This is a genomic window from Brevibacillus sp. TJ4 (assembly GCF_044627595.2).
In the GTDB taxonomy this organism is placed as follows: domain Bacteria; phylum Bacillota; class Bacilli; order Brevibacillales; family Brevibacillaceae; genus Brevibacillus.
Map to the genome: position 1 here is coordinate 4,192,501 of NZ_CP185865.1, position 41,566 is coordinate 4,234,066.

Consider the following 41,566-nt stretch of genomic DNA (forward strand, 5'->3'; position numbering starts at 1 on the left):
CAATGGCAATCCGCATATACAACTGCATGTCCAACGCATTGTGATGCGTAATGAACGGACGTGCCGAAGCTCCTCCGGCGATCGCATGCAGCGTAGGGGTTTCCACTTCCAGATAACCGAGGTTGTCCAAATAGCGGCGCATCGAAGTCAAAATCCGGCTGCGGGTGATAAACGTCTGCCGCACCTCCGGATTTACGATCAAATCCACGTAACGCTTGCGGTAGCGCGTTTCAATATCTTTTAACCCGTGGTATTTCTCAGGCAGCGGTCGCAGCGATTTGGTCAAATAGGTGAGTTCCTTTGCTTTGACACTCAACTCGCCTGTCTTGGTCTTGAAGACGACGCCCGTAACCCCGACCAGGTCGCCGATGTCGCTTAACTCAAATACCTTGTGCGCGTCTTCGCCAACCGTGTCCTGGCGCACGTAAATCTGAATCTGGCCGGAGCGGTCCAGCAATTGGGCGAAGCTCGCCTTGCCCATCGAGCGTTTTGCCATCAAACGGCCAGCGATGGTGACGACATGCTCGCCCGCTTCCAGTTCCTCTTTGGACTTCTCACCGTACGCTTCGATGACTTCAGCAGCGTGGTGAGTCTGATTGAATTTTTTCCCGAATGGATCAAAACCCCATTCGCGCAGTTGGTTCATTTTGTCGCGACGCACTTGAAGCAGCTCGTGAAGCTCCTCTTGTTGGTCTTCTTGCTGCAGGTCTTGCTCGTTAGCCATTGCCTTTCACTCCTCATAATAAATCCCAGTTTTGCCAAGCACGCAGGTGGAATAAATAGTGACAGGGCGTACCTCTAACAAGGTACGCCATGTTTCAAACTTACAGGTTGATATCGAGAATTTCGTATTGAATGACGCCAGCCGGTACCTGCACATCGACGATTGCGCCTTTGGCCTTGCCCAACAGCGCTTGCCCTACCGGTGATTCGTTGGAAATCTTGTTGTTCATCGGGTCTGATTCAGCCGAACCGACAATCGTGTAATCGACGATCTCACCGAATTCCAAGTCTTTCACTTTTACGCGGGAACCTACGCTTACTACTCCGGTATCTACGTCGTCATTCGTAATGATGCGAGCATTGCGCAGCATTTTTTCCAACGTGAGAATACGTCCTTCGATAAATGCCTGCTCGTTTTTGGCTTCCTCGTACTCGGAGTTTTCACTGATATCGCCATAGCTGATCGCTTCTTTAATCCGGGCTGCTACTTCCTTGCGCTTAACCGTTTTCAAATCTTCCAGTTCTTGTTCCAGTTTTGCCAGGCCTTCTGGTGTGAGGATCACTTCTTTTTCAGACATGTTTCGATTCCCCCGTTTAAAAATAATTCCATTGTACTGGATAAAGTACAAAGGATTATATGTAGATGTTTTATGCATTATACAGCAGTGTGTAAACACGTATGAGTACTCAAAGGGAAAGCTGCCAGGGTGAACTGGCAGCTCGACTCCCAATATTACGGAGTATTATAGGATATGAAGGAACCCTTGTCAATGTTTGGTTCCTAGTAGCTGACTGCCTCTTCGCGCACAGTAGACGCTGGTTGTTCATCGTCATCCGCGCTGTTCTCAACCCATTCGACGTAGTCGTTCAGGATGCGGCGCAGTCCTTCTTCTGTTTCCACGGCATTGATCAGGTTTTTCGTATGTGTCGAGCCTTTGAGCCCTTTGAGGTACCAGGCAGCGTGCTTGCGCATTTCCAAAACGCCAACGCGCGGGCCTTTCAAGGCAATCAAACGCTCGGCGTGCAGCAGGCAAATGTCGATTTTTTCGCGGACGGACGGCTCCGGCGGCAACTCCCCGGTCGTCAAATATTGAATCGTGCGGTACAGCATCCACGGATTGCCCAGTGCCGCGCGACCGATCATCACGCCATCGCAGCCTGTCGTATCCAGCATCCGGCGTGCGTCCTCCGGCGTAGCCACGTCGCCATTGCCGATGACCGGGATGGAGAGCGTTTCTTTTACGCGCTTGATCCAGCTCCAGTCGGCCTGCCCTTTGTACATCTGGACACGCGTACGGCCATGGACCGCGACTGCTTTTCCGCCAGCGCGCTCGACTGCCTTGGCGTTATCGAGCACGTACAAATGGTCTTCGTCCCAGCCCAAACGCATTTTTACAGTGACCGGCTTCTCGACCGCATCCACCACTGCCGAAACAACCTCGTAAATTTTGTTCGGATCGAGCAGCAGACGGGCACCCGCATCACAGCTCGTAATTTTCGGAACGGGACAGCCCATGTTGATGTCGATAATGTCCGCGTTTGTGTGTTGGTCCACGTATTTCGCTGCCTCTACCAGTGTTTCCTTATCTCCGCCAAAAATCTGCAGGCTCAGCGGTTTTTCCCGTTCGTCGACAAACAGCATATCCATTGTTTTTTTGTTTCCGTGAACAATTCCTTTGTCACTCACCATTTCGGCACAGACCAGTCCCGTACCGAACTCCTTGGCAATCAAACGAAAAGCAGGGTTGCACACACCTGCCATCGGAGCGAGAACGACGTTGTTTTTCAATTCAATATTCCCGATCTTCATCTATATATGACCTCCTTTTTCTCCAAACGCACGCAATCTGGTGGACGGGCGGTTGAACAAAAGAGATAATTCGAACCTTGCATGCATTAATTATTTATATCACATAATTCCTCAAAATCAATTTGTAAAGTGCTGGCGATCCTGCGCAAAACAGGCTCCGTCGGCATCCGTGTGCCGCGCTCAAGCGAACCTACGAACGACAAGGATACACCCAATTTTTCTGCAAGTCCTTGCTGCGTATACCCCTTTAGCTTTCGGAAGGAACGGATTCGGTTTCCCAATCGATTGTTCCCCACTTTCGTACCCCCTTCTGATCCTGCGGTAAATCTGACAAATAATGAGAAATGGAGTGGTTGTATACGGGCAATGTTTCGCCGCTCCATACATCCTGGAGCGGAATGAGCACGAAGGCTCGTTTGGTCATCTCCGGGTGAGGGATGCGCAGATGCTCCTGCTCGATGCAACTGTCCCCGTACAGCAACAGATCGATGTCCAACGTGCGCGGTCCCCAGCGAACGGTGCGTACGCGCCCCAACTCCTGCTCGATCGAAAGTGCTGCCTGAAGCAGTTGCTCGGCAGACAGGCTGGTTTCTGCAGCAATCACCATGTTCAAAAACGCGTCCTGTTCCACGAAGCCTACCGGGTCCGTCTCATAGATGGCAGAGACGCGCTTGATGCATATGCCTGGCCGTGCATGCAGCTTGCGGATCGCCTGTTTCAACTGATCCGCCCGATCGCCCAGGTTGGACCCCAAGGCCAGATATGCTGTTACTGTCATCGCGCATAATCCTCTCTTTTGCGAACCATCTCGATGGCGACGGAATCGTAGTGTCCGTTAATCGGAGGATTCGGTTTGGTTACCTTTACCTTCACTTCGGCCAAAGGGAACTGGTGCAATAGCCGTTCCGCTATTCGCGCGGTCAATGCCTCGACGAGGTTAAACCGCTCCTTCTCCGCCAATTGTTGCACACAAGTAAAGATATCGGCATAGTTGACCGTATCGTTTAGGTCATCGCTCTCTCCAGCCCGCGACAGGTCGAGAGAGAGCTCCAGGTCCACGTAAAATCGCTGGCCCAGCTCGGCTTCAGCAGCGAAGACGCCGTGGTAGCCGTAAAACGACATGCCCTTGAAGTAAATTTTATCCAATCGGGACGCCTCCTCCAAGCATCGCATCCATCATCGCAGCAACGCGCTTCATTTCTTTGACATCATGCACCCGCACTATGTGGCATCCCTTGGCGATCCCGAGCGCAACCGTAGCTGCTGTCCCTTCCAACCGCTCCTCGACCGGCAAATCCAGCACCTTGCCGATCATCGATTTGCGCGAAGTCGCCAATAATACGGGGTAGCCCAGCCCGACGAGATCGTCCAGCCGCCGCATTGCCTCAAGGTTCTGCTCCAGTGATTTGGCAAAGCCGATACCCGGGTCGAGAATGATCTGATCGTGGTCGACACCCGCATCCAGTGCAATCTGCACCGACTCGCGCAAATCGCGGATAAAATCAGGGAAAAAGTGATTGTAGTTCGGCTCGACCCGATTGTGCATCAAAATGATCGGCACACGGTGGCGGGCCGCCACCGCTGCCATATGCGGATCGCGCTTGGCTCCCCAGACGTCATTGATGATATGGGCGCCCTCGCGGATGGCGCGATCAGCGACTTCAGCCTTGTATGTATCAATGGATATCGGCACGTCCAGATTAGCCGACAACGCCCGAATCACCGGCAGCACCCGGTCCATCTCCTCCGATGCTCCCACAGGCTCAAATCCCGGTCGAGTCGATTCGCCCCCGATGTCAATCAGGTCCGCCCCCGCCTCAACCATGGCGCGTGCATGGGCCACTGCCTGGTCGAGATCGACGAATTTTCCGCCGTCCGAAAACGAGTCCGGCGTCACGTTTAGAATCCCCATTACAAGTGTGCGCTGACCCAAAGGCAGGACACTTTTTCCAAATTCCAGCTCGCGACGCGCAGCCAGGCTCTCGCGACGCAAAAATAGCTCGCTGATCTCAGCGGCTAGTGTGGTCAAATCTGTCTGCTTCCCGTCCGTGCGCTGCAAAGCCTCCTCGAGCTGGTCGCGAGTGGCAAGCAGCAGCATCTCCGCAAGCCCTCCGCTCTCCGCAATGCTGGCCTCTCCGCCGCAAGCCTGTACATTCTGCTGCAGATGACGAGCATCTTCAGCAGCCAGATTCTCCACATGAAGCATATGGAGCTCTCTGGCCGAAATGGCTTTGGCCGGCAGCGACAGTTGTATACCTAGTTTGGCAAGCTCTTCTATCCGTCCCTGGCCCTGGATCAGAAATGGATTGTGTTTCATCTGCTCTACTCCCTTTTCTGTCTTGGCATGTTGATTAGTAGCATACCACAGTTCATCCACGCCTGCTACAGACTGTCGACAGGTACCGGCAGTTTGCTCGCCTGCTCGTCGTTTGCGGACGTGACGCCTCATCACGTCTGGCCGAAACAACACGAAAAGCCCGGACGCAAGCCGGGCGTACTGGACATCCCTTTCAAACGAGCGGCGATCGTATCCGGCATCGTCTCCCACTAGCCGATTTCGTATCAAAAGCCGTGATCCCGAATGGAAGACACGGCTTTATAGTCTAGTTCAAAGGTGTAGTTCCTCATACTTCTGTCGTGAGAGCTGTTTCCTTCATGCGCTTCCGATACAACAAACGGGACAGCCCGACAGAGATCTCATACAACAGCAGCAAGGGCACAATCACCAGTACGTCCGATAAAAAGTCAGGCGGGGTAATCGTAACAGAAACCACGCACAGGGTAAAATAAGCAGGCTTTCGCATCTTGGCCAGTCGATGCGGGTTGAGGATGCCCAGATGACTGAGAAACAGCACGATGACCGGCAGTTCAAACAACAGCCCGAACGGCAGGCAAATGTGCAGCATGAACGTAAAGTAGTCGTTTGCTGTAATGACGAGATCGAAGTTGCCATTGGACAAGCCAAGCACAAACTGGTAGGTCAACGGAAACAAGATCAGGTACGAGAAGCTGAGGCCCAGCACAAACAACACAAACAAGGCAGGGATGTACATCAAAGCGACTTTTCGCTCACGCTCCTGCAAAGCAGGAACGACGAACCGCCAGATTTGAAAAGCAGCTACCGGGATGGTGATGGCGATCGCACCGACGGCCGCCAGCTTGAGGTAGATCGACAAGATATCGCTTGGTCCCAAAATCGCCAGCTTTTCCGTCGCACGGTTGGACAAAAAGTAGTAAATGTGGTCAACGAACAAAAAACAGATGATTAAGCTGCCTACAAACGTCCCGAGAACGATGATGATGCGGCGGCGAAGATCGGTGAAATGTTCCAAAAAAGGCATCTCCTGACCCACTTCAAATCCCTCCTGATTCCTCGGTCCACTTTTTCCATGAAAACGGGGAAAGGTAGTGCGTATCGCGGTCGCACCACCTCTCCCTTGATCATACGTCTACTTCACTTGCTTTTCTGCTTCACCTGCTGCTGCCTTCGCAGTGCTGTCCTCGTCGTCCTTGGTCAGGTCTTTGGCTGCCGTTTTGAACTCGGTCAAGGTGCGGCCAAATGCGCGGCCGATCTCCGGCAGTTTACTGGGGCCAAAAATGACCAGGGCAATGATCAGGATGAGAATCAGCCCAGGAATCCCGATGCTCGATAGCATATGTGCCTACACTCCCTTTTCTTAGAAGCCCGTAACGGCGATCACACTTGGCAGAGCCACTGCATTTCCGCCTTTTGGCCAATGGCTGGTAGGCTGGTCGTATGACTTCAGATTTTCACCTGGATGTTGTACTGCCAGGAACAGTGTTTTTTCATCTGGTGTAAACCAAGGACCGGTCATTTCCGCACCTACAGGACCGGATGCGAATTGTACAGCATCCCCTTTGTGCTCACCGATCGTCGGGATGAAAAAGACGCCATTGTTTCCGAACGGTGTGTAGATTCCCGTGTTGGTCGAAGAGGAGGAAATGTCTGTTACGACCCAGAGGTTTCCTGCGCTGTCAAATGCCAGGTTGTCTGGTGCCGAGAATCCGCTTTGCGGGCCACCAGCTGCGAAGATTTCAAAGGTGAAGTCTTCTCCTGCATGGTTGTTGTCTTTTTCGAACAGACGCACGATTTGTCCGTAGAAGTTGCCGTGCTTGTCGTTGTTCGTCAGGGCGATAAATACGGAACCGTCGATCGGATGAACTTCCAGGTCCTCTGGGCGGTCCATCGGAGTTGCGCCTACAGCTTGAGCTGCTTCGCGGCAGTTGATCAGCACGTCTGCTTGCGAGCTGAACAGTGGCGAACCATCGCTCTTCGTCGCTTTTTGCAGTGCTTCGTTGGTAGCCAGATCCATCGCGATCCATTTGCCTTTACCGAAGTTGGCAACGTACAGTGTACCTTCTTCCAGCAGCTTGGAGTTGGCTTTGCCAGCAGCAGGATCGTATTTGCCTTTGGATACGTATTTGTACACGTATTGGTCTTTCGCGTCGTCTCCCATGTAGACGACCAATTGGCCGGACGAAGCCAGTACCATTGCCGTGTTTTCATGCGAGAAGCGGCCAAGTGCCGTATGCTTTTTCGGTGTGGATTGCGGATCAAACGGGTCAACCTCTACAACCCAGCCGTAATGTCTGGCGTCTGGCAGTTTGCAATCGCCCACTACGTCCATGTAGTTTTCTTCGCAGGAGAGGATGGTGTTCCACAGAGTCGCACCACCAGAGCAGTTAGCGAACGTACCTGTTACTTCCGATGCGATCGAAGCTGCAGGTCCTGTCAGTACGTGCTTGGTCAGTCCGCTTACACGTCTGCCGTAACGGGAGTCATTGACCAGCTTCCACGTGCCGTTTTCTTTTTTGATTTCGATGACGGAACCACCCAATGCGTACAAATATTTCTCGATTTGTTCCGGAGTGCGCTTGTTCTCGGATCCGGCATTGAGGCTGTCATATCCGTTCACATAGTATTCGAGTTCGCCCAGGTACTCGTGGTTTACCCACAGCAAACCGTGTTCATTGCTTCCGTTGATTGGCAGGAAACAGGTAAAGTCGTTGTTGAAACCGAATGTATCTCCTGCTTGGTTGATGACATCCCCAAAGGAAGCAATGACATCATACTTAAAGCCGTTTGGCAGGATGACATCATCTGCGGTAGAGGGCTGGATCGGCGTGAAGGTAGGATTGAAGGTAGTCGTTTTTCCTTCCAAACCAAACAGGTGGTCGGCTGTTTTGCCTGAAAGCGGTCCGGCTGCCAATGCAGGAATACCAGTAGCCAGCGATGCGAGTGCTGCTGTACCTGCACCCAGGTACGTTAGAAATTGACGACGATTTACTTCCATCAAGATCGCTCCTTTTTAAGTCTTTTCGGCCCTTCTTGTAGCCCATAGTACAAGGGTTTCATCAGCGTAGCGTTAACAAAGTATGAAGAACCTGTAAATTTACACAATGTTTACAATACTCTTAAACAAAAAAACCGCCTTTAGACAAGGCGGTTTTGGCTTTTTCGTATTCGGATGACGCGAATGGCTTACTTCGCGATTGCCACATCACGCACGTAGGTGGTGAGGAAGTTTTGCAGCAGTTTTTTTCCATGCTCCGTAATAAACGATTCGGGATGAAACTGCACCCCCTCAACCGCGTATTCGCGGTGGCGCACTGCCATAATCTCCCCTTCTGCTGTGCGTGCTGCTACCTCCAGGACGTCTGGCAGCGAGTGGTCCTCCACGATCAGCGAATGGTACCGCGCTGCCGTGAACGGGGAAGGAATATCCTGAAAAATAGTTTTGCCATCGTGATAGATTTCTGAGGTTTTGCCATGCATAAGACGCTCGGCGCGTACGACGTTTCCGCCAAACACCTGTCCGATGGACTGATGCCCCAGGCAGACGCCCAGTATCGGAATCTTTCCGGCAAAGTGGCGTATCGCCTCCATGCTGATTCCCGCTTCATTCGGCGTGCATGGGCCGGGTGAAATCATCAGGTAATCGGGTGCCAGCCTTTCGATTTCTGCAAGCGTGATCTTGTCATTGCGAAATACTTGCAGCTCCTCGCCCAGCTCACCGATGTACTGCACCAGGTTGAACGTAAAAGAGTCGTAATTGTCAATCATCAAAATCATTCTACACTCGTCTCCTCTCATCTCTTCTTGCTCTGCTCACTCTGCTCAGGTTGCTTCTCTCGATGCTTACTTTATCATACCACACAGGTCGGGTCGCTGTAACTGATCTGTTGCCAAAAGCATGCGAGGCACCCCAACGGCTTTCGCTGCACAAAAAAGACCGCCAGCGTACTGCTCAGCCGCTGGCGGTGCATTTCCGATCCGAATATTAGTCTTCAAACTGGTAAAGCGGAGTGGACAGGTAGCGTTCGCCGTTGCTCGGGATCACAGCGATCACTTTTTTGCCCTTGCCCAGCTTTTCTGCTACCTGCAGGGCAGCGTGAACAGCCGCACCGGAGGAAATACCGCCGAGAATGCCCTCCTGACGAGCAACACGACGCGCCGCGTCAAACGCTTCTTCGTTTTCTACGCGGATGACTTCGTCGTAAACCTGGGTATCCAGAATGTCCGGAACAAATCCGGCGCCGATCCCCTGGATTTTGTGAGGTCCTGGCTTGCCGCCGGAGAGAACGGGAGATGCAGCAGGCTCTACCGCGACAATTTTGACGTTTGGATAATGCTCGCGCAGCACCTGGCCGACACCGGTGATCGTACCGCCCGTACCGATCCCGGAGATAAACGCGTCGACACCGCCGATCTGCTTTGCTTGCTCCAAAATCTCGGCACCCGTCGTCGTCCGGTGAATCTCAGGGTTGGCCGGGTTCTTGAATTGCTGCGGCATGAAATACGAGCTGTTTTCTTTGACAAGCTCTTCCGCTTTGCGAATCGCTCCGCCCATACCTTCGCTGCCTGGCGTCAGTACGAGGTCGGCACCGTAGGCACGCAGCAGGTTGCGTCGCTCCAAGCTCATCGTCTCCGGCATAACCAAAATGGCTTTGTAGCCTTTGGCCGCTGCTACCATCGCCAAGCCGATACCGGTATTTCCGCTGGTCGGCTCGATGATCGTATCACCCGGTTTGAGCTTGCCCTCTGCCTCTGCAGCTTCAATCATCGCCAGTGCGATCCGGTCTTTTACGCTGCTGCCCGGATTGAAAAACTCCAGCTTCAGGTACACATCGGCACTTCCCTCACTGACAACACGATTCAGCTTCACCAAAGGAGTCGATCCGATCAAGTCTGTAATGGAATTGGCGACACTCATATGTCCTCCCCCTTTTTATTACCGAGTAAAATGCTAGGTTTTATTGGTCTAATTATATCAATGAATACGCGTTTGGTCAATGAGGCTTTTGCCCAGCGATCTCCACTCCGACAGCTTCACGCAGCCGTTCCAGCACTGCATCGAGGGACTCCACCTGTGCCAATGCGATTTGGCGGCGAAGCTCCTCTTTGACCTCATCAAACGTAAACTGCTTTTCTTCCCTGCGGTCATGGACGTGGAAAATCGTGTAGTTTTTCCCTACAGGCAGAGGCGGGCTTGTTTTCCCTTTGGCCAGCTTGACCAGCTCCTCGACCACCTCATCGGGCATATCGGACGTATGCGGAGTGATCCAGCCTAGGTCTCCACCGGTGGACGCCGTTACCTCATCGATGGACCGTTCCTTGGCGAGAGTCTGGAAGTTGGCCCCTTCTCTCAGCTCGGTTTGTACCTGTTCGGCTTCTTCGCGGGAGGCGACAACAATTTGCCAGAGCCTAAGCTGCAATGGCTGGAAATAACGCTCGGGATTGTCGTTGTACACTTGCTGTACCTGTTCATCGGATACCTCGATCTCCTGGGTAGCCAGCTCCCGCAGCAGATACTGGTACGTAAGCTCTTCCTTCAAAGCCTCCACGGTTGTACCCGCCTGGCGCAACAACGCCCGTGCAAACTCCTCGTCGGTCTCGGTGCCGTAGCTTTGCTTGATCTCGGCCAACTCTTTTTCCAGCACCTGCGGGTCCATGGAAATGCCTTGGCGCTTCGCCTCCTGGAAGACCACTTCCCGGTTGATCATGTCGTCTAGCACCTGCTGGCCAAATTTTTGCTTGATCATCGTTACCCATTCGGCATCGCTGATCGTTTTGTCCCCGACGATGGCAGCTGGCTTGAACTGGCCGGCATTCTGGTACCAGGACCAGCTCACGACCAACAGCAGAAGTATGAGCGCCCCGATGAATGTCCACATGCCTTTTCCGGTTGTCAATGCATCCTCCCCCTCGAAATAGCGCTTTACATCTCTTTCATCAAATCCTCCAGCGCCGATTTCTCATAGTGGTACCGTTCATTGCAAAAGTGGCAGTGCACCTCCGCTTCCCCTTGTTCCTCAAGCAGGCTTTGCATCTCTTCCCGCCCCAGGCTGATCAAGGCCCGGGTCACCTTCTGCTCCGAGCAGGTGCAATGGAACTGAATGTCCGTGCGGCTCAAATATTTGGGGTTATCGAGGACTTTGCCCACGATTTCTTCCGGACTCAGACCTTCGCCGATCATCCGGGAGACTTGTGGGAGCTTGCTCAGGCGCTCCTCGATTTTCTCCACGACCTCGTCCGGCGCACCGGGAAGGAGCTGCAAAATAAAGCCACCCGCCGCAAGTACGGAGCGATCTGCCGGATTGACCAGCACGCCTACGCCGACTGCTGATGGCGTCTGCTCCGAGGTGACGAAGTAGTAGGTGAAATCTTCGCCGATTTCCCCGGATACGATCGGGGAGCTGCCTTGGTATGGCTCTTTCAGCCCCAAGTCCTTGGTCACGTACAGAAACCCGTCTGTCCCGACAGCCCGGGTCACGTCCAGCTTGCCCTTGTCATTCAATTCAAAGTGAACGTGGGGGTTGGTCACATAGGCGACCCCTTCCCCGTGTGCATTGGCTTCAGCCACGATTTGCCCGATCGGTCCTCCCCCTTTTATTTTGACGGAGAGGCTTTCATTTCCTTTCAGCATCGCTCCCATCATCAAGGTAGCAGTCAGTGTCCGTCCGGCTGCGGCCGTAGCGGTGTTCCACATATCGTGGCGACGACGCATCTCCTCGACAATATCGGTCGTGCGAGCAGCAAAAGCGCGCACATGTCCATCAAATCCGGTTGCTCGTATCAAATAATCGCTCATGGGAATAAATCCTCCTTAGTTATGCGTTCATTCATTATCTGCTAGTTTTTGCATGAAACAGTGTACCACATCCTCGTTCCGATGAGAAAATCCCGGGTGCAGCACATCTGCCCGAAAAAAGAAAAAGCCTCCCGTCAGTCAGGGAGGCAGTGTTGTTTATAAGTAGTCTTTCAATACTTTTGCCGCTTTTTGGGTGCGCAGTCGGTCAATCGTCGTCGCCTCAATCTGGCGAATGCGCTCCCGGGTCAGACCAAACATCTTGCCTACTTCCTCCAGCGTGTACACCTGGTCGTCGTACAAGCCGTAGCGCATGGCGATGATTTCCTGGGCACGCGGGCTCAGCCGCTCCAACGCCGCCTGCATCTGGCTCCGCAGGTCTGCCTTTTCAATCCAATCATCCAGGGAGGATTCGTCATCCTCGACAATTTCCGCGTAGCTCAGCATTTCCTCGTCAAAGTCTGTACTCCGTGGAGAAGCATCCGGCTCCGCATCGATTGATTCCAGCTTCATCCGCAAGGCGTACTCGATCGCTTCGACCTTTTCCAACGGGATGTCCAAAAATCGGGAAATCTCCTGGCGGTCCGGCGTTCGTTTGAGCGTCTGCACCAATTGCAGTACCTGTTTTTGATACAACCGGATCTGTTCATGCATGTGGACAGGTATGCGAATCAAGGTTGCCTTGTCGTTGATCGCCCGGGTAATGGACTGGGAGATCCACCAGTGCGAGTAATGGTACAGGCGTACACCGCGATTGATGTCGAATTTATCGATGGCTGTAAACAGCCCGATCGTCCCTTCCTGAATCAGGTCGAGAAACGGCATGCCGCGCTTGAGATGGCGCAAAGCCGTATTGACCACGTAACGAAGATAGGCACGGACCAGTTTTTCACGGGCATCCAAATCTCCATGCTCCTGGTAGCGAATCAAACACGCTAACTCTTCTTCCTTGTCCAACATGGGTGTTGCAGCGACGCTTTCCAAAAACAGCAGGGATGACGTATCCGAGCGGAGCGAGCGGGGAACGACGATCCCCAACTGTTCCTCCACCTCTCGCCAACGCCTGGGAGTCGAATGGAAAGAAGACGTACTAACTATCATATGCAACCCTCATTTCTCTAAAAATGAGATACACGATGAAGGTGAGCCTGTGTTGATGCCGACATGTGGATATGATGCTGATACTATCCGTAATTCGACAAAGCCAGACGGGTTCCTGCTGATTTACAGAATATTAAAGTAACTGTAACGTGAATTTATCTGGCATTTTTCCCAATTTTATGGTGGTCGTGCTTTCTTGACAGACACCTGGCAGAATGGCGATTTTTGTCATTTTATGTCGGTACATACATCGCTATCCGCCAGGTATCCTCGCCAACGAACCGCCTATGCGTCCTGTCCATCCTCCCAGTAGTGGACGCGGCGAATACCCAATCCCGGCTCGTCCTGCATCGTCAGGACCCGACCTTCGTAGGTGGCACCGCCTTCGATGACATCGTGGAGCAGCATCAGCGGGCAGTCAAAATCGTAATATTGGATGTTTTTCTTGCTGGCGGCAAAATGCGCGGCGGCCGACACGGACAGTCGCGATTCGATCATGCTTCCGACCATGCAGGGGACACCGTACTGCTCTGCCAGTTGGTTGATCAACTGCGCTTTGTAAATTCCTCCCGCTTTCATCAGCTTGATATTGATCATGTCTGCTGCGCGATTTTGCAGGACAGCGAGAGCCTGTGCCGGCGAAAAGACGCTTTCGTCTGCCATGATCGGCGTGTCGACCGAATCAGTAACCCGCTTCAGCCCTTCCAGATCATGCGCCTTGACCGGTTGCTCCACCAGCTCGATATCCAGCCCCATATCTTCCATCTTACGGATCGAACGGATCGCTTCCTTCACATTCCACCCCTGGTTGGCATCGAGACGGATTTTAATATCGTAGCCGACCGTTTTGCGAATCTCCTGGATGCGTGCGACATCCTGCTCGATGTCGTCTTTGCCCACCTTGATTTTCAATACGTTGAAGCCATCCTTCACATACGCTGCGGCATCCTCGCCCATCTCCTGCGGCGAATTGACGCTGACAGTGTAATCGGTCTCCAGTTGTTTGCGGTATCCGCCCAAATACTGGTACAGCGGCATGTCTGCCCGTTTTGCCAACAGGTCGTACAAGGCGATGTCAACGGCTGCCTTGGCACTTGTGTTGCCGACCATCGACTGATGCAAAGTGTGGAATACTTGCTCATGGGCAAGCACGTTTTTGCCGATCAACTGCGGCCGGATCGTTTGCAGGATCGCTCCTTCGATGCTTGGCAGGCTGTCACCGGTAATGACGACCGTAGCCGATGCCTCCCCCCAGCCAACCATGCCGTTGTCGCAGGTGATTTTGACCAGGATGGAGTCGAGTGCTTCCACGGTTCGCAGCGCGGTTTTGAACGGCTTTTTCAACGGTACGGAAATTCGTTTTGTTTCAATGTTTTGAATAATCATGGTATGCCTCCATTTTCGGGGATTCGTTTGGCTTGCACGTGGTCGAAGAAAATGTATTATCTTGCCATATTAGGAAAAATTGATAAAAGGAGGGGTTTATGAGACAGGAAAGCATTTCTCCATTTCAGTTCTTTTCCCTGTTTATCAATAACTTTATTGTAATTTCACCCGCTCTTCTTGCCAATGCCGTTACTGAAACTGCCAAACATGATTTCTGGATTTCGCTTGCAGTCGGTTACATGCTCGGCTTTTTGATCCTCTGGGCGCTATACGAATTTTCTCTTCGCCAAACAAACCTGAATGCGGCCCCTGCTACTATTTTCGGTCATGTGGCACTTGTTTTTTACTTGCTTTATCTGTTCGTCATTTTGCTGGTCACGATACGACTGTTCGTGCTGCTCATCCATACGTATCATTTGCCCCGAACCCCGGAGGCGGTTGTGTCGCTTATCGTATTGGCCGTCGCCTGTTACGCTGCCTGGTACGGCTTGGGGAGCATCGCCCGCATCTCCATTCTCATCTTCATTACCACGTTCAGCGTCCTGTATTTCTTTCCGTTCCCCGTCCTAAAAGATATGTCTTTCGTCCATTTACAGCCTGTATTTGCCCAGCCCGTGGATATGATCGGATACGGCGCATTACAGGCGCTGGCCTCCTGTCTGGAAGTCTTCTTTCTGTATTCCCTGATCCCCATGGTTCGGTTTCGGCACAGCGGGAAGCGCTACCGCCTGCTCTTTTGGAGTGTGGGGCTGGCTTTGGCACAGAACCTTTTTTTCTTCTCCCTGATCTTTTTTACATTTGGACCGTTCCTGACAGAAAAAATGGTGTTCCCCAACATCGAACTATTCAAGTATTTTCGCCTTGGGGATTCCTTCGAGCGGGTGGAGGCGGTGATGATTATTCTGTGGGTCAATGCGATTACGCTGCGGATCGCAACACTGATCTGGCTGTGCAAGGAGGAGGTAGGACGGCTGTTTCACCTTCGCAGCAAAAATGTGCTGCTGATCCCGCTGTCGATCATCTTCACCTTTCTGCCCTTTCTCGTCATTCGCAACATCTCCGAACTTCTGACCATCTACCACCACGCTTGGATGTACATTGTCCCGGCTGGCATCGTGTTCTATCTGCTTTCGCGCACACACAAGGAGCTACCATCCCTGAAAAATGGGAGTGACGGGGCTGGGCAAGTGAAAACCGGACATGAACAGCACACCGGTTCCCCAAGCCAGGCCCATCCAGAACAGGAATACCCACCTTTCCCGCCGTGATCCTTTTTTGTGCAAAAAACGAATTTGCATGACCGACAGCAGAACAATGACGAGGGAAAAGGATACGATCTGCAGCCACACCCTACTTCGCCACCTCCTTTTCCGGCAAGATCAGCGGCGGGCCGATAATGCCGATCTCGTTGATCCGTGCCGTGACATTCCAGGTAACCTGCTGTTCCGGAAACAGCTTGGGCCAGTCCTTCTCGATCTGCTTCCAATACTCCGGGTATTTCCGGTAGACCATGGCACCCAGTCCGACACTGTCAGCCTTGAACTCCTTTTGCAGCTTGGTGAACAGGTTGCGGTATTCGTCTTCGATCTTTTTCTTCAGGGCCTGATCCAGCTTTCTGACGTACAGCGGGTTGCTTAAATCGAGATTGCTTGTATTTTCCCGCAAGTGACCCTCAGCAACCACATCGAAGGTAAACTTCAGCTTCCCGTCAACGAGCCGGACTTTCCCCTTCGTATCCAGCATGTCTAGTTGAACCGAGGCCTGTCCATCCATCTCCGGCAACTTCACCTTCAGCACGTCCAGAGGCGCTTCCCCCAGCAAACTGTTCAGCATCATCACTTCCCCCTGTTTCAAAAAACCGACGAGCTTGTAATCCCGGAAAATGGCCGTTGTGTCCATGATCAGACGGCCCCCAGGCTGGGGAGGAGTGGCAAAGGCTGCCACTGAGGGCTCGACACCCGGTGTCGTGGAGGCGATGAAAAAGTCCCGCAGAGTAGACGGCGTCCCTTTCTTTCGTCTCACTATTTCCAGAAGCGCATCGGATATAAACGTCTCCAGACCATATTTTTTGTCTACGAGCTTCGCAGCCTTCTGTCCTTGTGCTACGACGAGAATCGTCCGCAGTCTGTTGTTGGCATTTCTGCTGAATTCGTCGAGCAGATCGCGCACACCGCGTCGGGCCAGTCCTTCGCCGATGATGACAACCCTGCTGTGCGCAGAGGAAATATCCCTCGACAGTTGACGTTCCAGTTCAATGTACATTTCATCGAGATTTTCTCCGTATGCCATCACGGTCATCGACGGCGGGACGGGGGAACCTCCCCCCTGCGCTCCTTGCTGGAACGAGCTCATCAGGCGTGGGAGAGCCACCTGAATCAAAATCTGGTACTCCTCTGGCTTCCTGCCTTCATCGAGCGCAGTCAACACGACAAAGGCAACATCATTGACTTCTCGTCTATCCCAGCAACCCGACAAACTGAACAGCAGAAGACATAGACAAAGTGCCGTCGCCCACCGCTGTTTTTTCATGGCAGCATCCCCCCTTGTTCATTGGATGTAGCACTCGTCGAGCCCGAGCCGTCTCCGCCGTTCGATGAGACTGGCTGTTGGGCTGGCACGCGAATGGTATTCTCCTTGACCATTTGCTGCGGCCTTTTGTGCATGGTCCAAAATGGCGCACGGATCAACAAGTCCTTGAGGCCCGGCAAGGACAACGGAGCCAGTGGAGTCAGGTAGGGGACCCCAAACGAGCGGATTCCCGTCATGTAAATCGTCAAGGCAAACAGCCCCAGCAAAATGCCGAACAATCCCATCGAACCGGCCAAAACAATGAGCGGAAAACGCAGAATACGCAGTGCAAAACTCATGTTGAAGCGGGGAATGGTAAAGGAAGCGATCCCCGTAATGGAGACAACGATGACCATCGGTGCCGACACAATCCCCGCTTGCACGGCAGCCTGCCCAATCACCAGCGCTCCGACGATGCTCACTGCTTGGCCGACTGGACGCGGCAACCGGACCCCGGCCTCGCGCAACGCCTCAAACGTAATCTCCATCAAAAGCACCTCGACCAGAGCCGGAAACGGCGTCGCTTCCCTCGCTGCCGCAACGGAGAATAACAAATTCGTCGGCAGCATCTCGTGATGGAATGTCGTAATCGCCACGTACAGCGAAGGGAACAAGAGCGCCATAAAAATAAAGACGGCCCGGATCATGCGGATAAATGTGCTGAAGTAAAAGTTCGTATAGTAGTCCTCACTGGCCTGTAAGCCCGACCAAAATTGAAAGGGGGCGATCAAAGCCATTGGCGTGTTGTCGACCAGTACAGCCACTTTTCCCTCCAACAGCGACCCGACGACCATGTCAGGACGCTCGGAATACTGCATCGTCGGGAAAATACTGTACCGATGGTCGCGGATGATCTCTTCGATATAGTTGCTCTCCAGGATAGCATCAATCGAAATCGAATTCAGCCTTCGCTGCATCTCCTCCACGATGTGCGGCTGTGCGATTCCTTCCATGTGAAGAAGACAAACCTCCGTCTTGCTCAACGTGCCGATTTTCATGCCCGTCACCCGCAGTTTTTCGCTGCGCAGACGTTTTCGAATCAGTGCCAGATTGATTTCGAGCAGCTCCGTAAACCCTTCCCGCGGCCCGCGAATGACCGCTTCCGTCTGCGGTTCTGATACACTGCGGTGAGGAATTTGCACCACGTTGACAATCTCGATCTGGGTGTCCCCCTGTCTGGCGATGATCACCATGCCGGACAGCAGGGCATTGAGCACCTCGGAAAAGGAACTCTCATTCGCGACATCCACCGTATTGAAGCGGCCATCCCGCTTTGTGCCTCTTTTTTTCAGTGGAGCGATCACTTCTTCCTCCAATCGCTGCTGGTCGACAAAGCCGCTGAAGAAAAGGATCAGGTATCGGTCCAATCGGCTGGACACCAGATCGGGAGGGTTCCCCAAGGCAGTGTGTATGCTTTGCAAAAATTGTTGCAGATCACTTGTGTCGACCTTATTCGTTCTGCGATTCATGCTGCTTCGCTCCTTCACGGAACAGGTTTTTCTTGATCCAGGACAAGAGTAAGGCTATGAAAGGGAACACGATAAACAAAGGGACCCAGAGTAGCCACGGTACCCACTGCAACCCGGTAAACAAATGGTTGGCAATGTCTTTCGCCATGAATACGGCCAGGAGCAACACGAGAATTGTAGCGGGCATAATGACAGACCGGTGGCTTTGTATCTTGCATTGCTGAACGATCCCGGTACAGGCCGCATAGATGAAAACGTAAATTTTGAACGTACCGGTAATCAGCAAATTGGATACTACCAAAGGGTCCAAATTCTCAATAAAATCGCCGACACTAATAAACTGGAAGGTAGTCACGAGCGGGAAAAAAGCAGTGGAAAACAGCTCTGGGCCCAAGGTAGCCACGGTAATCAGGTCAAGTATGGCAAACAGCAGCCCCGATACAAGGCTGGCCCGTAGCAATCCCTTTCGATAAGCATCCGCCCGGACCATCCAGACCCAAAACATCGAAAAGGCCAGCGTTTCCCCGAATGGAACCGTCACCCCCAGCGGAAAGACCGTCTTGGCAATGCGTAGCCAATCAACGGCAACAGGCTGTAGTAACGAGAAGCGCATAACCCCGGAGGAAAATAAAAAAAGAAACTGAATTCCCAAAAACAAAAACAGGATGAGCATGTATATCTCAGCCAAACGGGCCATCCGTTCGATTCCGGCAAAGCAGCAATACGTAATGACGGACAGCAGCAGCAGCATCGTGATCTCAAGCGGCGTTCTTGGCAAAATGTAGGTGTGCAGCAATTCCCCGCAGTCGCGAAGCATGCGCCCGGCTCCGTACAGAAAGCCAAGAATGTACAGCATGGACAACGATTTGCCAAGGAAGGAACCAAATACATTCTCAAGCAAGGGAACCCAATTCAGGTCGGGATGGAATTCCGCCAGCTTGCTGTACATCCAAACCAGCAGGCAGCCGATCATCGCGCTGATTGCTGCGGCAATCCACGCATCCTGCTTGGCACCCGCTCCGAATCCGAAAACCAGGTTGCTGCCCATCTGAAAAAGGAAAACGAGGCTCCATAACTGTATCGTCGAGAGAACGGGCATTTCCTTGGTTCTCCTTTTTTACCAGGTAGTACTTGTAGTATTCCTATGTAACGCGGGAATATGTTTTTCGCAGAGAAGAAGGAAGCAGTTGCGAGTTTGTTCCCATCAAAAAACGATCCGGATTTTGGATAATCGCTTGGCAACACCGTTTTGTAACGATTCGCCAAAGGAACCCTGCTATGATGAGAGCAATAAACGGGGGGCAGAACGAAGGGGACGTTGGGCTGGCACTCCTTGGACGGAGCTGGGTGGTGAAAGATTGTTTGTAAACAACCTGAAACGCAGAAAAAAACCGTTTTTGATCGTGGAGCTGATTGTTCTAGGACTATTGGTGCCCTATTTATTTGTCGCCATTGCATATGAACTCATACTCTTGCCAATTTTATATTCCGGCATGTCGCTCGTCTTTTTCATCCGAGTTATCGAAAATTTCATGCGCAAAAGCAACCTGATCGTCCTGATCGCTTTTGTGATTTTGTCGGTTTTATCGTTCGTAAAACATTTCAATGAATAAGCCTTGCCAATATTACCAACATTTACAGATTGTATAGTTGCAGGCAAAAATGGAAAATAAGAGATGGGAAGTGTTTCCCATCCAAATTCTAGGCAAGTGTATCTGGGGAACTATTTGAGCGGGCAACCAATGATGCAGACGGGTTGTCTGTTTTTTTTACCCTGGATAGGGAGGAGGGACTATCGTTCTGATAGCCCCGGAAGAGATTTTTATAATGTCAAAAGAGCAGATCAAGCAAGGGATCAAATTCTTGACAGACCCTCAAATTCTCAAAGTAAGTGTTTCATTTTCAATGACTTGCCAAATCTTCGAGTTTATCTTCCTATTGTGGTACTCTTGATCGCTTTCGCCCTCGAGTTTTTCATTTCCAGTTTTTAGTTCATTGATTATGTTAAGCCTCACCAAAGATGAGACGTACTCATCCCTAAAAAATTTATGAAAAAACTCTTCCTCTGTCATACCAAGACCTTGGATAATACCGTCTTTTATCTCAATGCTTCACTTCCTCTACACTGACCACGGGAAACGAATGAGCGGGCAGGATCGGAAGAAACGGGCGCTCATCCACATAAGCGACGACGACGTGAGAGGGGCCGACCATTGTTTTTGGGGCAAGTTCCAGCTCTTCGCCCCGCTCCGTGATGACCCGGATGCGCAAGCGCCCGCCATCTGCACGGACGGCTCCCGGCACGGCCTGCTCCAGCACGAGTGTCCTCCCATCGTAGCGCACACGCATGTCTATGTCCTGCCGCCAGGAGCGAAAGTCGACATAGTATCGGACAAAAGGAAGCGGATCGGTGGTAACGCTGGTAACGGCAGGTACGAAATTATTGCGCTCGAGCCGGTATCCACCGTTTTCCAGCATCCGATCACCAAATCGGGTGAGCGCTTCCTCCTCGACCAGCTCGATCACCCCTTCGGTCTTCATCACCTGATCGACCGCGAAAGTGGCGTGATGGTTGGCCAATTCCAGCAGCATTTTCACTTCCGCCTTTTTTTGCATGGCCAAATCCGTATCCACGACGAAGATGCCGATGAGCAAAAAAAGCAGCAGTGACGATATGGAAATGACATTGATGCCCATGACTATCCCCCGCTCCGAACGCGATCACAGGTCGTAATCCATCATATTGATTGTCCCGTATCGCACGACTTCCATCGATTGACTCGGCATAGGAATCAATCGGGTAAAGCGCGGATAGGGAATTTCCAAGCGCAAGTAAAACTCGTCTTCATGGCTCCATAAAATCGGATCTGCCGAGCGCGTTCGCGCTACAGTGACGGCCAACTCTTGTCCCGACAGCGAAAATCGCTTTTCTGCCAGTTCTCTTTCAATGATGCTCCTCACTTCCTGCTGTACGACCGTATCATTTGCTCCCCCATGATTGCTGACATGTTTCGTGGCGACAGCGCTGATTTCCAGCAATTCGTTTTTCGCCTGCAGAACAGTATGTACCTGGAGGACGCCGAGCGGCACGACAAGCAGTACCATAACCGAAAGGATGACGGCGACGATTTGGCCCATCAGCTTGTACCGTAACGGGTCACATGAGCCAACAAATCACCGAAAAACTGCGTGCATGCTGCAAGCAAGTTATTTGGACCCGACATCAAAATATGTACCGTCAATGGCATCACGATGACCATGACTGCCAAGATCGAGATTATTTTGTTCATCTCTTACCACTCCGGATCAAAGTATTCCGATGGTCGGCTTCCCGCAAAGGTGAAAGCCACCTCTCCCTCGGCAAACCGATTCAACCATTGGGAAACGCGAGAAGGATACACGGTGAGCACGAGTGTCACTTCCTCCTGCCGTTCCTTGCGAGCGCGCTCGCTGGCACTTCGCGGGCTGCTTCCGGCGAACACGTCCTCGCCCATAAGCCAGCCAAGCTCCCCCATCTTTCGCAAGTAATACGCCGCCAGCTCATCATCCAAATAGCCAATGTCCTGCATGTCGTCCAGGATGTCCGTATAAAATGCTCGCGCCATGGCACGCTCCAAGGCGTATAGCTGATATGCGCCAATCGCCGAGCAGACAAACAGGAGCACCGCGATACATACGAGAAATACCTTTGCTTTCACCATCGCTTTTGCAAGCGACTGACGGTCAATGGAAGATGACCGTCGCCGCTCGATACACCCTCTCTTCTTGGGTCTTGTACAATTGCTCTTCAGGCTGCAAATGCCATACCGCAGCGCACAAACTGCCCGCTACAATCAGAATCACGAGAAATACGTGAAGGTGCAGCATCAGTTCGATGTGTAGGTCGTTCCGTTTTGCATGCGGAACTGGATGTTTTCATTTCGCGTGTCGTAGTTAAGCGATGATACGGAATTGCCGATGCTCTCTGCAGATTCGTTGGCAGCGGGACTCAGTTCGTTGCCGTAGGAACTGACCCCGATCCCCAGGACCATGACGCACGCCAGGAAGATAAAAAACATTTTCGACATAAAAACACTCTCCTTTTGAGTTTGTTTAGAATGGTTCAGGATTTTCGGGCTGTGCGAATATCAGGGAATGGCCTGATCGATCCAATCCACAGCCCGGTCACGCAAGCCTCCATCCCCGACAACCGAGCTGTTTACTTCCGACAAGCTGGAGACGATAATGCCAAGCGAAAATACGATGCACATTAGAATGGAGAACAGTTTAGTCACGCAGCCCCCTCCTTCAGGTCAGGTATTTGTCGAGTATTTCCGTCAAAAGCTTGTACCAGGGAAACATCGCGACCAACAACCCAATGTAAAACGCCGGATATACGATAATGCTGTAGCCAATGCCTAACGACTTGATCTTTTTGCGATGACGAAACATGCGACGATGATCGACAGCCCACTCCAGCCTTTGCATGGTCAGACTGAGTTGCGCTTCGCTAAGCTGCTCGACTGTGCGCATACCGGAGATGAGCAGGATGCCGTCATCCACACCCAGCTTTTGTTTGAATGTCTCCAATGCCTCGTCGGGATCTTTGTTCCAATCCGAGAGAGATGGAATGTACTCCTTGAGCTTTCTCGTCGGACGAGCTGCCTTGACCATTGCACTGTAAACGGGAACCTGATTTTCCAGCAAAGTGTTGTACCGGTTGATAAATCGGGCAATGTCCGTACTCAATACTTCTTCCCGATGCCCCGCGTACATCTTCAACATCAGGTATGGCAAAAGAAAGCTCCCTCCCGCCGCCAGGCACATGGACAAGACCGGAAACGACTGAACTCGCGCCAGCAAGACCCACACAATCGTGACCAAGCAAACCGCGCTGCCGCAAATAAGCTGCACGAATACCCATTCCGCCTTGCCCCAGCCAAACGGACGTCCTGCTCTGGCCAGCAGCTTCTCCCACTTCTCATCTCCTTCTTCCTGGACCGATTGTTCCCATTTGCGCCACCACACCGATGAGACAAACAGCTTCGGCTGGTACAGACGGCTGGAGACGTACTTGCCGATCGCAAAGACGGCAACAAACACAAACAAAGAACCCAGCCCCAGGCATACATACAAGGCTACAAGCGGCATTATCGATACCTCCTTCCCCAAATAAATGCCAGCAGGATGGAGAAGCACCAAACCGTCAGGGCGATCGCCAATATCGCTTGCCCATCCGGTGTGAAAAAGTACAGACGATAGGAATCCTTGAGCAAGCTCTGGTTATACGGGATCAGGCAAATGCAAAGGAAGATCACTACCAGCAAGCTAATCCAAATCGAGTAAATTTCGCTGTCGCGTTCCTCTTTTTCGTCCTGCTGCAAAAACATTTCGTTGGTCAGCCGATTCAGCGGTGATTGGATGTCTTCCGTCTCCCCTTCCAGCCCGCTGGCTATGTACATCGCAAAGTCATAGGCCCAGGGATGCTGCAACCGGTCAGCAAATCGCTCAATTGCTGCCACGGGATCTCCCCCGTCGGCCAGGCTGTTGTTGAGCAAAACCAACTCAGGCAGCAGTTCTTTGGGACATTCCTCCACCATCTCCCGAAATGTCAAAACGATATTTTTGCGGCTGTTGTAATAGCGGGCAAACAAATCGACAAACCGGCAAAACGAGTTGATTTTCTTGTTCAGCAGCACGGTATAGCGGGCGTAAAGCAGGAGTGTTGGCAGCATCAGCAGCAACAGGAACAAGGACATGGACACGATCACATTTCCAACGAGAATTCCGGCTGCAAAGCCCGATACGCCCCCCACCAGCGACATCAACAAATATCCTTCCGGCGCCCCCCCTGCGATTTGGCACCATCTGTCATATCCTTCGTACAATTTTCTTCGCGTCTCGTGGCGAAGAAATCGTTCTCTCCATACTGCCACCGTACGCGGATACAAGACGCGAGGGGCTGTCCATCTTTTATACAGGTGTATGCCAAGGAACAAAAATCCGCTGAACAAGCATAGAAACATCGGTACAAGAAGCATGTATGTCATATTTGCCTGCCTATGTCGGTGAGACGTAATTCCTGTAGAACGTGGAAGTCAGCCCTGCCTACATGACACATGTACTCCAACAGATAAGGGTCCAGCTTTTTTCCTGTCCACTCGTATTCTCCAGTTTGCGCGTTACGGATGACGAGAGGAATCGAGTCGACGCGCTGAAAAGTCTCATTCCACTCCGTGACGTGAATCGCATCGATGAAGCGATGGCCGCTGTTGCGATACGTAAGGGAATTGACGAAGTTGACTGCCCGGCTAATGCGTTCCTGGGTCAGTTCGATGCTCCGTCCCCCGTATTGATAGACCAGGTCCGTCAAATCCTGCAGGGCCTTGTTCGGGAAGCGCTCGTGCATGGCACCGATCGTAGCATCAGTACCCCGGACACCGGCATTGATAAAATGGTACGCCTCGATCGGTTCCCTGATCTCGCCAATCAATATTGTATTTGCAGTAGATCGATACATATCCTTGAAGCAGTGGGCCAGTTCGATCCCGATCTCCTCGACGTTTTGCAGCTCAATCACTTCTCCCGGCCATACGTCCCCAAACCGCATTTCGTGCTCACTCTCAAAAATCGTGATGTACTCCGTCTCGGGATTTTTCAGCTTCAGCATGCATAGCATCAGGGTCGTTTTCCCCGCGGCCATTGGACCGATCACAAGGACATTGCCTCGCCCGTGCACCTGCTGCTCAATCAACATTTGCACCTTCTCATCAAAGGTCGGCTGCTGCTGTGTGCGCAACTGATCGAGCGAAAAAGTCGGGGTGGTGAATCGTCTGAAGAGAATCGTCGGGACCCGGGAGTAGGGAAAGGTAAACATGGTCAGCCGGGCTTTCAGGGAGTCCAGGTATCCGCTCAGGCGCGGCTTCTTTTCATTGAAAGACAGGCCCGCTGTATTGGTCAGTTTTTGCTGCAGCGTCTCGACTTCTCTCCAGGACGGTGTGTAGGAAAGAAATTTTTTCACGCCCTGTTCGATATATGCTACGTTTCGATTGGCTGATATCCGTACCTCTTCTACCCAGGGAGAGAGATGCAGCACTGCGTCGAGAATCCCCCACCCGTATGTGGCGAACGCCAAACCCTCGTATGCGTTGACATGGGGCAGGATTTCTTCTGTCACGGGCCTTTTGATGACCTCTTCAAAGTAGTGCTGCAGACGCAAAATGATGTGATTGTGGCTGTCCCTGTCCCCCTGCTCCGCCAGCGTGAGGATTCGCTGCATCTCCAGTTTTTCGTCTTTGTTGCTGCCGAAGTGATTCAAATAATCGCGAGCTGCCTGTTTGATCTCCTCGACATTTTCCCAGCGCGGCTGCACGTGCTGTTCCATTGTGTTCATCCGCTCAACACCGTTCCTTTGGCGGAATATTCTGCCTTCGCAATTTTCTGCAGGCTGCTCAGATAAATCTTGGGAGGCAGCCACTCCTCGATCAGCACACTGCTGCTTTTTTGCGACTGCATCAGCCGCGTCTCGGATATGCGGGGGAGCACACCGTACAGGGAGATTTCCTCGCCAATCCGGTATGGCTGCCCTTTGTCCAAATGGCTGAGCAAAATCTCGCTTTCGACGCCTCGCTTGCGCTGTGCCCGGACCCACTCTCTGGCATTCTCGAGACTGAACGGGTCTGCCCGGGCAAACAGGATGTTGCGGTCCGCGACAGTCATTACCCTGTTTATGGTTTCTGGCTCCGAAAAGCAATATCCCCAATCCAGGTAAACGTAGTCAAATTGCTCCCGAAACACAGTCATCATCGTGGAAATTTCTGCGCTTTTCCACCTGACGGCAGCATCCGCATAATACAGGTTGGGCATGTGTTCGCTTTGCTTGCACACTCTCTTCCAGTTTCGATTCCGCGCCGTTTTTACATCTACAAAATCAGGACGAAACAACGCAAGCTGGTGTTTTCGCAATTTGAAAAAGCGGCTTAAATCCGGTTTGGTGTAATTCATGTCGAGTACGAGTATTGAGGCAACCGGTAACTGCCGTGCCAACAGCACGGGAAAGTTAATGCAAAACGTGGTCACCCCTGATCCCCCGTAGCTCATCAGTGAAAACACACAGCCATTGCCCGTCTGCGTCCCGAGAGGAGCAGAGCTGTTTTCTACCAGAAGAATTTGACTGACTTGATCGCGTATCTCTTCCTGGGACAACTTTGCCGAGAGCAAGTATACGCCCTCATACGACTTCTCTTGCAAAACTTTGCGAATCAGCCATTCATCCCGATAGAGAGGAATGATAATCACGCGGCTATCGGCTGGCAATGTGGCTTTGACGACAGGCAGCCACTCCCAGACAGGATCTGTGAACATCTCGGAAAACAAGATGGCCGTATCCGGATAATACAAGTTGGCGAAGCGATAAAATTCGTCTGTCGTTTCCGCTACCAAAGCCTCGGCAGATGCGGGCAAATACGTTTTTGCCAACGACTTCATGGGATAGCAAACCAAAATTTTCATGTTGGTGTCTCCTCCGAAACCATGATATGGCCTACCTGCACAGTTCCGTATCTCATCGCCTCTGTCAGCTTAACGTACTGCTCGTCTGTCAGATTAAACCCGATAAACGCCGGAAGAGCAGTAGGTTGCACCCGGTAGTCACGGTATCTTTTTTCCCCGTTTTGCAGCGGCTTTTCCCGTGAACCATTAAACACCGCATCCATCTGATCAGGGGACGGCAGCAAGTTGGGCTTTAGCGTGTAAATCTCGATACCATTGCTGTCCCGCACCGTAGCCAGTTGCCCTTCGAACAAAAAATCTGCTGTGTCGTTCGTTTGCAAAAAATGCTGTGGCGGGGGCAAGTCCTGCAATTCATAGATCGATTTGTACTTGACCCAGACCTTTACGTAGTCCCCTTTGCGCAGCTCTGTCAACGGCTGGATAAACGTCAAGGGAAACTCATACCTCGCCTCTCCTTTTTCCGGCAGCAACTGATTGTCGGTCAGCTTGTTCGCCAATACCTGCTCCCCTTCGTACATCGTTTGCGTGCTTCGTCTTCCCAGTACATCTTCCAGCCGGGTCAAAGACTGCGGGTGGATTTCGTCGACCGCTTCCTGAACGACGACTACATCCTCCCGAGTGATCGGCTCGTAAGGAGAAATCTCTTTCCCCTGCGCTACCTTTACTACGGGTGCAAACAGCTTTTTGGCCGCCAACGCTTCAATATATCGGGTCGCAGCGAAGAAAGAGGAACCCGCCAAAATGAATGAAATCAAACAAATCATCATCAACGTCTGCTTTTTCATAACATCCTTCCTTTATCGTGAATCAAACGCTGAAACGGCTCTGCTTCTTCCGGAAACAGCTCCAGCAGCAGTTTTGCCTTGATCTGGGCTTCTGCCAGTTTGTCAGCGTCGATATGCGGTATGACCGTATCGGTAGAGACATCTGTAATGCTGTCCTGCTTCCATAGCGAGATCGTTCCCTCCACCCTTTTCATCACTTGCGAACGGGCCAGGCGGTGGTTCCACTTGTTGGCGATCAGTCTTTTTTTGCTGTTGTGCTGAAACCACCAGCGCGGAGGAGTCTCGACCAGAAAAAAACGGGTGAGCCGGGCGAGATCAGCATCGAAAATTACCCATATCTCGTCTGCGAGTTCGAATACGCGCTCGGCACTTGCCTCTTTCCAACGGGAAGATACATCGATGATGACAAACGGACTCTCTTTGGTCGTTCGCAGCATCCAATCCGCTACGTCAAGTTGCGAATTGGGCTGATCGCTTAGGGGAGGAGCAATCTGGATGCGAAGGTGGCGATCTTGCAGAAGAAGCGAGGGAGTAGAGGAGGAGCTGCCCCGTTGGCTCACTCTGCGTTCATAATCGAGTGCAAAATAATAGTAGGAAGACGTAGTTGGCAGTTCACAAAGCGTGATTGGCATCCCCTTTTTTGCCCACGCGCATGCTGCGTTTGCTGCGACGAAGCTGGACCCGGCTTGCGAATACAGACTCGTAACGGCGATGCATCTGCGGCTGTATGGCAAATGCTGCTCGTCCAATTGGGTCGCCGAAAGTTTTTCTTTTAACTGATTCCATTGTCGTTCTTCCTCGTGACTCTGGATAAATTCCTTCTGCTCCAAATCGCGAAACCGGGAGACAAAACGACTCATTTGTTCAAACATGTCATCCTACCTGAAAGTCGTCAGATTTGCTTTTTCCCTCAATGTAATTTTTAAATTTCTCAACCATCTCGCGGATCGTTAGCGCCTTGCGGTGGTAGTAGTAGATTTTGCGCAGCCTTTCCCGCTCCTGGGTAGTCATTTCCGGCTTCCATTGGCTTGCCATATCTACGAGCAAGGCGAGCTCTACGTTGTTGGGCCTGCCTCTACGGGGCGGATTGGCAAACAGTTGCTGCTGCTTTTTGTCGAAGGCTTTCGGGTACTCTACCAGCCACATATCGACAAGCGTCTCGATGTCTTCCTGTGAACGAATCCCCAGTTTCAGCAGATAGCGAAAATACGCTGTTAACGACTGGTCGTTCATCTGCCCCTTTTGCCAGCGCGAGATAAAGCCGTCCGGCACCGTCAGCAATTTGGTCACATCGCGGATCAAAGCCGTGCGATCAGGTGAGTGGTACTCAACAATCGCTTCCTTCACCAGCGCAAAAAGGATGTCATGGTAATTGGCGTTACTCGAGTCGCTGCCATACTGAACCATGTACCATTCGTCTACAGCCTTGTCAAAATCGCGTCGGCAATTTGTCAATTTGAGCTCGTCCAGATGCTCGTAAAACTTTTCCAGGCTGTACTTGCGAATAACCTCCTCCTGATACCTGCCAAATACAAAAGTAATGAAGGATTCCTTGAAAACTGCCAACGAAACCAAACTTTTTGTCTCATCGTAGCAACGGTTGACCAATTCAACTGAATTTTTCGCCAACACGACAATCACCACCATTTTTTGACATTTTTGTATTTTAACAGAATTTTGCTATATCTCTAGGCCCTCGTCAAATCTTTTTTCATACCGCCGTACCGGTGATCAAGGGGAAAGGGCCGCCCCGCACGCACCCGTGCAAGGCGACTCCCTGAGGCTACTCTACGATGAAGTAGAGCTCCTCTCCCGTGGTGAGAAGAAGTGCAATTCTTCCCCCGCGCTCCATGACGGTCGGAGCATTCTCCATCACAACAGCCCCGTCATTGAGTACAACTCTGCTTCCAAATCGGTTAACCGTTTTGATCTGGAAGGCTTCTTTCGGTACCCTTTCCACTGAAAGATACCTGCCCGGCTTGTGCTTCTGGTAGCGGACACGCCTTCCCAGAAGCTGCTCTACACCTGTAGAGCAAACTTGGTGAGCCTCTACTGTTGCCATACGCAACGCCTCCTTTTCTCACCTGCAGAGTACGGCCGTTTCATGTGCTTATAAGCCTATGAAACTACCTCTACGGTAAAAAAAGACAGAGGGTGCCTGCAAATATTTTTGCTAATCTTGCCACAGGTCGGGCCGGTTCAGTTCGGGATACATGTCGGTAATCATGTCAAATGGGGAAAAGTACAGCGTATCGACAAGGATTTTCAGCTTGTACTTTTTCAATAGCGCATAGGCGCGCTCCGTCTTCCCGAAAATCTTGGGCAACTCGTAGATATCCTGAAGCTGCATCAGTTCATGGAACATGTATTGGAAGCAAATCTTCGCCCGCTCCTCCCCCTTGACACTCTGAAAGTACAAGGGAGGAAAGTGGCGACGAATGCCGGAGAGAACCTCTTTGTACACCCAGAGGGCTCGCTGCTCCTCTGTATAGCGAGGCAAATACGGATAGGCGTATTCGACAAAATAGTACACGTCATCCGGCTTGGCCTCGATCGGCGGCTCAATATATTCCCTGACGAGATGCAGCTTCAATTCTTTGACATCCTGTAAACTCAACTGCCGACGCGCTTCTTCCGGCGTCCATTTCTTCACGTTTTCAATTGCGTATCGAACGATCATTTGCACTTTTTGCTTGCGATACTGTACATCCTCGAATTCATACGGCGAAAAGCGCTTCTGCTCCCCGCTGAGAATGCGCCTGTACCGATCCACTACGCTGGATGACACTGCCCTCACTCCTATCCCCAGTTATGGAATATACAACCAAATTACCATAACAATTAGGACAAAAATAACAGAACGAGCATCACACTAGATTTCGGATTGGGACACCTTCTCGATTTTCAAGTCAAACAGGTCCCAAAAAAGGGGGATCTCCCTCTCCAAAGTCACGCGTACATGGTACACTCCCTGCCGGTATAGGCTGTCCCTCTCTCCCCTCTGGTGGACAATACTGGCACTGTCCCCTCGGTTGTCGAAGTGCGGGCGATTCATTTCCCACAGGATTGCCGCTTCTTCCCTCGCTCCGCGAATGATGGAAGCTCCGAAGCTCTCGGCCTCTTCCGTCGTGGCAAACAGCATTTTTTGCTCTTCTCCAAATGAGTCCACATACTCCCATTTGCCAGCCGCTCTCGCTCCTTTGGAAATGATGTCTGCCGTATGCTGCACTCTCATCTCCCAGAAATCCGCTTGCTCCTGCAGCAACAAAATCGACAGCAACGTACCGAGGCAAAAGAAAAAAAGGAGCGCTGTCACCATGGTCGCTCCCCTCTCGTCTGCCACACGCTTCCATATTGTCTTTGGCCCTTTCATTGTTTCTCCTCCGCATTTTCGATCATAACCACGTAGCGCTCCGTAATCGTATGCCGTTTGCCCGTAGTCAGGAGCGTAAACGATATACGCGCCTCGGCCTCGACGTGATTTCCCTTTCTCCAGCTTCCCTGTGGGTTGAGGGTGATCGCGCTGCCCGTCAGGCCAATACCTTGACGCAGCTCAGCCTGCCCCAACTGCTGTGCGTAATAGTCGGCAAGACCGTAATTCGGCTGTACTGCCGCCGAGCGACCTGCCTCATACGCAGCAGCGAGTGCCTTTTGCTTGTTGTACATGATGCTAAACTGGTCAAAAGAGAACATCATCAACAACCAGATTAGCGGAAAGATAAATATGAACTCAATGATCTGGCTGCCCCGCTCGTCCTTCCACATCTTGCTCAGCATCTGTCTGCACGTTTTTCTCACATCAAGCCTCCCGCAATCGGCCAGAATTGGTTGAGACAATAGGCGGCGAGCAGCCAAACGGCGTACGGAAGCGTCAAGGCCGACTGCTTCAAGCCAGGCAGCCAGAGTTGTCGGTGTGCTGTCCAGCCTGCTGCGATGACTCTCATATTGGTCCGCAAACGCCCCCATGTCCGCGGAGAAAACACGACACCGAGCAAGCAAAGCACGATCGAACAGACAAACAGCGGGTATACCTCCGCCCAACTGCTCCATGCCCCTACTGCCATCAACAGCTTTTGGTCGCCCATCCCCATCCCTTTTAACGCGACCGGTATCACGGTCAAAACAAAAGCACCGGCAATCCCGGTCAAGGCCAGCCAGCCCGCGCCCGTATACGTCTGCAGGCATACGCCTGCGAGTAAGGCGGGGATCGTCAACAGATTGGGGATCTTGCGGCTGCGCCAGTCAAACCACGCAGCCGCAAGCAAAACAACCAGTAACGCGACGCTGGTCACTTGCTCAGCTTGTCCGTCAGTTCTTGCAGTTTGGCGTCCTCCGCTTCTCCCAGGCTGACCAGGGCAGGGATTACGGCGAGCAGCACGACGCCGACAATAATCACCATTTCGACGATGGTGACGCCGTCCTCCTCATTCCAAAAACGCTTGACATACTGTGCAACCATTGACATTTTCCATCACTCCTTTACGGGATCTATCTTCACTCTGCCAAAAGACAGAGGCAGTCCGCAAAGAATTTTACAACCGTTCTGTCATGCTCATTAACATAGGACCGATTACCAAGAACAGCAAAGGCACTCCCATCAGCAAAATGACAAACGGCAGCAGCCGGATGTTGAGCCGGTTCATGTACGCCGCGGCCTCGTCCTCTTGCTGCTTCATCTGCTCCTCTACCTGGACCTCCAGCATAGTGGCGATACTGACCCCTTTGCTCATCGCCTCGTTGATCTCCATGGAAATTGCATGCAAGGAATCTACATCCCAGCGAAACGCAAGCTCCTCCAGCGCCTTGCGCCAGGTACCGTAGCGTTTTTCTTCGGTTTCCAAGCGCGCCAGCTCCCGGCCCAGTCTGGCGTCAAAGCGCCTGGCAGTCTGCTTCACCGCCGCTTGCAGGGGCATTCCAGCCTCCACGAGCGACTGGACGATACTGAAAAAAATCGGCACCTGACTGCGAATCTCCGCTTTTGCCCGACTGTCTGCCCACTCCAGCAACAAGGTCGGGCACAGGTACAATACCAGACTGAGCAGCAGCGGCCAGCTATTGGCCAGCCCAAGCCCTTGTCCGGTATAGACGAGCACGAGCATTCGCAACAGGAACGAAGCCACCAGCACCATGAGTATGCCACGCAGCAACGCCACTTCCGCTACGCTTACTTCCCAGCGCAGACGCAACAAAATTTGTTCCGTCTTCTTTCGATCAATTCCCGTCCAGTCGCAAAGCCGCTTCATCCACTCTTCTTGTCTCTCTATCCGGCTGATAAAGGGAAGGCGGCTTTTGCGCTGCTGAAAGGCATGTGCCAAAGATGCCTGCTGCTCGTGTTGAATCCGCCCGAACAGGGAATCTACACTTGCTCCCCTCCACTCCAAACAGGCTGGCAAGCCGTATAAAAACAGGGCCAGCCCCGCCATGACGCACAAGAGAAACATCTTGTCTACCCTCCCTTGTGCACGCTTTTTTGCGCCACAAACCGGATCGCTTCCCCGCCGACGAGAATACACAATAGGCTGGCAAGCAGCAGAAAGCGACCGCTTACCGTCTCCGTGAGCGGGTCAAAATGACTCGGATTGTTTACGTACAGAGCTGTAACAAAAACGAACGGCATTACACTCAGCAGGTTCACCTGGGCAATGATTTGCGCCATCGCCGCTTTATGCCTGCGCAGCGACTGTCTGCGCCTGAGGATCGCGAATGCCGCCAGATCGAGTGTCTTCGCCATGTCCCCGCCCATCTCTCGCTGTATCTGCACAATCGTAGCCAGGTATTTGGCATCCTGGGAGCCAGTCCGCGCATGAAAAGCCTGCATGACTTGCTCCAGTGGCACCTGTGCCCGCAACAGTTCGACGATTCTCCTGTACTCCGCTTTTACCAGATCGTCCATGTAGGGACTTGCCGCCACCTGCTCAAACGCGTGCAAATACGAAGGGGAGGTTCGAAGCGAATTCGCCATCAGGCGGATCGCTTTTACGTTTCCCTCTTCAAATCTGTCCCTGCGCCTTGCCCCAAAGACGCTTACCAGCCGCTCCGTAAACAAGATTCCGGCCAGTATTGTCGGCATCGCCAGCCACCACGATTGGAGCAATTGGCTGCTCATAAAAAAACAAACGAATCCAAGTGTCAAGGAGACAGCGAGGTAGCGTTGCGTGCTCCAACCGGAATGAGACTTGTCCAATCGCTCTGACAGCCGTTGCAAAAACCCTTTTCGATCGCGCTGAAGCAGCCCGACGATCTGGTGCGGGTCAGCCTTTTCCCGGTAAAACAGATGCAAAGGAGCCAGCAGCAACAACAGCCCGCTCCCGATTCCCATTGCGACAGCCACACTGACTTGCATCACCGTCCACCCCTTACACCTGGATTGGTTCCGTGAAGAACAGCTGATCGATTTCCTCGCGCGACACCCCTTTTTCAAGCAAACGCTTGATCAGGCGTTCCGGACGATAGCCTGTCCATTTAAACTGCCCGGTCACCCTGCCGTTGCGGATGCCGGTCTGTTCATAGACGTAGATGTCCTGCAAATAGACGCGATCCGGCTGGACCTGCCGAACATTGCAGGCTTTGCGAATCCAGTCCTCATGTGACTGTCCTGTGCCGACAACCTCGGTGATCGCCACTACTTTTCTGCTGCCGTCCTCTTCAAAGCGCTTTACCTGGACGATCAAATCAAGTGCCGATCCAATCATCAAATTGCGTTCCTCCGCGCTGTACGCTTCATCCGCTTTGCCGAACAAAATGGGCAGCGTAGAGTCTACCAGCGCTCGCGGCGAATTGGCGTGTGCCGTGCTCCAGCTCCCGGGATGGTCCGTGTTCATCGCCCAGAGCATATCCACGATTTCACCGCCACGTGTCTCGCCTACGATAATCACATCGGGACGCTTGCGCAGGGACAAACGCACACAATCCTTGATCGAAAACCCGCCTTTGCCTTCATAGTTGGCCGGCTTCGCCAGAAAACGCCGAACAAACGGGTGTTGCAGCTTCATCTCCAGCACGTCCTCAATCGTGATAATGCTCAGATAGGACGAGACATACTGGGAAATCAGATTCAGCATGTGCGTCTTCCCCGACCCGGTGCCGCCGCTGACAATCCCTGAAGCACGGGCCAAGCCGACTGTCCATTTCAAAAACTGCACCATTGGCTCGCACAGCGAACCGTAACGGAGATAATCCGCCTCTGTCAGCAAATCCCGATGCTTTCGAATGGTCAGCATGTGGCCGTCAGGAGAGATCGACTTGTGCGTCGCCGCCACCCTGGAGCCATCCGGCAGTTGCGTATGCAGCTCGGCCTTCGTCTCATTGAACTCCCTTCCCATCGTAGCCGCGATCTGTTCCAGCAGGCGCAGCATTTCGTCTTCATCGTGAAAAACGGGAATATCCGGCACCTCCAGCCGCCCGGTGCTCTTTCTTTCCACGACCAGGTAATTGTAGCGATGAAACAAAATTTCTGTGATGTCGGGATCGTCCAACAGCACGTCCAGCGGCCCCCAGCCCGTCAGAGAGTGAAGCAGCCGTTTTACCTCTGCTTCCATCTGCACGGAGGAGAGCGGTGCGTGAGCCTCCAGCAGCATTTTGATGTCAGTTGAAAGCTCATCGAGATAGGCGGGCAAATGCTTTTCCTCCCACAGGCGCGTTCCGTGCTTCTCCACAATCTGCATGCGGATAGCTGCTTCCGTTTCCGCGCTGATCCTTTCTCCGGTACCCTGCAGCGAGGTGGTCTGGATTTTTTCATGCAAGGTTTGCGGCATCCCCTCCGCTTCCCTGCCCGTTTTCAACAAGTCCTGCACATTCCGTCCGGGTGTTTGGATCGCCAGCAACTGTTTTCGGTCAAACACAATCTCCCCTCCTTAGCTCCAGAGCCAACGCAAAAGGGACGTTTTTTCCTTCTTGCCCTTGCCCTTTGCAAGCTGCCCGACTTGTTCTTCTTGTCCCACTGGGAGCAGTGCCTTGCCCAGCTCCTCGATCGCTTCTTTGGCTGCGGTCTTCCCTGGGTGAAGCATGACCGGCGTACCGGTATTAATCGATTTTTTTACTTCGGCGTCATCGGGAATCGGGAATATCTTTTTGCTGGGATGGAGCTGAAAGTAGGCACGTATTTCTTCCAGGGTAAACATTTCCTTGCGCTGCAACCGGTTCATGCATACCTGAATGCGTTCTTCCGGATACTCGGCCTCTCGCAAAAGCTTCAACAGCCGCTGAATATTTTCGATGGAATCCACCACAGGATTTCCGACCATGACGACCTGCTCGGCAAAAAACAGCGCTTGAATCGTCGCATCCGTCGTGTCGGGGGCAGTGTCGATCAAGATGACGTCGTAGCTGCTTTGCTTGAGTGCCTCCAAAATGAGGTACAGGTGGTAATTGCGAATTTCAAAACTATGCCGGATGTCGCGCGGCGAGGTAAGTACGTGCAAGCCGGATTCCACATGGGTGACGATGTATTTTTCGATGTCATGCGGTGAAAGACGGTACGAAGAAGCGTATGCCTGCCATTCGTCACTCGTTAATTCGAACGGATTTCGTCCCTGGCTTTGAACAAGGCGGTGCAACTGACTGTCGATGTCCTGAATCCAGGTGAACAGATTGGGGGTACGAGCCAGGTTGAGAGTCGTCGCAAACGTCCCCAGATCAAGATTGAAATCGACAGCAAGCACCCGAATGGGGCGGTCCATGCGTTTTTGGAGCGAAAAGTAAATGGCGAGCTCGCGGGAGATAAATGTTTTTCCTACGCCTCCCTTGGGCCCGTATACCGTAATCAAGCGTTTTGGAAACGGCTGTTTGAACATTCCGCCATCCATAAAAGCAGCTTCGTGCTGCAAAGGGGCAGTGGATACAGGCTGAGCATGCATCTGCTGGCCGTGTAGGGCTGATTGTGGCGGAGCGAATGTTTCCGGCTTGATGTGCCGGGCTTCCCCCGATACGGCTTGCGGCATCATCGCCAGTGCTTCCAATTGTTCAGGGACAATCGGCTTGACCAGCACCCAGATGCCGAGGTTGCGGAAAAAAGGCTCCCAGGCAAGGTCTGTCGGCGTGCATGCGGCGATAAACGAAAGATGGGGGTAAGCGAGTCGAAATCGCTGGCTGAGTACTCCTCTTTCAACGCCCGTAATCTCTCCGATTATAACCATGTCAGGAGCTGCGGACTGAAGCATCTGCCATGCCTGATCTTCTCTCGTGACATGCCCGCAAATTTCGACCAGCTTGCTGTCCTGCAATTGCTCCTGGACCCTTCTTGCGTATCCCGTATCTTCGTCGATAATGAGCAACCGCTTTTTCATTCACCTTCCTCCTTTACGGAACCCCATTTGGTTTTTGTTTTCATCAAATTTGTTGCAAATTGGGCGTCCCCAATTCCCGACTGCTGGCTGTCCTCACTGGCAGCCAGGCCCAAACGTATTTTTCCGTAATGCAGGGCATGCGTGAGCAGTACGGCTTCGTCACGGGTCAAAGATAGGGTCACGGCTACCAGTTTGGGGTAGTTTCCCGTCATTTCTCTTTGGATTCCGACAATCTGCATGTTTTGCAAAAGCAACCCTGTATGTGCCCCCGCATCATCCTCAAAAGAGGCGTACACGTGGACGCGCTCTCCTTGCGAAACGTAAGGGGAGACACCGGCAACATTATCTACTGGTATGGTCATGCCTGTCAGATTGGAATCCTGACCATGATCGGGATGGAGCCCTCCCGCTTTTTCCAGGTCTGCCTTTAACAGCGGACGCCCGCCTGTTGCCTGGCGGGTAAAAGACAAGCCGATATAATCGGCCGCATCCTCCCATAGAAGCAACCCGGGAATGGGATCAGATGGTCTTTGGAAGACGTTCCCCATCGTAAGGACGAGCGGCTCCACATCACTTACCTCCAGACGTTGACCACTCTCCTTTTCAACCCCCTCACGCAACTGGATGTAGGTCACCGTATGTGGTTTTACCATTTGATACGCCCCGATCGCCACGCACACCGCCAGCAGCAGCACAGCGAACAGGCGAATCGGATGTACAGACACAGACTTCATGCAAACCTCCCCTCTCATACGTTTCTTCTAACGTACAAGGATGGGAAGGGACAAAAAAAGAACCGTGCAATTTTTCATTGCACGGTTCTTCAACACGTTTCCGTTATTCCTTCAAAACTGGATCTGCATGTTTGCTGTGGATTGTGTGTGGATAAGTCCTCGACCGATTAGTATTCGTCAGCTCCACGCGTTGCCGCGCTTCCACACCGAACCTATCAACCTCATCGTCTTTGAGGGGTCTTACCAGCTTGCGCTGTGGGAAGTCTCATCTTGGAGGGGGCTTCACGCTTAGATGCTTTCAGCGCTTATCCCTTCCGCACATAGCTACCCAGCTGTGCCACTGGCGTGACAACTGGTGCACCAGCGGTGCGTCCATCCCGGTCCTCTCGTACTAAGGACAGCTCTCCTCAAACTTCCTGCGCCCGCGACAGATAGGGACCGAACTGTCTCACGACGTTCTGAACCCAGCTCGCGTACCGCTTTAATGGGCGAACAGCCCAACCCTTGGGACCTACTTCAGCCCCAGGATGCGATGAGCCGACATCGAGGTGCCAAACCTCCCCGTCGATGTGGACTCTTGGGGGAGATAAGCCTGTTATCCCCAGGGTAGCTTTTATCCGTTGAGCGATGGCCCTTCCATGCGGAACCACCGGATCACTAAGCCCGACTTTCGTCCCTGCTCGACTTGTAGGTCTCGCAGTCAAGCTCCCTTCTGCCTTTACACTCTACGAATGATTTCCGACCATTCTGAGGGAACCTTTGGGCGCCTCCGTTACCTTTTGGGAGGCGACCGCCCCAGTCAAACTGCCCACCTGGCATGGTCCTCTCGCCCGATAAGGGCGACGAGTTAGAAACTCCGTACATCAAGGGTGGTATCCCACCGACAGCTCCACAGAGGCTGGCGCCCCTGCTTCAAAGCTTCCCACCTATCCTGTACATGATGCACAAAGTTCCAATACCAGGCTACAGTAAAGCTCCATGGGGTCTTTCCGTCTTGTCGCGGGTAACCTGCATCTTCACAGGTATTATGATTTCACCGGGTCTCTTGCCGAGACAGCGCCCAAGTCGTTACGCCTTTCGTGCGGGTCGGAACTTACCCGACAAGGAATTTCGCTACCTTAGGACCGTTATAGTTACGGCCGCCGTTTACTGGGGCTTCGGTTCAAAGCTTCGCTTGCGCTAACCCATCCCCTTAACCTTCCAGCACCGGGCAGGCGTCAGCCCCTATACTTCGCCTTGCGGCTTCGCAGAGACCTGTGTTTTTGCTAAACAGTCGCTTGGGCCTTTTCACTGCGGCCCCCTCGGGCTCAGCCCGCCCGACACCAGCTTACGCTCGCGTCGGGCGGGGACCCTCACCCTACCGGGGCGCCCCTTCTCCCGAAGTTACGGGGCCATTTTGCCGAGTTCCTTAGCAAGAGTTATCCCGCGCACCTTAGGATTCTCTCCTCGCCTACCTGTGTCGGTTTGCGGTACGGGCACCTTGTTCCTCGCTAGACGCTTTTCTTGGCAGTGTGAAATCAGGGACTTCGGTACTTGAATTTCCCTCGCCATCACAGCTTGTGCTTGACAGTGTGCGGATTTGCCTACACACCACACTTGCTGCTTGGACGGCCATCCAGTAGGCCGCTCACCCTATCCTCCTGCGTCACGCCATTGCTCAAACGGTACAGAGGTGGTACAGGAATATCAACCTGTTGTCCATCGCCTACGCCTTTCGGCCTCAGCTTAGGTCCCGACTAACCCTGGGAGGACGAGCCTTCCCCAGGAAACCTTAGGCTTTCGGTGGACAAGATTCTCACTTGTCTTTTCGCTACTTACACCGGCATTCTCACTTCCAAGCGCTCCACCGCTCCTTCCGGTACGGCTTCACCGCTGCTTGGAACGCTCCCCTACCCAGTCCGTAAGGACTGCCATAGCTTCGGTGATACGTTTAGCCCCGTTACATTTTCCGCGCAGAGTCACTCGACCAGTGAGCTATTACGCACTCTTTAAATGGTGGCTGCTTCTAAGCCAACATCCTGGTTGTCTGGGCAACTCCACATCGTTTCCCACTTAACGTATACTTGGGGACCTTAGCTGATGGTCTGGGCTGTTTCCCTTTTGACGATGGATCTTAGCACTCACCGTCTGACTCCCGGACATAAGTCATTGGCATTCGGAGTTTGACTGAGTTCGGTAACCCGATGAGGGCCCCTAGCCCAATCAGTGCTCTACCTCCAAGACTCTTCATTCCGAGGCTAGCCCTAAAGCTATTTCGGGGAGAACCAGCTATCTCCGAGTTCGATTGGAATTTCACCGCTAGCCACACCTCATCCCCGCACTTTTCAACGTGCGTGGGTTCGGGCCTCCAGTAGGTGTTACCCTACCTTCACCCTGGACATGGCTAGATCACACGGTTTCGGGTCTACGGCAACGTACTCTCGCCCTATTCAGACTCGCTTTCGCTGCGGCTCCGTCTCTTCGACTTAACCTCGCACGCTACCGTAACTCGCCGGTTCATTCTACAAAAGGCACGCCGTCACACATTGATCGTGCTCCGACTATTTGTAAGCACACGGTTTCAGGTACTATTTCACTCCCCTCCCGGGGTGCTTTTCACCTTTCCCTCACGGTACTGGTTCACTATCGGTCGCTAGGGAGTATTTAGCCTTAGCAGATGGTCCTGCCAGATTCATACGGGATTTCACGTGTCCCGCACTACTCGGGGTTGGTCTCGGAGAGACGCGCGTTTAGGTTACGCGACTGTCACGCTCTATGGTCAGCTTTCCCAAACTGTTCACCTACGCGCGTCTTTTGTAACTCCGTGTGAGACGCCCCACAACCCCGTCAGGTAAACCTGACGGTTTAGGCTGTTCCGCGTTCGCTCGCCGCTACTGACGGAATCACTCTTGTTTTCTCTTCCTCCGGCTACTTAGATGTTTCAGTTCACCGGGTGTGCCTTCTCGTACCCTATGGATTCAGATACGGATACCATCCCATTACGGATGGTGGGTTTCCCCATTCGGAGATCCCCGGATCAAAGCGTGCTTACCGCTCCCCGAGGCTTATCGCAGTTCGCTGCGTCCTTCTTCGGCTCCTAGCGCCAAGGCATCCACCGTGTGCCCTTAGTAACTTAACCACGACGCACAGGATGTGCTAGTGTCTGCGTTGTCTCAGGACGAGACGCAGTTAGCAGACCATCCTTGCGTTTAGCGTAATTACTAAATCGTACTTACACTTGAATAAATCCTTAGCAATACATGCAGTATCCAGTTTTCAAGGAACAAAAAACTCCGTTTTTTGTAGACCGCAATCGGTCTGATCGAAGTTAAGCAACCACAAGGTTGCTCGCCTGGCGACGTCCTACTCTCCCGGTCCCCTTCGGGACAAGTACCATCGGCGCTGGAGGGCTTAACGGCCGTGTTCGGCATGGGAACGGGTGTGTCCCCTCCGCCATCATCACCAGACATTGAAAGAGTTATGGGGTCCCCGAAAAGTATTCGGAATCAGCTTCAGAGCTGAACTTCACTTTTTGGGGTATAGTCATACTCCTTCAAAACTGAACAGCGAATGATGCGCATAAGTCATATCTCCATAGAAAGGAGGTGATCCATCCGCACCTTCCGGTACGGATACCTTGTTACGACTTCACCCCAGTCATCTACCCCACCTTCGGCGGCTGGCTCCTTGCGGTTACCTCACCGACTTCGGGTGTTGCAAACTCCCGTGGTGTGACGGGCGGTGTGTACAAGGCCCGGGAACGTATTCACCGCGGCATGCTGATCCGCGATTACTAGCGATTCCGACTTCATGTAGGCGAGTTGCAGCCTACAATCCGAACTGAGATTGGTTTTCAGAGATTGGCATCCTCTCGCGAGGTAGCGTCCCGTTGTACCAACCATTGTAGCACGTGTGTAGCCCAGGTCATAAGGGGCATGATGATTTGACGTCATCCCCGCCTTCCTCCGTCTTGTCGACGGCAGTCTCTCTAGAGTGCCCAACTGAATGCTGGCAACTAAAGATAAGGGTTGCGCTCGTTGCGGGACTTAACCCAACATCTCACGACACGAGCTGACGACAACCATGCACCACCTGTCACCGCTGCCCCGAAGGGAAGCTCTGTCTCC

46 protein-coding genes, 2 rRNA genes and 3 other annotated features (1 of these 51 cut by a window edge) are annotated in these 41,566 nt (G+C 52.6%); of the genes, 3 read left to right on the plus strand and 45 right to left on the minus strand.

What is annotated here, in order from left to right:
* The 7 genes from lysS to folP form a co-directional block, all read right to left on the minus strand.
* Window positions 1–724 carry the 5' portion of a lysine--tRNA ligase gene (gene lysS / locus ACAF76_RS20635; protein WP_400161845.1) on the minus strand. It extends 794 nt beyond the left edge of the window, so the window shows 724 of its 1,518 coding nt (coding positions 1–724); the start codon lies at window positions 722–724; its stop codon lies off the left edge, out of view.
* 100 nt (window positions 725–824) lie between these two features.
* Window positions 825–1,301: a transcription elongation factor GreA gene (greA, locus tag ACAF76_RS20640; protein WP_400161844.1), complete on the minus strand. Its 477-nt coding sequence runs from the start codon at window positions 1,299–1,301 to the stop codon at window positions 825–827.
* A 203-nt stretch (window positions 1,302–1,504) separates the two neighbouring features.
* Window positions 1,505–2,533, minus strand: a complete 1,029-nt coding sequence (gene dusB / locus ACAF76_RS20645; RefSeq protein ID WP_400161843.1) for a tRNA dihydrouridine synthase DusB — start codon at window positions 2,531–2,533, stop codon at window positions 1,505–1,507.
* An 86-nt stretch (window positions 2,534–2,619) separates the two neighbouring features.
* On the minus strand, window positions 2,620–2,829 hold the full coding sequence (locus tag ACAF76_RS20650) for a helix-turn-helix domain-containing protein (protein ID WP_400161842.1): 210 nt from the start codon (window positions 2,827–2,829) through the stop codon (window positions 2,620–2,622).
* Entirely contained in the window at window positions 2,781–3,311 is a 531-nt protein-coding gene (folK, locus tag ACAF76_RS20655; protein ID WP_400161841.1) for a 2-amino-4-hydroxy-6-hydroxymethyldihydropteridine diphosphokinase, read from the minus strand. The genes ACAF76_RS20650 and folK overlap by 49 nt, the downstream gene beginning before the upstream one ends.
* Window positions 3,308–3,679: a dihydroneopterin aldolase gene (gene folB, locus ACAF76_RS20660; RefSeq protein WP_400161840.1), complete on the minus strand. Its 372-nt coding sequence runs from the start codon at window positions 3,677–3,679 to the stop codon at window positions 3,308–3,310. The genes folK and folB overlap by 4 nt, the downstream gene beginning before the upstream one ends.
* Window positions 3,672–4,850, minus strand: coding sequence for a dihydropteroate synthase (gene folP, locus ACAF76_RS20665; protein WP_400161839.1), 1,179 nt, complete (start codon window positions 4,848–4,850; stop codon window positions 3,672–3,674). Before folP ends, folB begins: the two co-directional genes overlap by 8 nt.
* Window positions 4,851–4,877: 27 nt before the next feature.
* Here folP and ACAF76_RS20670 point away from each other — a divergent pair, with 27 nt between their 5' ends.
* Entirely contained in the window at window positions 4,878–5,084 is a 207-nt protein-coding gene (locus tag ACAF76_RS20670; protein ID WP_400161838.1) for a hypothetical protein, read from the plus strand.
* 73 nt (window positions 5,085–5,157) lie between these two features.
* On the opposite strand, the gene tatC is transcribed toward ACAF76_RS20670, so the two are convergent.
* The 9 genes from tatC to ACAF76_RS20715 form a co-directional block, all read right to left on the minus strand.
* Window positions 5,158–5,886, minus strand: a complete 729-nt coding sequence (tatC, locus tag ACAF76_RS20675; protein WP_400161837.1) for a twin-arginine translocase subunit TatC — start codon at window positions 5,884–5,886, stop codon at window positions 5,158–5,160.
* A gap of 96 nt (window positions 5,887–5,982) precedes the next feature.
* Window positions 5,983–6,189 (minus strand): twin-arginine translocase TatA/TatE family subunit, encoded by a 207-nt coding sequence (gene tatA / locus ACAF76_RS20680; protein ID WP_400161836.1) that lies wholly within the window; start codon window positions 6,187–6,189, stop codon window positions 5,983–5,985.
* Between the two features lie 21 nt (window positions 6,190–6,210).
* On the minus strand, window positions 6,211–7,848 hold the full coding sequence (locus ACAF76_RS20685; protein ID WP_400161835.1) for a PhoX family protein: 1,638 nt from the start codon (window positions 7,846–7,848) through the stop codon (window positions 6,211–6,213).
* A gap of 188 nt (window positions 7,849–8,036) precedes the next feature.
* Window positions 8,037–8,627 (minus strand): aminodeoxychorismate/anthranilate synthase component II, encoded by a 591-nt coding sequence (gene pabA / locus ACAF76_RS20690; protein ID WP_400161834.1) that lies wholly within the window; start codon window positions 8,625–8,627, stop codon window positions 8,037–8,039.
* Window positions 8,628–8,835: 208 nt separating this feature from the next.
* Complete coding sequence (gene cysK / locus ACAF76_RS20695) at window positions 8,836–9,768, minus strand: cysteine synthase A (RefSeq protein ID WP_400161833.1); 933 nt, start codon at window positions 9,766–9,768, stop codon at window positions 8,836–8,838.
* A gap of 76 nt (window positions 9,769–9,844) precedes the next feature.
* Window positions 9,845–10,747, minus strand: a complete 903-nt coding sequence (locus tag ACAF76_RS20700; RefSeq protein ID WP_400161832.1) for a peptidyl-prolyl cis-trans isomerase — start codon at window positions 10,745–10,747, stop codon at window positions 9,845–9,847.
* Between the two features lie 26 nt (window positions 10,748–10,773).
* Entirely contained in the window at window positions 10,774–11,646 is an 873-nt protein-coding gene (hslO, locus tag ACAF76_RS20705; protein WP_400161831.1) for an Hsp33 family molecular chaperone HslO, read from the minus strand.
* A 156-nt stretch (window positions 11,647–11,802) separates the two neighbouring features.
* Window positions 11,803–12,744, minus strand: coding sequence for an RNA polymerase sigma factor RpoD/SigA (locus ACAF76_RS20710; RefSeq protein ID WP_400161830.1), 942 nt, complete (start codon window positions 12,742–12,744; stop codon window positions 11,803–11,805).
* 285 nt (window positions 12,745–13,029) lie between these two features.
* Window positions 13,030–14,130 (minus strand): mandelate racemase/muconate lactonizing enzyme family protein, encoded by a 1,101-nt coding sequence (locus ACAF76_RS20715; protein WP_400161829.1) that lies wholly within the window; start codon window positions 14,128–14,130, stop codon window positions 13,030–13,032.
* 98 nt (window positions 14,131–14,228) lie between these two features.
* Between ACAF76_RS20715 and ACAF76_RS20720 the strand changes: the two genes are divergently transcribed.
* Window positions 14,229–15,398 carry a GerAB/ArcD/ProY family transporter gene (locus ACAF76_RS20720; RefSeq protein WP_400161828.1) on the plus strand — a complete coding sequence of 390 codons (1,170 nt, stop codon included), beginning with the start codon at window positions 14,229–14,231 and terminating at the stop codon, window positions 15,396–15,398.
* An 82-nt stretch (window positions 15,399–15,480) separates the two neighbouring features.
* Here ACAF76_RS20720 and ACAF76_RS20725 read toward each other — a convergent pair whose 3' ends face one another.
* From ACAF76_RS20725 to ACAF76_RS20735, 3 genes are read right to left on the minus strand one after another with little or no spacing between them, the layout of a single operon-like run.
* Window positions 15,481–16,659, minus strand: a complete 1,179-nt coding sequence (locus ACAF76_RS20725) for a Ger(x)C family spore germination protein (protein ID WP_400161827.1) — start codon at window positions 16,657–16,659, stop codon at window positions 15,481–15,483.
* Entirely contained in the window at window positions 16,656–18,167 is a 1,512-nt protein-coding gene (locus ACAF76_RS20730; RefSeq protein WP_400161826.1) for a spore germination protein, read from the minus strand. Before ACAF76_RS20730 ends, ACAF76_RS20725 begins: the two co-directional genes overlap by 4 nt.
* Window positions 18,148–19,266, minus strand: a complete 1,119-nt coding sequence (locus ACAF76_RS20735; RefSeq protein WP_400161825.1) for an endospore germination permease — start codon at window positions 19,264–19,266, stop codon at window positions 18,148–18,150. Before ACAF76_RS20735 ends, ACAF76_RS20730 begins: the two co-directional genes overlap by 20 nt.
* A gap of 136 nt (window positions 19,267–19,402) precedes the next feature.
* On the opposite strand from ACAF76_RS20735, the gene ACAF76_RS20740 reads away from it, so the two are divergent.
* Window positions 19,403–19,780, plus strand: coding sequence for a hypothetical protein (locus ACAF76_RS20740; protein WP_400161824.1), 378 nt, complete (start codon window positions 19,403–19,405; stop codon window positions 19,778–19,780).
* A gap of 490 nt (window positions 19,781–20,270) precedes the next feature.
* Here the strand turns inward: ACAF76_RS20740 and ACAF76_RS20745 are convergent, their stop codons facing one another.
* From ACAF76_RS20745 to rrf, 26 genes are all read right to left on the minus strand, one after another.
* Window positions 20,271–20,864 (minus strand): hypothetical protein, encoded by a 594-nt coding sequence (locus ACAF76_RS20745; RefSeq protein ID WP_400161823.1) that lies wholly within the window; start codon window positions 20,862–20,864, stop codon window positions 20,271–20,273.
* Window positions 20,865–20,888: 24 nt separating this feature from the next.
* Window positions 20,889–21,305, minus strand: a complete 417-nt coding sequence (locus ACAF76_RS20750) for a hypothetical protein (protein ID WP_400161822.1) — start codon at window positions 21,303–21,305, stop codon at window positions 20,889–20,891.
* Window positions 21,305–21,457 (minus strand): hypothetical protein, encoded by a 153-nt coding sequence (locus ACAF76_RS20755; RefSeq protein WP_400161821.1) that lies wholly within the window; start codon window positions 21,455–21,457, stop codon window positions 21,305–21,307. The genes ACAF76_RS20750 and ACAF76_RS20755 overlap by 1 nt, the downstream gene beginning before the upstream one ends.
* Window positions 21,458–21,460: 3 nt before the next feature.
* On the minus strand, window positions 21,461–21,868 hold the full coding sequence (locus ACAF76_RS20760; RefSeq protein WP_400161820.1) for a hypothetical protein: 408 nt from the start codon (window positions 21,866–21,868) through the stop codon (window positions 21,461–21,463).
* A 165-nt stretch (window positions 21,869–22,033) separates the two neighbouring features.
* Window positions 22,034–22,234 (minus strand): hypothetical protein, encoded by a 201-nt coding sequence (locus ACAF76_RS20765; RefSeq protein WP_400161819.1) that lies wholly within the window; start codon window positions 22,232–22,234, stop codon window positions 22,034–22,036.
* A 60-nt stretch (window positions 22,235–22,294) separates the two neighbouring features.
* A complete protein-coding gene (locus ACAF76_RS20770) occupies window positions 22,295–22,441 on the minus strand; it encodes a hypothetical protein (RefSeq protein ID WP_400161818.1) in 147 nt (48 codons plus the stop codon).
* 13 nt (window positions 22,442–22,454) lie between these two features.
* Complete coding sequence (locus tag ACAF76_RS20775; protein WP_400161817.1) at window positions 22,455–23,297, minus strand: hypothetical protein; 843 nt, start codon at window positions 23,295–23,297, stop codon at window positions 22,455–22,457.
* Window positions 23,297–23,971: a type II secretion system F family protein gene (locus ACAF76_RS20780; RefSeq protein WP_400161816.1), complete on the minus strand. Its 675-nt coding sequence runs from the start codon at window positions 23,969–23,971 to the stop codon at window positions 23,297–23,299. The genes ACAF76_RS20775 and ACAF76_RS20780 overlap by 1 nt, the downstream gene beginning before the upstream one ends.
* A 221-nt stretch (window positions 23,972–24,192) precedes the next feature.
* Window positions 24,193–25,539: an ATPase, T2SS/T4P/T4SS family gene (locus ACAF76_RS20785; RefSeq protein ID WP_400161815.1), complete on the minus strand. Its 1,347-nt coding sequence runs from the start codon at window positions 25,537–25,539 to the stop codon at window positions 24,193–24,195.
* Window positions 25,536–26,657 carry a hypothetical protein gene (locus ACAF76_RS20790; protein WP_400161814.1) on the minus strand — a complete coding sequence of 374 codons (1,122 nt, stop codon included), beginning with the start codon at window positions 26,655–26,657 and terminating at the stop codon, window positions 25,536–25,538. Before ACAF76_RS20790 ends, ACAF76_RS20785 begins: the two co-directional genes overlap by 4 nt.
* Window positions 26,654–27,442 (minus strand): SAF domain-containing protein, encoded by a 789-nt coding sequence (locus tag ACAF76_RS20795; RefSeq protein ID WP_400161813.1) that lies wholly within the window; start codon window positions 27,440–27,442, stop codon window positions 26,654–26,656. The genes ACAF76_RS20790 and ACAF76_RS20795 overlap by 4 nt, the downstream gene beginning before the upstream one ends.
* Window positions 27,439–28,314 (minus strand): hypothetical protein, encoded by an 876-nt coding sequence (locus ACAF76_RS20800; RefSeq protein ID WP_400161812.1) that lies wholly within the window; start codon window positions 28,312–28,314, stop codon window positions 27,439–27,441. The genes ACAF76_RS20795 and ACAF76_RS20800 overlap by 4 nt, the downstream gene beginning before the upstream one ends.
* 1 nt (window position 28,315) lies before the next feature.
* Window positions 28,316–29,074 carry a hypothetical protein gene (locus ACAF76_RS20805; RefSeq protein ID WP_400161811.1) on the minus strand — a complete coding sequence of 253 codons (759 nt, stop codon included), beginning with the start codon at window positions 29,072–29,074 and terminating at the stop codon, window positions 28,316–28,318.
* A gap of 151 nt (window positions 29,075–29,225) precedes the next feature.
* On the minus strand, window positions 29,226–29,504 hold the full coding sequence (locus ACAF76_RS20810; RefSeq protein WP_400161810.1) for a hypothetical protein: 279 nt from the start codon (window positions 29,502–29,504) through the stop codon (window positions 29,226–29,228).
* A gap of 111 nt (window positions 29,505–29,615) precedes the next feature.
* Window positions 29,616–30,230 carry a hypothetical protein gene (locus ACAF76_RS20815; protein ID WP_400161809.1) on the minus strand — a complete coding sequence of 205 codons (615 nt, stop codon included), beginning with the start codon at window positions 30,228–30,230 and terminating at the stop codon, window positions 29,616–29,618.
* An 84-nt stretch (window positions 30,231–30,314) separates the two neighbouring features.
* Window positions 30,315–30,815, minus strand: coding sequence for a hypothetical protein (locus ACAF76_RS20820; RefSeq protein WP_400161808.1), 501 nt, complete (start codon window positions 30,813–30,815; stop codon window positions 30,315–30,317).
* The gene (locus ACAF76_RS20825; protein WP_400161807.1) at window positions 30,812–31,240 is read right to left on the minus strand and encodes a TadE/TadG family type IV pilus assembly protein; all 429 of its coding nucleotides are present in this window, start codon (window positions 31,238–31,240) and stop codon (window positions 30,812–30,814) included. The genes ACAF76_RS20820 and ACAF76_RS20825 overlap by 4 nt, the downstream gene beginning before the upstream one ends.
* Window positions 31,237–31,734 carry a prepilin peptidase gene (locus ACAF76_RS20830; RefSeq protein ID WP_400161806.1) on the minus strand — a complete coding sequence of 166 codons (498 nt, stop codon included), beginning with the start codon at window positions 31,732–31,734 and terminating at the stop codon, window positions 31,237–31,239. Before ACAF76_RS20830 ends, ACAF76_RS20825 begins: the two co-directional genes overlap by 4 nt.
* The gene (locus ACAF76_RS20835) at window positions 31,731–31,907 is read right to left on the minus strand and encodes a Flp family type IVb pilin (RefSeq protein ID WP_400161805.1); all 177 of its coding nucleotides are present in this window, start codon (window positions 31,905–31,907) and stop codon (window positions 31,731–31,733) included. The genes ACAF76_RS20830 and ACAF76_RS20835 overlap by 4 nt, the downstream gene beginning before the upstream one ends.
* A gap of 67 nt (window positions 31,908–31,974) precedes the next feature.
* Window positions 31,975–32,883 carry a type II secretion system F family protein gene (locus tag ACAF76_RS20840; protein ID WP_400161804.1) on the minus strand — a complete coding sequence of 303 codons (909 nt, stop codon included), beginning with the start codon at window positions 32,881–32,883 and terminating at the stop codon, window positions 31,975–31,977.
* Between the two features lie 5 nt (window positions 32,884–32,888).
* Window positions 32,889–33,785 carry a type II secretion system F family protein gene (locus ACAF76_RS20845; RefSeq protein WP_400161803.1) on the minus strand — a complete coding sequence of 299 codons (897 nt, stop codon included), beginning with the start codon at window positions 33,783–33,785 and terminating at the stop codon, window positions 32,889–32,891.
* A 13-nt stretch (window positions 33,786–33,798) separates the two neighbouring features.
* A complete protein-coding gene (locus ACAF76_RS20850) occupies window positions 33,799–35,283 on the minus strand; it encodes a CpaF family protein (RefSeq protein WP_400161802.1) in 1,485 nt (494 codons plus the stop codon).
* 12 nt (window positions 35,284–35,295) lie between these two features.
* Entirely contained in the window at window positions 35,296–36,726 is a 1,431-nt protein-coding gene (locus tag ACAF76_RS20855; RefSeq protein ID WP_400161801.1) for an AAA family ATPase, read from the minus strand.
* Window positions 36,723–37,460: an RcpC/CpaB family pilus assembly protein gene (locus ACAF76_RS20860; RefSeq protein ID WP_400161800.1), complete on the minus strand. Its 738-nt coding sequence runs from the start codon at window positions 37,458–37,460 to the stop codon at window positions 36,723–36,725. Before ACAF76_RS20860 ends, ACAF76_RS20855 begins: the two co-directional genes overlap by 4 nt.
* A 147-nt stretch (window positions 37,461–37,607) precedes the next feature.
* Window positions 37,608–40,578, minus strand: a 23S ribosomal RNA gene (locus ACAF76_RS20865).
* A 211-nt stretch (window positions 40,579–40,789) separates the two neighbouring features.
* A 5S ribosomal RNA gene (gene rrf, locus ACAF76_RS20870) occupies window positions 40,790–40,906 on the minus strand.
* A 144-nt stretch (window positions 40,907–41,050) separates the two neighbouring features.
* Window positions 41,051–41,183, minus strand: a sequence feature (16S ribosomal RNA rRNA prediction is too short).
* 62 nt (window positions 41,184–41,245) lie between these two features.
* Window positions 41,246–41,342, minus strand: a sequence feature (16S ribosomal RNA rRNA prediction is too short).
* Window positions 41,343–41,369: 27 nt separating this feature from the next.
* Window positions 41,370–41,533 (minus strand) — a sequence feature (16S ribosomal RNA rRNA prediction is too short).
* Between the last annotated feature and the right edge of the window lie 33 nt (window positions 41,534–41,566).

Bases quoted from the DNA above. Each gene is read 5' to 3' on its own strand.
- greA (WP_400161844.1), bottom strand. From the start codon at position 1,301: ATGTCTGAAAAAGAAGTGATCCTCACACCAGAAGGCCTGGCAAAACTG.
- dusB (WP_400161843.1), bottom strand. From the start codon at position 2,533: ATGAAGATCGGGAATATTGAATTGAAAAACAACGTCGTTCTCGCTCCG.
- folK (WP_400161841.1), bottom strand. From the start codon at position 3,311: ATGACAGTAACAGCATATCTGGCCTTGGGGTCCAACCTGGGCGATCGG.
- folP (WP_400161839.1), bottom strand. From the start codon at position 4,850: ATGAAACACAATCCATTTCTGATCCAGGGCCAGGGACGGATAGAAGAG.
- ACAF76_RS20670 (WP_400161838.1), top strand. From the start codon at position 4,878: ATGTTGATTAGTAGCATACCACAGTTCATCCACGCCTGCTACAGACTG.
- tatA (WP_400161836.1), bottom strand. From the start codon at position 6,189: ATGCTATCGAGCATCGGGATTCCTGGGCTGATTCTCATCCTGATCATT.
- ACAF76_RS20685 (WP_400161835.1), bottom strand. From the start codon at position 7,848: ATGGAAGTAAATCGTCGTCAATTTCTAACGTACCTGGGTGCAGGTACA.
- pabA (WP_400161834.1), bottom strand. From the start codon at position 8,627: ATGATTTTGATGATTGACAATTACGACTCTTTTACGTTCAACCTGGTG.
- cysK (WP_400161833.1), bottom strand. From the start codon at position 9,768: ATGAGTGTCGCCAATTCCATTACAGACTTGATCGGATCGACTCCTTTG.
- hslO (WP_400161831.1), bottom strand. From the start codon at position 11,646: ATGAGCGATTATTTGATACGAGCAACCGGATTTGATGGACATGTGCGC.
- ACAF76_RS20710 (WP_400161830.1), bottom strand. From the start codon at position 12,744: ATGATAGTTAGTACGTCTTCTTTCCATTCGACTCCCAGGCGTTGGCGA.
- ACAF76_RS20715 (WP_400161829.1), bottom strand. From the start codon at position 14,130: ATGATTATTCAAAACATTGAAACAAAACGAATTTCCGTACCGTTGAAA.
- ACAF76_RS20720 (WP_400161828.1), top strand. From the start codon at position 14,229: ATGAGACAGGAAAGCATTTCTCCATTTCAGTTCTTTTCCCTGTTTATC.
- ACAF76_RS20725 (WP_400161827.1), bottom strand. From the start codon at position 16,659: ATGAAAAAACAGCGGTGGGCGACGGCACTTTGTCTATGTCTTCTGCTG.
- ACAF76_RS20730 (WP_400161826.1), bottom strand. From the start codon at position 18,167: ATGAATCGCAGAACGAATAAGGTCGACACAAGTGATCTGCAACAATTT.
- ACAF76_RS20735 (WP_400161825.1), bottom strand. From the start codon at position 19,266: ATGCCCGTTCTCTCGACGATACAGTTATGGAGCCTCGTTTTCCTTTTT.
- ACAF76_RS20745 (WP_400161823.1), bottom strand. From the start codon at position 20,864: ATGGGCATCAATGTCATTTCCATATCGTCACTGCTGCTTTTTTTGCTC.
- ACAF76_RS20750 (WP_400161822.1), bottom strand. From the start codon at position 21,305: ATGGGCCAAATCGTCGCCGTCATCCTTTCGGTTATGGTACTGCTTGTC.
- ACAF76_RS20755 (WP_400161821.1), bottom strand. From the start codon at position 21,457: ATGAACAAAATAATCTCGATCTTGGCAGTCATGGTCATCGTGATGCCA.
- ACAF76_RS20760 (WP_400161820.1), bottom strand. From the start codon at position 21,868: ATGGTGAAAGCAAAGGTATTTCTCGTATGTATCGCGGTGCTCCTGTTT.
- ACAF76_RS20765 (WP_400161819.1), bottom strand. From the start codon at position 22,234: ATGTCGAAAATGTTTTTTATCTTCCTGGCGTGCGTCATGGTCCTGGGG.
- ACAF76_RS20775 (WP_400161817.1), bottom strand. From the start codon at position 23,297: ATGCCGCTTGTAGCCTTGTATGTATGCCTGGGGCTGGGTTCTTTGTTT.
- ACAF76_RS20780 (WP_400161816.1), bottom strand. From the start codon at position 23,971: ATGTCGCTGGTGGGGGGCGTATCGGGCTTTGCAGCCGGAATTCTCGTT.
- ACAF76_RS20785 (WP_400161815.1), bottom strand. From the start codon at position 25,539: ATGAACACAATGGAACAGCACGTGCAGCCGCGCTGGGAAAATGTCGAG.
- ACAF76_RS20790 (WP_400161814.1), bottom strand. From the start codon at position 26,657: ATGAAAATTTTGGTTTGCTATCCCATGAAGTCGTTGGCAAAAACGTAT.
- ACAF76_RS20795 (WP_400161813.1), bottom strand. From the start codon at position 27,442: ATGAAAAAGCAGACGTTGATGATGATTTGTTTGATTTCATTCATTTTG.
- ACAF76_RS20800 (WP_400161812.1), bottom strand. From the start codon at position 28,314: ATGTTTGAACAAATGAGTCGTTTTGTCTCCCGGTTTCGCGATTTGGAG.
- ACAF76_RS20810 (WP_400161810.1), bottom strand. From the start codon at position 29,504: ATGGCAACAGTAGAGGCTCACCAAGTTTGCTCTACAGGTGTAGAGCAG.
- ACAF76_RS20820 (WP_400161808.1), bottom strand. From the start codon at position 30,815: ATGAAAGGGCCAAAGACAATATGGAAGCGTGTGGCAGACGAGAGGGGA.
- ACAF76_RS20835 (WP_400161805.1), bottom strand. From the start codon at position 31,907: ATGTCAATGGTTGCACAGTATGTCAAGCGTTTTTGGAATGAGGAGGAC.
- ACAF76_RS20840 (WP_400161804.1), bottom strand. From the start codon at position 32,883: ATGTTTCTCTTGTGCGTCATGGCGGGGCTGGCCCTGTTTTTATACGGC.
- ACAF76_RS20845 (WP_400161803.1), bottom strand. From the start codon at position 33,785: ATGCAAGTCAGTGTGGCTGTCGCAATGGGAATCGGGAGCGGGCTGTTG.
- ACAF76_RS20855 (WP_400161801.1), bottom strand. From the start codon at position 36,726: ATGAAAAAGCGGTTGCTCATTATCGACGAAGATACGGGATACGCAAGA.
- ACAF76_RS20860 (WP_400161800.1), bottom strand. From the start codon at position 37,460: ATGAAGTCTGTGTCTGTACATCCGATTCGCCTGTTCGCTGTGCTGCTG.